Source organism: Peptoanaerobacter stomatis (assembly GCF_000238095.2).
Taxonomy (GTDB): Bacteria; Bacillota; Clostridia; order Peptostreptococcales; family Filifactoraceae; genus Peptoanaerobacter; species Peptoanaerobacter stomatis_A.
The window spans coordinates 1409252-1465059 of record NZ_JH815225.1 but is presented as its reverse complement, the minus strand read 5'-3'; the positions used below and the strand labels follow the sequence as shown (position 1 = coordinate 1465059).

General features: G+C 31.6%; 46 protein-coding genes, 1 pseudogene, 1 CRISPR repeat array, 1 riboswitch and 1 other annotated feature (1 of these 50 cut by a window edge). Of the genes and pseudogenes, 35 read left to right on the top strand and 12 right to left on the bottom strand.

What is annotated here, in order from left to right; all coding sequences use genetic code 11:
• Positions 1-65: 65 nt before the first annotated feature.
• A CRISPR array of direct repeats spans positions 66-1630; the repeat unit is 30 nt; unit sequence ATTTACATTCCAATATGGTTATTTTATAGT.
• A gap of 631 nt (positions 1631-2261) precedes the next feature.
• Genes HMPREF9630_RS06280 through glgA form a run of 3 tightly spaced genes read left to right on the top strand, consistent with a single transcriptional unit; the run spans position 2262 to position 5932 of the window.
• Positions 2262-3413, top strand: a complete 1152-nt coding sequence (locus HMPREF9630_RS06280) for a glucose-1-phosphate adenylyltransferase (RefSeq protein ID WP_009527672.1) — start codon at positions 2262-2264, stop codon at positions 3411-3413.
• On the top strand, positions 3400-4521 hold the full coding sequence (gene glgD / locus HMPREF9630_RS06275; protein ID WP_009527671.1) for a glucose-1-phosphate adenylyltransferase subunit GlgD: 1122 nt from the start codon (positions 3400-3402) through the stop codon (positions 4519-4521). Before HMPREF9630_RS06280 ends, glgD begins: the two co-directional genes overlap by 14 nt.
• A 1-nt stretch (position 4522) precedes the next feature.
• Positions 4523-5932: a glycogen synthase GlgA gene (gene glgA / locus HMPREF9630_RS06270; RefSeq protein ID WP_009527670.1), complete on the top strand. Its 1410-nt coding sequence runs from the start codon at positions 4523-4525 to the stop codon at positions 5930-5932.
• Positions 5933-6142: 210 nt separating this feature from the next.
• On the opposite strand, the gene HMPREF9630_RS06265 is transcribed toward glgA, so the two are convergent.
• The 5 genes from HMPREF9630_RS06265 to HMPREF9630_RS06245 form a co-directional block, all read right to left on the bottom strand.
• Positions 6143-6994, bottom strand: a complete 852-nt coding sequence (locus HMPREF9630_RS06265) for an AraC family transcriptional regulator (protein ID WP_009527669.1) — start codon at positions 6992-6994, stop codon at positions 6143-6145.
• Positions 6995-7400: 406 nt separating this feature from the next.
• The gene (locus tag HMPREF9630_RS06260; RefSeq protein ID WP_009526181.1) at positions 7401-7913 is read right to left on the bottom strand and encodes a ferritin; all 513 of its coding nucleotides are present in this window, start codon (positions 7911-7913) and stop codon (positions 7401-7403) included.
• A 296-nt stretch (positions 7914-8209) separates the two neighbouring features.
• The gene (locus tag HMPREF9630_RS06255) at positions 8210-8656 is read right to left on the bottom strand and encodes a prepilin-type N-terminal cleavage/methylation domain-containing protein (RefSeq protein ID WP_009527668.1); all 447 of its coding nucleotides are present in this window, start codon (positions 8654-8656) and stop codon (positions 8210-8212) included.
• Between the two features lie 151 nt (positions 8657-8807).
• Positions 8808-9353 carry a hypothetical protein gene (locus HMPREF9630_RS06250; RefSeq protein WP_009527667.1) on the bottom strand — a complete coding sequence of 182 codons (546 nt, stop codon included), beginning with the start codon at positions 9351-9353 and terminating at the stop codon, positions 8808-8810.
• 241 nt (positions 9354-9594) lie between these two features.
• Positions 9595-10101, bottom strand: a complete 507-nt coding sequence (locus HMPREF9630_RS06245) for a tryptophan transporter (RefSeq protein WP_009527666.1) — start codon at positions 10099-10101, stop codon at positions 9595-9597.
• A 254-nt stretch (positions 10102-10355) separates the two neighbouring features.
• Positions 10356-10598, bottom strand: a binding site (T-box leader).
• A 446-nt stretch (positions 10599-11044) separates the two neighbouring features.
• Between HMPREF9630_RS06245 and HMPREF9630_RS06240 the strand changes: the two genes are divergently transcribed.
• From HMPREF9630_RS06240 to HMPREF9630_RS06155, 18 genes are all read left to right on the top strand, one after another.
• Positions 11045-11647, top strand: coding sequence for a YczE/YyaS/YitT family protein (locus tag HMPREF9630_RS06240; RefSeq protein ID WP_242824685.1), 603 nt, complete (start codon positions 11045-11047; stop codon positions 11645-11647).
• Positions 11648-11676: 29 nt separating this feature from the next.
• Positions 11677-11946, top strand: coding sequence for an ACT domain-containing protein (locus HMPREF9630_RS06235; protein ID WP_009526186.1), 270 nt, complete (start codon positions 11677-11679; stop codon positions 11944-11946).
• Between the two features lie 74 nt (positions 11947-12020).
• A complete protein-coding gene (locus tag HMPREF9630_RS06230; RefSeq protein ID WP_009527664.1) occupies positions 12021-13385 on the top strand; it encodes a PFL family protein in 1365 nt (454 codons plus the stop codon).
• Positions 13386-13399: 14 nt separating this feature from the next.
• Positions 13400-13756, top strand: coding sequence for an arsenate reductase family protein (locus HMPREF9630_RS06225; protein ID WP_009527663.1), 357 nt, complete (start codon positions 13400-13402; stop codon positions 13754-13756).
• A gap of 18 nt (positions 13757-13774) precedes the next feature.
• Positions 13775-14797, top strand: a complete 1023-nt coding sequence (gene plsX, locus HMPREF9630_RS06220; RefSeq protein WP_009527662.1) for a phosphate acyltransferase PlsX — start codon at positions 13775-13777, stop codon at positions 14795-14797.
• A 50-nt stretch (positions 14798-14847) separates the two neighbouring features.
• Positions 14848-15405 (top strand): bifunctional adenosylcobinamide kinase/adenosylcobinamide-phosphate guanylyltransferase, encoded by a 558-nt coding sequence (locus HMPREF9630_RS06215; protein WP_009527661.1) that lies wholly within the window; start codon positions 14848-14850, stop codon positions 15403-15405.
• A 304-nt stretch (positions 15406-15709) separates the two neighbouring features.
• Entirely contained in the window at positions 15710-16288 is a 579-nt protein-coding gene (locus HMPREF9630_RS06210; protein WP_009527660.1) for a histidine phosphatase family protein, read from the top strand.
• A 15-nt stretch (positions 16289-16303) separates the two neighbouring features.
• Positions 16304-17080 carry an adenosylcobinamide-GDP ribazoletransferase gene (cobS, locus tag HMPREF9630_RS06205; protein WP_009527659.1) on the top strand — a complete coding sequence of 259 codons (777 nt, stop codon included), beginning with the start codon at positions 16304-16306 and terminating at the stop codon, positions 17078-17080.
• A 267-nt stretch (positions 17081-17347) separates the two neighbouring features.
• Entirely contained in the window at positions 17348-18175 is an 828-nt protein-coding gene (locus HMPREF9630_RS06200; RefSeq protein WP_242824684.1) for a Cof-type HAD-IIB family hydrolase, read from the top strand.
• 25 nt (positions 18176-18200) lie between these two features.
• Positions 18201-18569, top strand: a complete 369-nt coding sequence (locus HMPREF9630_RS06195) for an EXLDI protein (RefSeq protein WP_003042548.1) — start codon at positions 18201-18203, stop codon at positions 18567-18569.
• A 313-nt stretch (positions 18570-18882) separates the two neighbouring features.
• The gene (locus HMPREF9630_RS06190; RefSeq protein WP_009527657.1) at positions 18883-19353 is read left to right on the top strand and encodes a tRNA (cytidine(34)-2'-O)-methyltransferase; all 471 of its coding nucleotides are present in this window, start codon (positions 18883-18885) and stop codon (positions 19351-19353) included.
• A gap of 142 nt (positions 19354-19495) precedes the next feature.
• Positions 19496-20812, top strand: a complete 1317-nt coding sequence (gene rimO / locus HMPREF9630_RS06185; protein ID WP_009527656.1) for a 30S ribosomal protein S12 methylthiotransferase RimO — start codon at positions 19496-19498, stop codon at positions 20810-20812.
• A 2-nt stretch (positions 20813-20814) separates the two neighbouring features.
• On the top strand, positions 20815-21336 hold the full coding sequence (pgsA, locus tag HMPREF9630_RS06180) for a CDP-diacylglycerol--glycerol-3-phosphate 3-phosphatidyltransferase (RefSeq protein ID WP_009527655.1): 522 nt from the start codon (positions 20815-20817) through the stop codon (positions 21334-21336).
• Between the two features lie 136 nt (positions 21337-21472).
• Positions 21473-22588 (top strand): recombinase RecA, encoded by a 1116-nt coding sequence (recA, locus tag HMPREF9630_RS06175; RefSeq protein WP_009527654.1) that lies wholly within the window; start codon positions 21473-21475, stop codon positions 22586-22588.
• A gap of 228 nt (positions 22589-22816) precedes the next feature.
• On the top strand, positions 22817-23395 hold the full coding sequence (locus tag HMPREF9630_RS06170) for a TerD family protein (RefSeq protein WP_009527653.1): 579 nt from the start codon (positions 22817-22819) through the stop codon (positions 23393-23395).
• Positions 23396-23407: 12 nt separating this feature from the next.
• On the top strand, positions 23408-24085 hold the full coding sequence (locus tag HMPREF9630_RS06165) for a TIGR00266 family protein (protein WP_009527652.1): 678 nt from the start codon (positions 23408-23410) through the stop codon (positions 24083-24085).
• Positions 24086-24279: 194 nt separating this feature from the next.
• Positions 24280-24876: a TerD family protein gene (locus tag HMPREF9630_RS06160; protein WP_009527651.1), complete on the top strand. Its 597-nt coding sequence runs from the start codon at positions 24280-24282 to the stop codon at positions 24874-24876.
• Between the two features lie 248 nt (positions 24877-25124).
• On the top strand, positions 25125-27779 hold the full coding sequence (locus tag HMPREF9630_RS06155) for a calcium-translocating P-type ATPase, PMCA-type (RefSeq protein WP_009527650.1): 2655 nt from the start codon (positions 25125-25127) through the stop codon (positions 27777-27779).
• A gap of 141 nt (positions 27780-27920) precedes the next feature.
• Here the strand turns inward: HMPREF9630_RS06155 and HMPREF9630_RS06150 are convergent, their stop codons facing one another.
• On the bottom strand, positions 27921-28805 hold the full coding sequence (locus HMPREF9630_RS06150) for a DegV family protein (RefSeq protein ID WP_009527649.1): 885 nt from the start codon (positions 28803-28805) through the stop codon (positions 27921-27923).
• A gap of 449 nt (positions 28806-29254) precedes the next feature.
• On the opposite strand from HMPREF9630_RS06150, the gene HMPREF9630_RS06145 reads away from it, so the two are divergent.
• The 5 genes from HMPREF9630_RS06145 to HMPREF9630_RS06125 all read left to right on the top strand — a co-directional run bounded on the left by HMPREF9630_RS06145 (position 29255) and on the right by HMPREF9630_RS06125 (position 35080).
• Positions 29255-30925, top strand: a complete 1671-nt coding sequence (locus HMPREF9630_RS06145) for a peptide ABC transporter substrate-binding protein (protein ID WP_009527648.1) — start codon at positions 29255-29257, stop codon at positions 30923-30925.
• A 288-nt stretch (positions 30926-31213) separates the two neighbouring features.
• On the top strand, positions 31214-32146 hold the full coding sequence (locus HMPREF9630_RS06140) for an ABC transporter permease (protein ID WP_009527647.1): 933 nt from the start codon (positions 31214-31216) through the stop codon (positions 32144-32146).
• The gene (locus HMPREF9630_RS06135) at positions 32143-33114 is read left to right on the top strand and encodes an ABC transporter permease (protein WP_009527646.1); all 972 of its coding nucleotides are present in this window, start codon (positions 32143-32145) and stop codon (positions 33112-33114) included. The genes HMPREF9630_RS06140 and HMPREF9630_RS06135 overlap by 4 nt, the downstream gene beginning before the upstream one ends.
• Positions 33115-33123: 9 nt before the next feature.
• The gene (locus HMPREF9630_RS06130; RefSeq protein ID WP_009527645.1) at positions 33124-34113 is read left to right on the top strand and encodes an ABC transporter ATP-binding protein; all 990 of its coding nucleotides are present in this window, start codon (positions 33124-33126) and stop codon (positions 34111-34113) included.
• A 1-nt stretch (position 34114) separates the two neighbouring features.
• Complete coding sequence (locus HMPREF9630_RS06125; RefSeq protein WP_009527644.1) at positions 34115-35080, top strand: ABC transporter ATP-binding protein; 966 nt, start codon at positions 34115-34117, stop codon at positions 35078-35080.
• A 401-nt stretch (positions 35081-35481) separates the two neighbouring features.
• Here the strand turns inward: HMPREF9630_RS06125 and HMPREF9630_RS06120 are convergent, their stop codons facing one another.
• Entirely contained in the window at positions 35482-36093 is a 612-nt protein-coding gene (locus HMPREF9630_RS06120; protein WP_009527643.1) for an ECF transporter S component, read from the bottom strand.
• Positions 36094-36165: 72 nt separating this feature from the next.
• Positions 36166-36280: riboswitch (FMN riboswitch) on the bottom strand.
• A 496-nt stretch (positions 36281-36776) separates the two neighbouring features.
• Positions 36777-37121 carry a cupin domain-containing protein gene (locus HMPREF9630_RS06115; RefSeq protein ID WP_009527642.1) on the bottom strand — a complete coding sequence of 115 codons (345 nt, stop codon included), beginning with the start codon at positions 37119-37121 and terminating at the stop codon, positions 36777-36779.
• A gap of 471 nt (positions 37122-37592) precedes the next feature.
• Here HMPREF9630_RS06115 and HMPREF9630_RS06110 point away from each other — a divergent pair, with 471 nt between their 5' ends.
• Both HMPREF9630_RS06110 and HMPREF9630_RS06105 read left to right on the top strand, forming a co-directional pair.
• Positions 37593-37808: a hypothetical protein gene (locus HMPREF9630_RS06110; protein WP_009527641.1), complete on the top strand. Its 216-nt coding sequence runs from the start codon at positions 37593-37595 to the stop codon at positions 37806-37808.
• A 13-nt stretch (positions 37809-37821) separates the two neighbouring features.
• Entirely contained in the window at positions 37822-39915 is a 2094-nt protein-coding gene (locus tag HMPREF9630_RS06105) for a heavy metal translocating P-type ATPase (RefSeq protein WP_009527640.1), read from the top strand.
• A 250-nt stretch (positions 39916-40165) separates the two neighbouring features.
• On the opposite strand, the gene HMPREF9630_RS06100 is transcribed toward HMPREF9630_RS06105, so the two are convergent.
• Positions 40166-42187 (bottom strand): methyl-accepting chemotaxis protein, encoded by a 2022-nt coding sequence (locus HMPREF9630_RS06100; protein WP_009527639.1) that lies wholly within the window; start codon positions 42185-42187, stop codon positions 40166-40168.
• Between the two features lie 801 nt (positions 42188-42988).
• Here HMPREF9630_RS06100 and HMPREF9630_RS06095 point away from each other — a divergent pair.
• On the top strand, positions 42989-44206 hold the full coding sequence (locus HMPREF9630_RS06095; RefSeq protein ID WP_009527638.1) for a C40 family peptidase: 1218 nt from the start codon (positions 42989-42991) through the stop codon (positions 44204-44206).
• Positions 44207-44406: 200 nt separating this feature from the next.
• Here the strand turns inward: HMPREF9630_RS06095 and HMPREF9630_RS06090 are convergent, their stop codons facing one another.
• On the bottom strand, positions 44407-44892 hold the full coding sequence (locus HMPREF9630_RS06090) for a QueT transporter family protein (RefSeq protein WP_009527637.1): 486 nt from the start codon (positions 44890-44892) through the stop codon (positions 44407-44409).
• 473 nt (positions 44893-45365) lie between these two features.
• On the opposite strand from HMPREF9630_RS06090, the gene HMPREF9630_RS06085 reads away from it, so the two are divergent.
• The 6 genes and pseudogenes from HMPREF9630_RS06085 to HMPREF9630_RS06055 all read left to right on the top strand — a co-directional run bounded on the left by HMPREF9630_RS06085 (position 45366) and on the right by HMPREF9630_RS06055 (position 54212).
• Positions 45366-45995 (top strand): C40 family peptidase, encoded by a 630-nt coding sequence (locus HMPREF9630_RS06085; RefSeq protein ID WP_040465221.1) that lies wholly within the window; start codon positions 45366-45368, stop codon positions 45993-45995.
• A 334-nt stretch (positions 45996-46329) separates the two neighbouring features.
• Positions 46330-47613, top strand: coding sequence for a DnaD domain protein (locus HMPREF9630_RS06080; RefSeq protein ID WP_009527635.1), 1284 nt, complete (start codon positions 46330-46332; stop codon positions 47611-47613).
• A gap of 27 nt (positions 47614-47640) precedes the next feature.
• On the top strand, positions 47641-48648 hold the full coding sequence (locus HMPREF9630_RS06075; protein WP_009527634.1) for an ATP-binding protein: 1008 nt from the start codon (positions 47641-47643) through the stop codon (positions 48646-48648).
• Between the two features lie 775 nt (positions 48649-49423).
• A pseudogene (locus HMPREF9630_RS10720) lies at positions 49424-51095 on the top strand (recombinase family protein); the annotation flags it as partial.
• A gap of 304 nt (positions 51096-51399) precedes the next feature.
• Entirely contained in the window at positions 51400-53679 is a 2280-nt protein-coding gene (locus tag HMPREF9630_RS06060; protein ID WP_009527630.1) for a DEAD/DEAH box helicase family protein, read from the top strand.
• Positions 53679-54212, top strand: a complete 534-nt coding sequence (locus HMPREF9630_RS06055) for a hypothetical protein (RefSeq protein WP_009527629.1) — start codon at positions 53679-53681, stop codon at positions 54210-54212. Before HMPREF9630_RS06060 ends, HMPREF9630_RS06055 begins: the two co-directional genes overlap by 1 nt.
• Before the next feature lie 69 nt (positions 54213-54281).
• Here the strand turns inward: HMPREF9630_RS06055 and HMPREF9630_RS06050 are convergent, their stop codons facing one another.
• On the bottom strand, positions 54282-55457 hold the full coding sequence (locus HMPREF9630_RS06050) for a sigma-70 family RNA polymerase sigma factor (RefSeq protein ID WP_009527628.1): 1176 nt from the start codon (positions 55455-55457) through the stop codon (positions 54282-54284).
• A gap of 57 nt (positions 55458-55514) precedes the next feature.
• Positions 55515-55808, bottom strand: partial view of an HNH endonuclease gene (locus HMPREF9630_RS06045; protein ID WP_176662121.1) — the 3' portion only. It continues 624 nt past the right edge of the window; the window shows 294 of its 918 coding nt (coding positions 625-918); the start codon falls outside the window, past its right edge; it ends in the stop codon at positions 55515-55517.

Here is a 55808-nt window from a genome sequence, read left to right as displayed (position 1 = left end):
TTACATTCCAATATGGTTATTTTATAGTCAACAATAACAGCAGCAATTTCTCCGCTATCAACATCATTTACATTCCAATATGGTTATTTTATAGTCAATATAGCGTCTTATGTACATTAACTAAGGCAATCAATTTACATTCCAATATGGTTATTTTATAGTTTTTCAACTGCTACTCTTGAAAATTTGTGAAAAGATTTACATTCCAATATGGTTATTTTATAGTTTTTGTTTCTTGTCCCACAGCTGGACCTTCATAAGACATTTACATTCCAATATGGTTATTTTATAGTATTTAGAAAATAGATTTTCGCCTGTTTGTGGTTCTGTATTTACATTCCAATATGGTTATTTTATAGTCTCTTGAAGATATTAGAGTGTTTAGACGCAATTATGCATTTACATTCCAATATGGTTATTTTATAGTGATTGTTGGTACTCTTGCACTTAATGCCTTTGCAGAATTTACATTCCAATATGGTTATTTTATAGTTGCAAGCGTTATATTTCCTGTTGGTATTGGTTTTATTGATTTACATTCCAATATGGTTATTTTATAGTCTATATATCCATTAACACAGTTAAAAAGATTGTTAATTTACATTCCAATATGGTTATTTTATAGTTGATAATAGAGCTATAAAAGAGATAGTAAATACAAAAATTTACATTCCAATATGGTTATTTTATAGTATGTAGCTGTGGTTAATTTAGATAAATTCAAATCACTATTTACATTCCAATATGGTTATTTTATAGTTTCTTAAAATGGAGCAAAGTCCAAAATTAGATATACATTTACATTCCAATATGGTTATTTTATAGTCACAAATTTAGGTGTTATACTGCTGTCTATAAACTCATTTACATTCCAATATGGTTATTTTATAGTATATTATAATAAAATAAGGGGGATTGATAAGATGTTATATTTACATTCCAATATGGTTATTTTATAGTTTGAACCAATAGAAACTCTAAGTGCTAGATTACAGAAATTTACATTCCAATATGGTTATTTTATAGTGCATCTGCAATTGGCAAATCTGTTGAGTTTACAGTATTTACATTCCAATATGGTTATTTTATAGTTTGGAATGATATTAAAGATATATTATAAGAGGTGTACAAATTTACATTCCAATATGGTTATTTTATAGTGGAGTTAGCATTTTCTATCACTCCTCATCTACATCATCATTTACATTCCAATATGGTTATTTTATAGTGATGAAAAAGAGAGATTAAAGGCGGCAGAGCTACTCATTTACATTTCAATATGGTTATTTTATAGTATCAAATGAGAAGAAGAGAACTTTTTAAAGCACAAAAATTTACATTCCAATATGGTTATTTTATAGTTGATTTCACTTTCGCCAAATTCATCCTTGGTATGTCTAATTTACATTCCAATATGGTTATTTTATAGTTTACGTATTTAGCATCATATCCAAGAGGCAATGCTCATTTACATTCCAATATGGTTATTTTATAGTGTGATTATGTTCACTTAAAATACAGGATGTATGGGAATTTACATTCCAATATGGTTATTTTATAGTAACTAACGAAGTCTTGCGAAACCCGGTTTTTGCCGATAATTTACATTCCAATATGGTTATTTTATAGTAGGTGTTATTTTATACACTGCAAAAAGTAAAGTATAATATCGCAATTTGTCGACATAGATTATACAATGTTTATTTTTATAAAATTATAAGATTTAAATTTTATATGTGTTATTATATCAATATTATTTTATTCTGTCTATCTCTTATTTATTTTTATTTATTACACATCGACAAAGATAATTGATTATTATATAAACATGAATTTATTGGGACATTAGTAGCAAACTTATAAAATTTCTAATTGAAAAAGAAATTAAAATCTCATTTGAAATGAGATTTAGGAAACTTATGGTGAATGAGGAATTAAAAAATAAACTAATTATTTTTTTATCTAAGTTTTGTAAATTATATTGTTAGGCTGAAATTATAGAATTTATGCAAGATATCATAGGTTATAATAATTTTTTATTAAAATAATACTTTAATAAAAATGTTTTTTTTGGTACAATTATACATAATATAAAAATAAAATAATTTTATTTTTCAATTTCTTGATTATTTGTATTTTTATACTGAAAAACAACTATGTTCCCAGCCTTTTTATTACGTCACAATTATTATTTCACCATTAAATCAAAAGAATAAAAGGTAAATTTAAAAGACATTATAAAATTTTTTAGGGAGGTTCTTATGAATAAAAAAGAAATTATAGCAATGATTTTGGCAGGCGGTCAAGGCAGTAGGCTGAAAATGTTTACTGAAAATCTTGCAAAACCGGCCGTTCCCTTCGGTGGAAAATATAGGGTGATAGATTTTGTAATATCCAACTGTGCTAATTCAAACATTGATGCTGTCGGCATACTTACACAATACAAGCCTTTTGAGTTACATAATCATATAGGGATAGGTACATCTTGGGGACTTAACAGACGTGACGGTGGTGCATATATATTACCTCCTTATATGAGTGAAAAGGAACAGAACTTTTATAAAGGTACTGCTCATGCAATTGAGCAGAATATTGAATTTATAAATTCTTTTAATCCTGAGTATCTTCTTGTTTTATCAGGAGACCATATATATAAGATGAATTATCAAAAAATGCTCAACTTCCACAAAGAACATGATGCGGATGTTACTATTGCAGTAATAGAAGTGCCTTGGGAAGAAGCACCTCGATTCGGTATAATGAATACAAATCCTGATGGAAGTATCTATGAGTTTGAAGAAAAACCGGAAAACCCTAAGAGCAATTTGGCATCAATGGGAATTTATATATTTAATTGGAAGCTTTTAAAAGAAGAGTTTGAAAAAGCATCTATTGAAAACAGAAATAAAACCGATTTCGGACAAGACATCATCCCATCCCTGTTAGCAGAGGGAAAGAAATTGTTTTCCTATAAATTTAAAGGATACTGGAAAGATGTAGGAACATTATCATCATATTGGGAATCAAATATGGACTTATTGGATAAGGATAATGAATTGAAATTGTTTGACAGCGACTGGCAAATACGCTCTCACAACCATTCATTACCTCCGATGTTTATAGCAAAAGATGCCATAGTAAAAAATTCTATGATAGCTGACGGAGCAAAGATAAAAGGAACAGTTAAAAACTCCATAATATTTTCTGAAGTTGAAGTTGAAGAGGGAGCTGTTGTGGAGGACAGTGTTATAATGAGTTCTACAGTTATAAAAAAAGGTGCTGTTGTAAAAAAAGCGATAATAGGAGAAAATGTTATTATACACGAAAATGCGAAGGCTTTGAATGAAAATGGTGAATTATATTCTTTAGGAAACAATATAGAAGTAAGAGGTGAGAATAATGCTAAAAAATAATGTAATGGCAATAATAGACCTGAATGAAGACCATATAAGAATGAGAGAACTCACAAAAAATAGACCTATCGCATCTCTTCCAATAGCAGGAAGATACAGAATGATAGACTTCATATTGTCAAATATAACCAATTCACATATATTCAATGTCGGAATATTCGCACAAAGAAAAACAAGATCCTTAAATGACCATTTGGGGGACGGTTCTCCTTGGGATTTGGACAGAATACAAGATGGGCTATATATTTTCTCAAATCAATATGAGCTTAATGAAAAGCAAGTTGCCGGAAATATACACAGCATATATGATAATATAGATTTTTTTAAACGTTCAAGACAAGAGTATATATTGATAACAAATCCTTTTATGATATATACAATCGACTTTAATGATGTATTTGAATCTCATTTGAATTCAGGAGCGGACATAACATCTTTATATAAAGATGTGAATAACGCACATGTGAGTTTTTATGATAACTATGTTTATAGCATAAACAACTTAAAAATAAGCAGTATCGGAAAAAATATGTGCTCCAAAAAAGAGCAAAATATATCTATGGATACATTTTTGATGAAAAAAGATTATTTCATAGACATGATTTATGAGAGCATTGAAACAGGTGAACATATGTATCTGATAGATGCTATAAACAAACATATTTTGCAAGATGATACAAATCTTTATAAATTTAACGGTTATTTGAAGTGTGTAAGAGACATCAGAAGTTATAGAGAGTTTAATGCAGATATTTTAAACGAAGACATATCTAATGAAATATTTAAAAGCCCAAACGGTTCAATATATACAAAAATAAAAGATGAAGCACCGACTTATTTTTCAGAGGAGTCAAAAGTAGAAAACAGCATAATAGCATCAGGTTGTATAATAGACGGAACTGTTAAAAATTCTATAATATTCAGAAAGGTAAAAGTGGCAAAAGGAGCTATTGTAGAAAACAGTATAATTATGCAAAATTGCACAATACAAGAAGATACCTATATAAACAATGTAATAAGTGATAAAAATACAACAATCACAAATGGTAAAAAATTAATAGGCGATTTCAATATGCCGATAATTGTAAAAAAAGGAGAGATAATCTAAGATGAAAGTGCTTTTTTGTGCATCTGAATGCTATCCATTTATGAAAGTGGGCGGTCTTGGCGATGTTATATATTCATTGCCTAAATCTCTTGTTAGAGAAGGTGTGGAATGCTCCGTAATAATTCCTTTATATAAAAAAATAAGGCAAGAACATCCGGACTTGGAAGTAGTGGACGAATTTTATATATCTCTCGGTTATAGACATCAATACGTTGGACTTCTGAGAAAAAGATTGGGTGATATAGATTATTATTTTATAGATAATGAGCAATATTTTGGAAGAGATACAGCTTATGGACATTTTGATGATGGTGAAAGATTTACGTTTTTCTCAAAAGCAATAATTGAAACAATAGCAAGACATTTCAGACATTATGATATTTTACATGCTCATGATTGGCAAACAGCTATGACGGCTCCTCTGCTTAGAGAATACCAAATGCCTCTTAAATCAGTATTTACTATACACAATTTAAGATTTCAAGGGATATTCCAATTCAGTATGGTGTTTGATATGCTTGGCTTACCGCCATATTATGCCTCAGAAGATAAAATGGCATTTTACGGAAATGCCAACTATTTAAAAGCAGGAATAGTGTTTGCTGACAAAGTTACAACAGTAAGTCCGACATATTTGGAAGAAATTAAAAATGAATATTATGGTGAAGGCTTGGACGGACTTATAAGACAATATGAATGGAAAATGCAAGGAATATTAAACGGTATAGATTACGAAACATATAATCCTATGAAAGATAAATATCTGTCATTTGATTATAATGCAAAAAATGTTTCAGGAAAATACAACAATAAAATAGCATTCCAAAAAGAAATGCAACTTCCACAAAACAACAATATTCCAATAGTCGGTATGGTATCAAGACTTACAGACCAAAAAGGTCTTGATCTTATCAATAACGTGCTTGATGAAATATTGCAAATGGATTTACAATTAATAATACTCGGTACAGGCTCTGCTATGTATGAAGATAATTTTAGAGCACACGAATATTCTCATCATGACAAGATGAGAGCTATAATAAAATATGATGATTCTTTTGCATCCAAAATATACGCGGCAAGTGATATATATCTTATGCCTTCTCAATTTGAACCTTGCGGTTTATCACAGATGATAGCTATGCGTTACGGTTCATTGCCATTAGTTAGAGAAACGGGCGGACTTAATGACAGTGTAAGACCTTACAACCAATTTACAGGAGAAGGAACAGGGTTTACATTCAGCACGTATAATGCACATGATATGCTTTTTACTCTACAAAAAGCTGTGGGCTTGTATTATGATAATAAAGATGCCTTCAACAAATTGATAGAACATGCTATGGCGGAAGATTTCAGCTGGACATCATCAAGCAAACAATATATACAAATGTATGAGTCTATTTTATAATAGCTATTAAAATGTTGATAAAATTTGTTTAATATTAATATTTAACGGAATTATTGATATTTTATTCAATTTATAAATACTATTTTTCAATAGTTATATTGATTTTTAGTATAAAATTAAAATCAGCTTATTGCCGATTGCTCGAATACTTGTAATTTTCAAATATATAGAGCAATCAGTGATAAGCTGATTTGTTATTTATTTATAAATTTATATTTTTTCTATAGGTACCCACAATTCCATTTCATAATTTTTGCTACCCATATTTTCCTTAGGATATACTTCAAAATCCGGTGTACCCGCATGGCGATAGCCTTGCATAGGAAAAAAATCTTGAAGTATATATTTCCAAGCGTCATGAATAATTTCAGGCATTTTACCTTTCATAGATACTATTGCATATTCTGCAGGAGGAACATCTAAAATTTCCAATCCCAAAGACTTTGCTTTTTCTGTATCGTTTACGTCAAATCCTGCCATATACTTGAAATTTATATCCATGTTAAAACTTTCGTGCTCATAGCAAGCACCGTAGCACATTCCGTTTCCGAGTGATATTAAAGTATTTATATCTGCCTTTTTGAACAAGTCTTCCCATATTTCATTAAACATGGTAGATTTGCTTGCCGATTTTGAAACTCCTGCTACTTTAAAGCCTTCTTTTCTTTCAATTCTTGTTTTCATACTTTCTCCTCCTTTTATTGTTAACGACAATCTTATAGGAGAAAAAATTTTAAAAGGCTTACCGCATCTCACATCGCTTGGTGTGTAGCCGTGAAATTTTTTGAATGCGAATGTGAAAGAATCTGATGATTCGTATCCGTATTCAAGAGCTATATCTATGATTTTATCTGATGTATCTCTAAGCTTCACAGCAGATTTTGTCAATTTTCTGTACCGGATATACTCACTTAGCGTATAACCTGTAAGCATAGAAAATATCCTTGCAAACATAGAATACGAATAGCCTGATAAAGCAGATATTTTTTTGTCGTCAATTTCGCCGTTCAATGTGCTTTCTATATAGTCTACGGTGTCATTAAACAGATGTATGGTGTCCATATTTCTCCTCCTATTGTCATTATTATACAAAAAAAGAGAAGGTTGTACCCTATATTTTGCATACAGCTTTTATAGGATTTTATCCTTTTGTTTATATTGATGTTTTTTATGTTTATACTTAAAATCTTATAGAATAATTGAAAAACATAATAATTAATTTTTCTAATTAACTATTTATATTAATGCTATATGATCATATAAGTTGTCCATAATTTTATTTAATACTGAACCTCTATAAAGTAAATACACAAAAGAAAAAAATAAGATATAATATTTTTATTGGCTTAATAAACAGTCATATAATAATGAATGTACTTGATTATGGTTACTTCAATGTTAGCAAGTTCCCTTAACCAAGCACATTCGAATATATTTTTTATATTTTAGTGTTTAATAGGTTTTAGTATTAATTTATAACAGGTGCTACAAATACTCTTGTAGCTAATTGTTGGTCAAAAAGCATAGTTGCATGAGGATCGGAGTTTATAAATTTCAATGTGTCTATATGTTTTACAAAAGTTTCTTCTTCCTCAACCTGCTCATTTACAAAAAATCTTAGGAATGCTTGGCTTGCAAAGTCTTTTTCATCACTTGCAACAGACATTATCTCGTTTATCCAGTTAGTTACTTTTCTCTCATGTGCCAACGCTGTTTCAAAAACTTCAAGTATTGATTTAAAATCTGCCTTAGGTTTTGGTATTTCTTTTAAATTTACTTTTTCACCGAGCCTGTGAAGATAATCTATCATAAGATAAGCATGAGCTGTTTCTTCTTGCACTTGTATATGGAAAAAATTTTCTATACCTGCGAAGTTGTACTCATTGCCGATATACATCTCCATAGCTTGATATATATAGGCAGACTCAAACTCTTTGTTTATTTGCTCGTTAATCATATCTACAACTTTTTTTGAAATCATAATATACTCCTCCTGTTTTTTGTATTGTTGAATACAGATATACGCTTAAAAAATGCGATTATATACAAGATTAATATTATCTGATAATTAAATAAGATAATAAAAAATATTATAATTAAGATAGTATAACTTAGAAATATTTGTATCATCTTAAATAGTTTTTTATATAAAGTGTCTATTTGTATATAACTGTTCATTGTTTAATCGGATAATAGTATTCATAAATAAATTACAGTTTAATTATACATGTTTATGTTAAAAATGGCAAATGAGTTTATAAGAAAAAGTATCTATATCTATTTGTTTTCTTCTGTCAATTTTACTCTTCCGCTTATAGCGGCAACTGTCAGTTTGTAATATTTTTTGCCTGTATTCGTGCTACTTGACAAATCTATGGTTATACCTTTATCGCTTTCAGCTCCTTCGAAAATAATTTTTCCTTCATTGGTCGGAAATGTTTCTATTTTAATTTTATCTGAAAACTTCACAGTTTTTTTGTCTTTATCTACGTTTATAGTATAAGAATTGTCTTCTTTATTTATCTGTATAAAAATTTTATTACTGCTATTTCCTTTTTGCAGGCTGAGTTGTTTTATATATCTTATATCACTCACAAGCTTATGCAGTTGTTGCTCTTGCTGACTTTTGATAAATACATTTCCGTACACGAAAAAACCGGAAACTATGAGCAGAAGCGTCAAAGATATGATGATTTCAAAGAGTGTAAAGCCTTTATTTTTCATATTTCACCTGATATAGTAATAAATATATTTTTATATGACTATTTATCGCATTATTTTATATTATATGTCGCTTTTTAAAAGTTAGTATTAATAGCGTTGCAACAATAAAACATAAAAAGTGCGTTTTAAAATAAGTATAAAATATTGTAATTTAATTGCTTATTTTTTTGTCTATAATGCTTTGCTTATATTCGTTATATATGGCATCAATTTGTCCTGATTTTAGCTTTTCAACATCTTCTTCTTTTGAAAAATCAGGAAGTTTAAGTACATAGTTGTAATAGATTTCTGTATTATCTTCTTTTTTATATGATAATATAAACTCTATTATATTGTTGTTTAATTCTATTTTGCTTGTCGTCAAACCTTGTAATTCGTTTTTTAATTCGTAATCTATATCACGACTTAAATTTCTGATTTCTATGCCGGTAAATGTAGAGAGATTATCTCCAATTTGCTCGGTATTTCCTTTATCATAATGTTTTTTCAAATCATATAAGGCTTCTTTAAATATATCGTATATCAAAAAATCGATTATCTGTTCCTTGGAATTTGAATATATATCATTTGCCTTGTCAGTTATAGCCATATATCTTGAATGTACCACGTTTTTATTCATTATAAACACGCTAAGTACGAGTATATTGAGCATGACCATAATGATTATAACATTTATAAGTACCGTAGCTTTTCTCATAATATTCCTCATCAATTACAAAAAACACCTACCATCTTCGGATAGGTGTAATATTAATATTCAATAGAATAATAGATATTTTATTAATTCAAAAGTCCATAAACAGTTTAAAATTACTTAGGCTATTTTTCTATCATAATATTGAATTTTAGTGTGATTTAGTATTGTATTAATATCTATACTTAAAATCAATTAAATAATGAAAAAACTCTTTGATAAAAATAAGCGTGTTAAATAAATTTTAATGACTTATTGCTCTCTTAGTTGCAATAGTTATAGCCTTATATACAAACAGTCCCATAAATATGTTGGCTATACAAGTAGGTATAACCACGCTTATCATCAATAAGGAAAAGCCGGCAGGCAAACCTACCAAAAAATATGCTGTACTCAAAAATACGCTTCCGCTTACAAATGTACCTAAACCTACTAATATAGTTGATTTTATCGTATCATTTTTGAAATTCTTCATAATTTCTATAAGTGCATATACAAACAATGCAGTTATAATTTTGTCTATAAAATTAGGTATTTGACCACCTGGAAATGTAGTAGTAAGAGCAGTTATTATTCCGCCTCCCAAACCTGAAACTATCACGTTTTGTATATCAGGATTTAGGATAATTGCCATTATCATAAATATAAGCAGTAAATCAAATTTCATACCGGCTATCCCCGGAATAGTTGCGTGAAATATAAATCCCATAGCCAACATCAATGCAGTTATTATATAATTTTTAATCTTCATTTTTTATTCTCCTTTAACTTATGATACGAAACACCATTACAAAATATAAAATCTCTAATTTTTATATATTTGCCAATTTAAAAAAATATGGTTTTTTAGATATATAATTATAATACAGTTTTAGTTAGTGTTCAGCATAAAATATCTTTTAATTACACCTTGTTATAAATCCCTATCCGGAATTGAGATATATAACAAATATTTAATGTGATTGAGATATTTACGGAATAAAAAAACTCGCTACTCCACATATGTGAAAGAGCGAGTGTTAATCACGGTACCATCTTCCTTAGGATAATAAAAAATCCCATCTCAATCAGATACAGGTTCAAAAACCGATATCCTTACTCTGTAACGTGAGTATACGTCTAAAGCTACTTTTATTCGCCTCAGCATCTTATGAGTCCATTCATCTAAATTATTCTTACCCGTTCACACCAAGTAGGGCTCTCTGTAAAGAAATCATATAAACTACTACTCTCAATCAATGATTTTATAATATGATAAATTATTAAATAAAAAAAGTCAAGTATATTTTTAGAAAATAAAAATATATTTTATGATATTTTTTTCATATAAAGTCTATTTAAAAAAATATCTGTGTTTAATTTAGATAATATTATAGAGCTATTTATCCTTCATTTTATCTATAATTTATATCGATTTGAAGAATTTGGTGTTTATTATAAATCTATGATGTGGTACAATAATATGAATTTAAAAAATTTTATGAAGTATTATATTTTTATAAAAAAGATAATATTAATTTTTTTGTACTGAAGTTTGTAGAGTTTGAAAAATTATGAATATAAGTAATTTATTCTATGTAAATACACGATTTTATGGCAAATTTTGAAAAATTAAAGTTTATTTTTAACGATTTATAAAATTTGAGGAATTTATGCAGATTTTTAAGATAAAGTTTTTTTATTTAAGGTTTATTATGTTAATTACAGGTTGCTTGCTAATAGGCTATGGCATATCTGTTTTTAAATTTGTAAACTGGGGAGTGGATTCTTATGGAACTATGGTTATAGCTTTGAGCGATATATTTAAAGCTTCATACGGAAATACACTTTTGATATGCAATACAATCTTGTTTGCGCTATCTGTTTTGATGTGCAGACCATGTATTAAGATGATTGGCATAGGAACTCTGATAAATATGAGTATGATAGGTTATGTAATAGATTTTTTGGATTTTTTATATTTGCAATTTTTTCCTCTGCAATTATCTATTTATGTTAAATTTATTTGGTCTTTGAGTGCATTTTTTATATTTTCAATAGGTGTAGCCTTATATATTAAAGCAAATTTGGGGATAGCACCATATGAACTTATGAATATGTCAATAATAAAACATTTCAATGAAAAATTCAGTTTTCACCAAGTAAGAGTTTTTCAAGATTTACTAATGCTTGCAGGAGGCTTTGCCTTAGGCTCTGTAATAGGTATAAATACTGTTATACTAAGTTTTTTTACAGGTGTTGTTGTACATTTTTTTGGCAAAATATGCGAGAAACATATTATAAAAGATAGATGGTAGTTTTTTTTATTAGTTGAAAGGAGAATTTTATGAACGCGGTAGTAACTGTTGTAGGTAAAGATATGGTAGGTATAATTCATAAAGTATCAGGAAAATTATTGGAGCATAATCTTAACATATTAGATATAAATCAAAGTGTAGTTGGAGATTATTTTACGATGATAATGCTTATAGATATTACCAATATAGGAGAAAACTTTGAAAAGTTATGCAGTGAGTTTGATGAAATAGGTAAAGAAATCGGTCAAAAGATAATAATTCAACACGAAAATCTGTTTAACGCAATGCATACTATATAATTTTTTCAAATATTCATATTATTTAAGAGAATCGTTGATACAGCTATAAGTGTTTTTGTAGAAAGGAATTTAATATGCAGTTTTTAAATAGAGATAATATATTGGAAACCATAAATATGCTCAGTGATGAGAAGCTTGATATAAGAACTGTTACGATGGGTATATCACTACTTGATTGCATAGATGAGGACTCAAAAAAAGCAAGACAGAAAATCTATGATAAAATATCATTTAAAGCGGAAAAATTGGTGGAAGAGTCAGAAAAAATAGGGAAAAAATATCGTGTACCTATAATAAATAAAAGAATATCAGTTACTCCAATATCTATAATAGCAGGCGCTACAAGAGATACCGATTATACAGATTTTGCAGTTACACTTGATAAAGCTGCAAAAAATGTAGGTGTAAATTTTGTTGGAGGTTTTTCGGCTCTTGTGCAAAAAGGTATGACAAGAGCTGACGAAATACTTATAAAATCAATACCGAATGCTCTTTCATCAACTGATATAGTATGTTCGAGTGTAAATGTAGCCAGCACAAAAGCAGGCATAAATATGGATGCTATAAAAATTTTGGGAGAAGTTATAAAAGACCTTTCACTTAAGACTAAGGATAAAGGAAGTATCGGCTGTGCAAAACTTGTTGTCTTTGCAAATTCGGTTGATGACAATCCTTTTATGGCAGGTGCTTTTCATGGTATAAGCATGGGAGATACTGTAATAAATGTAGGTATAAGCGGACCTGGTGTAGTAAAATCGGCATTGGAAAAAATAAAAGGCAAGAGTATACAAGCAGTATGCGAAGAAATTAAAAAGACTTCATTTAAGATGACGAGAATGGGCGAGCTTATAGGAAGAGAAGTTGCCGAAAACTTAGGTTATCCTTTTTCAAGCGTAGATTTATCGCTTGCACCTACTGCGGACATTGGCGACAGTGTGGCAAGGATATTGGAAGAGATAGGAATAGATGAGGCAGGTGGACACGGAACGACATTTGCACTTGCACTTTTAAACGATTCGGTTAAAAAAGGTGGCATAATGGCATCATCAAACGTAGGAGGATTGAGCGGTGCATTTATACCTGTAAGTGAAGATGAGGGTATGATTAATGCGGTTGCAAATGGAAGTATGTCGTTTGATAAATTGGAAGCTATGACATCAGTATGCTCTGTAGGGCTTGATATGATAGCTATAGACGGAGATACTCCTGCAAGTACAATATCGGCTATAATGGCTGATGAATGTGCAATAGGAGTTATAAACGGAAAGACTACAGCCACAAGATTGGTGCCGGTATATGGTAAACATGTAGGGGAGACGGTAGAATTTGGAGATTTATTAGGCTATGCACCTATAATAGATATAGGTAAAACATCAAGTGAAAGATTAATAAATCGTGCAGGATTTATGCCTGCGCCTGTTCACAGCTTTAAGAATTAAACAGGAGAAAAAACATGCTATTATTTATACAATATCCGAAATGCACAACTTGTCAAAAAGTAAAAAAATTTTTAGATGATAATAAAATAAAATATATAGATAGAAACATAGTTACAGACAATCCTACAAAAGAAGATTTAGAAAAATTTATAAAAATCGGAAATTTGGATATAAAAAAATTGTTCAATACAAGCGGTATGAAATACAGAGAGTTAGGCCTGAAAGATAAGCTGAAAACTATGAGTGATGATGAAAAATTGGAAATATTGGCAACAGATGGTATGCTTGTAAAAAGACCGCTTTTAGTTGGAGATGATTTTGTTCTTACGGGATTTAAGCAGGAGCTTTGGGCTGATAAATTGAAATTATAATACAAGGATGGATAGAATATGAGAATAGCCATAGATACTATGGGAGGAGATTTTGCTCCGCAAGCTCAAATTAACGGAGCATTGGAGTCTATAAAAGAGCTTGGCGTTGATGTAGTGCTGCTTGGAGATGAAAATGTAATAAACGACTTTTTAAAAACAAAGACATATGACAAAACAAAAGTTTCAGTGGTGCATTGTAGCGAAAATATAACTAATGATGACAAACCTGTAATCTCTATAAAAAAGAAAAAGAATTCACCTATGGTGCTTGGCTGTAATATGCTTGTTGAAGGTAAGGCGGATGCGTTGGTATCATCAGGCAGTACAGGTGCATTACTTACAAGCGGTATGCTCATCACAGGAAGAATAGAGGGAATACAACGTCCTGCACTTACAACTGTTTACCCAAAAACAAATGGTGCCACTGTTTTGCTTGACGTAGGAGCAAATGCGCAATGCAAACCGGAACATATAAATCAATTTGCATTTATGGGATACGCATATGCAAAAGCTGTACTGAATTTAGAAAATCCTAAAGTTGGTTTAATAAACATAGGAACTGAAGAAAAAAAGGGTTCACAAACATATATAGACTCATATCAGATGCTGAAAGACAACAAATTTATAAATTTTATAGGAAATGTTGAGGCAAGAGATATACCGAGTACAGAGGCAGATGTACTTGTTTGTGACGGTTTTACAGGAAATATAGTGTTAAAACTTTCAGAAGGTCTTGTCATTCATATGATGAAGCTCATAAAAAACAGCTTTATGTCATCTCTGAAATCAAAAATAGGTGCTTTACTCGTAAAATCATCTCTGAAAAATATGAAAAAATCACTTGACTATGAAGAATATGGAGGAGCTATACTGCTTGGAACAAACGGAACAGTTATAAAAGCACATGGCTCATCAAATGAAAAAGCTTTTAAAAATGCAATAAAACAGGCAAAAAAAATCTATGATGCCGACTTGGTAAAGTCAATAAAACAATTCGCTGCAGAAAATAAAGCTAAAAACGAAGACAAAACGGAAGAATAAATTAGTGCATAGATTTATTTTAAAATATTATATTGTTAAATGAGGGCTATATGTCAAGAATTATAACCGTACTTGGTGGAATTTCAAGCGGTAAGTCAAATTTTGCACAAAGTTTAGCCTATGATATGGGTAAAAAAAGAGCATATATAGCAACTGCTGAAATAACAGATGACGATATGAATTTGAAAGTACAAAAGCACATAGCAAGCAGAGGCAATGATTGGCTTACATTTGAAAATTTTGCAGGCATAGACAATTTGATAATAAGTCAATTTGACAATTATGATACAGCTTTGCTTGACTGTGTTACAAATATGATTAATAATCTTATGTATCATAGCAAAATAGATTTTGAAACTTGCGATAATGATATATTTGAAAAATTTTGCACAGATGTAAAAAACTATGTGCAAAAAATACTGAATTCTATGAAAAATTCAAAATGCAAATTCGTTATAATAACTAACGAAATTGGGCTTTGTGTAATACCTGCAAACAGATACACAAGGCGATTTGTACAATTACACGGAGAAATCAATCAGATATTTACTCAAATATCTGATGAAGTGTATTTTGTAGTATCAGGTACTTGTATGAAAATAAAATAACTTATATTAAAACCTAATAGAATTATGCGTATATTTAATAATGCACAATATACTCATACTAAAAGTTAATAAAATAATGGATATTTTATTTTTAAGAATTTGTTGGCTAACTAAAATTAAGTGTATTTAAAATAAATAAAGTATATAAATATATCCGTTAATCAAAACAATATCAGTATCAATATATTGTAAAAATATAAAAGTATAATATCATAGCACTTATATAAAATTAGTGCTTTAAATAGGTTTTGGTATTATTTTAAACAATTCGAAAAATTGAATTTTTTTTTGAAAGGGCTGAAATATGAAAGAAATATATCTTATAAGACACGCTGAAACGGTTATGAATAAAGAGATGAGATTTTCCGGCATACTTGATTGCGAGCTAAGCGAGCAAGGCTACGAGCAACTCAAACAGTTAAAACAAAAGATGCAAGAGTATGATATACAGCAATGTTACTGCTCACCTCTTAAAAGAGCCTACCTTACAGCCAAGTCTTTTTTTGATAATCCGGTAAAAGTTGAAAATTTGCATGAGATGGATTTTGGAGATATAGACGGTATGAAGTTTACGGATGTGGAAAAAAATTTTCCCTCTTTGGCAAGAGATATGCTCAGTGAAAAGCGTGAATTTGAATTTCCCAATGGAGAAAGCAGAGAACAACTAAGAAAGAGAGCTACGCAGGCATTTAATGATATACTTGCAAAAGATACAAATGATTCTATAGCTATAGTATCGCATTCTTGTGTTATAAGAGCGATTATATCTCAAGAGATGGTCGGAGACTATTCTTTTTCTTGGAAAATACAGATAGGAAATTGCAGTATAACGAAACTTCAAAAATATTCAAACAACACTATATTAAATTTTTTAAACAGATAAAAAAGAGAAAACATTATGGAAAGATTAAAAGGCGCTATAAGTTTTTTGACAATATTACCCATTCGAAGCAACATTGAGGACGAAAAAGAATTTTCTAAGATTATGGCTTTTTTTCCCATAGTTGCTTTAATTTTGGGTATCATTTATTGCAGTATATCCAATTTGGTCTATAATTTTGCAGACAGTCTATTTTTTTCGTCTGTAATTTATGTGCTTAGCAGTATAATTTTTACAGGAGGACTTCATTATGACGGTCTTGCTGATTCTTGTGACGGGCTGTTTTCCGGCAGAGAAAAAGATAAGATTTTAGAAATTATGCAAGATTCTCGGATAGGAACTTTCGGAGTTTTGGGGATAATAGTAAATGTGCTTTTAAAATTAGGCATAGTGTATATTTTTATTCAATATGCTATTTTAAATTTTGCCATATTTTCTGTTATTTTTTCAAGAACTATGCAGATAATATATGCTTATTTCGGGAATTATCCGAAAAAAAACGGCATGGGGAATTTTTTTGTAGGCAAGATTGGAAGGGGCACTTTAAGGCTGGCTGTCACCTTGGATATAATAATAGTTTTAATATTGTCTTTGTTTATCAGAGGATATGGATTCAGCTTTGTGCTGATTACCTTTATTATAAGCTTTATCATATCTTTTTCGATAATGCTTGGAATAAAACATATGATATATAAAAAAATAGGTGGTATAACAGGCGATATATTGGGATTTATAGCCGAAATATCTGAAAATATATTCATGCTTGTTTTTTTTGTAGTTTACAATATTATTTAATAAACGTAGATATTTTTTAATACAGTGCTGAATATATTTTGCTTAAGGTAGTGTTTAATCAATATCTATAAAGCATATATTCATATTAAAGCCTATTTAATTAGGTGATAGTATATCATAAATTTGTTAGCGATTTTATTTGCAAAACAATTTCAGCATTATTAATTTAAAGCTTTAGTATAAGTACAGTTTAAGACAATGTAAATGAAAAATATTTGAAGATTATAATAATTTGTACAAAATTTGCAGTATTTAAACGGTAAGGGGATGTTTGAAATAAAGAAAAAAATAGTGATAAGCGATATGGATGGAACACTTCTTAGAAGTGACAAGACAATATCACAAAAAACGATTGAAACTGTAAATGAACTTAGAAAAAATAATATTGATTTTACAATAGCTACAGGCAGAATTTATCCTGTGGTTTTGGAAACTGTAAAAACAATGAATATAAAAAAGCCTCTCATATTATGTAATGGGGCACTTTTGCAAGATCCTATAACGGAAGAAGTGTATTTTTCAAAACTGTTGGAAGATGATATAGTGCATAAAATATTGAAAACCGCTGATGAGTCGGGTTGCTATTTTTATTATTATACAAAGGATTCCATATGCGCAAAGGATCTTAAATATACAGCAAAATATTACTATGAGATGAACAAAACCATAAAACAAGAAAAGAAAATAAATATATATTTGTCTCTAAACTTGGTAAATGAACGAAAATCGAATATATACAAAGTTGTAGTATTGGAAGAAAATGTAGAAAAATTGAAACAAGTAAAGCAAGAGATGAAAAAATATGACGAATATATAGATATTGTATCATCATACTGGAATAATATTGAAATAGTAGCAAAAGGTGTATCAAAAGGTGCAGGCGTAAAGTTTTTTGCGGAAAAATTCGACTATGAGATAGAAAATATAATGTGTATAGGCGATGAAGAAAATGATGAATCTATGCTAAAAGTGGCAGGGTTTCCGGTTGCTATGGGAAACGCATCGGAAAATATGAAAAAAATAGCCCAATATATCACATCAAGCAATGATAATGAGGGTATGAGTGAAGCTATATTGAAGTTTGCAGAGCTTTAAAAATTAGAATTTGTGGAGGTTTTCTATGAAGTATGAAGAAATTAAATTAAATATTTCAAATGATAAAATTAGCAATTACAAAGTATTTAAAGGGATGAAGCTGTATTCTGAAATATTTAAATCAGAAGATGAAAAGAAGTTAATAAATAAAAGAGTATTTGTAACTCCAAAAGGAAACTATGTTTATTATGAAAGGACAGATATAAATTGGAACTATTGGTCAGATAAAACAAGATATGATTCGAGTTTTGAATTAAGTGATATAAAACATAATATAGTATTTGAAGTATCAACAGAATTGACTAAGTTTACAAAATATTTAGGAGAAGAAGTAGTCAAAAAAATTATGTTTAAAGAAAAAAATGGAGAAATAGTAGAAGTACTGGATATTTAGTACATCTTGAACTTCCTATTTATTAGATTAAGTAAATTTGGAATTTTGGAGGTATCCGTTTATGAAATGGTATAATTATATGACTAAACAATAAAAAAGAAATTTTCAAAAAGTAATTGCTGTATGTGTAGTAGGTGCAATTTTAATTCTACTTATTCGTATAGTTTTTCATACTATTTTGTATGTAAAATATAAATCCCAGTTTACCGGACTAAAATAATTGAGTTAAAATTTTTATTTTTTATTTGATAGTTTTATAGAATTTTACTATGACTTATGCTTTGGTGAAATTTATAATTAAAAGGAGCTATACATGTCACTTAACATAGTGTTATTTGAACCGGAAATACCTGCAAATACGGGGAATATCATAAGAACTTGTGTTTGTACAAATACTGTTTTGCACATGATAAGACCGTTCGGCTTTTCTATGAGCGAAAAGATGATAAAACGCTCAGGAATGGACTATATACAATACGCTGACATAAGATATTATGACAGTTTTGAAGAATATTATGAAAAATATGACAAGGAGAAAATGTACTTTTTTACTACAAAAGCAAGACATAAGCACAGTGATGTAGTATATAAAGACGGTGACCATCTGATATTCGGGCCTGAGAGCAGAGGATTGCCGGAAAAAATAAGAAGCATAAATGAGCAAAACAATGTGAGGATACCTATGCTTTTCAACGAACATGTACGCTCTCTCAATTTGTCAAATTCTGTAGCGATAGGTTTATTTGAAGCATTAAGACAGATAGACTACAAAGAGTTTTTATGATAAAAAATTTACTTAAATTTTTAAAATTATGATATAATCGTATAAAAATATAAATTATAAGTATTTACTTAATATTTGAGTAAAATTTGTAAAACAAAAAAATATAACTCACACGAGTTATTTTTCAGTAAGGAGAAAAATATTGCAAGAAAAGTTCATTTTAGAATCATTAGGCTGTTCCAAAAACTTGGTGGATGCCGAGGAAATGGTCTACATTCTCAATAAAAACGGATATGAAATGACAGAGGACATAAACGAGGCTACAATAGCTATAGTAAATACCTGCGGTTTCATAGAAACAGCCAAAGAAGAATCAATAGATACGATATTTGAAATTGCAAGATATAAACAGGAAAATCTAAAATATCTCATCGTTACAGGTTGCCTTGCACAACGATATTATAAAGAGTTGAAAGAAAAAATCCCCGAAGTTGACGCATTTTTAGGTACAACATCTTATGATACGATATACAACGTGATAAAGGGTTTGGAAATAGGACAGGATAACTCTCTTATATTAAATGCCGACAGGAAACTTGATCACACCAAGAAAAAGATACTCACAGACAATTATTATGCTTATGTAAAAATAGCGGAGGGTTGTGACAACAGCTGTACTTATTGTATAATACCGAGACTCAGAGGAAGATATAAAAGCAGGGGTATTGAAGAAATAATAACGGAAGTGCAAGATTTGGCAAGTCAAGGAATAAAAGAGATAATTTTGATAGCACAAGATACTTCAAAATACGGATTGGATATATATAAAGAGAAAAAACTGCCTGAGCTTTTAAGAAAATTGTCAGAAATAGACGGTATAAAATGGATAAGATTTTTATACACATATCCGGAAGATATAACGGAAGAATTGGTACAAGAAGTTAAAAATAATGACAAAGTCTGTTCATATTTTGACATACCTATCCAACACGCAAACGACAGGATTTTAAAACTTATGAACAGAAGTACGGACAAGAGCGAAATAATATCAAAAATAAAGTTGATAAGAGACAATATAGAAGATGCTATAATAAGAACCACTTTAATTACAGGCTTTCCAAGCGAAAGTGAAGACGATATAGATGAGCTTGAAGATTTTATAAGAGATATAAAATTCAACAAGTTAGGAGTATTTGCATATTCTCAAGAGGAAGGCACAAAAGCCGGAAAAATGAAAGAGCAGATAGATGAAGATGTGAAAAAACAAAGACAAGACAGAATTATGAATGTGCAATATGAAATAGCAAACAGGTTAAATGAATCTTATATAGGTAAAATATTTACAGCAATAATAGATGAGGTGTATGAAGACTATGTTGTAGCACGCTCATATATGGACGTTATTGAAGTGGATACTGTAATATATGTGACTACAGATAAAAAACATAAAAAAGGTGATTTTATAAAAGTGCTGATAACAGATACCTTGGAATATGATTTAAAAGCTGAGGAGGTGTAGTATTGAATACCCCTAATAAACTTACAATTCTAAGAATGATTTTAGTACCATTTTTCTTAGTATCGTTTTATATAGAGATAAAAAATTTGGGCAGTTCTTTGATAATATCTACAATAATATTTGTAATAGCATCAATAACAGATTTTTTTGACGGCTATTTGGCAAGAAAATATAATCTTGTAACAGATTTCGGAAAGTTTATGGATCCCCTTGCCGATAAGATATTGGTTGCGGCAGCTATGATATGCTTGGTGGGAGCGTCAAGAATGCCTGCATGGATGGCTGTGCTCATAATATCAAGAGAGTATGCAATAAGTATATTAAGAGCAATAGCTGCGTCTTCGGGCAAAGTAATAGCTGCATCCTCAGGCGGAAAAATTAAAACAGTCACACAGATAATAGCCATAATTATGTTACTTCTCAACATTCAGTTTGCTATGTATGTTATGATTATAGCGGTAGTTGCCACATTTTACTCAGGAGTAGAATATATATATATAAACAGACATTTGCTCACATATTGATAAGTTTTTAAACTCGTTGTTTATATGGCTTTATAATTAAATTGATAAAAAATATGAAATTTGATATAATCATTTTTGATATGAATACAAAGTTTTTGAAAAATAATATAATTTTATAATAAATTCGGGAGGAATAATGGCTGATAAAAAGAAACAGATAAAAAGAGAAGAAGTGGTTGACAAGAAAAAAGCTCTTGAAGATGTGCTTGCCAGAATAGAAAAAGACTTTGGAAAAGGTGCTATAATGTTGCTTGGAGAAAATACTAAGATGAATGTGGAAACTATATCCACAGGTTCGGTAGGTCTTGATAAAGCAATAGGCGTAGGCGGGCTGCCAAAGGGAAGAATAATAGAAATATACGGACCTGAATCATCAGGTAAAACTACGGTGGCACTTCATTGTGTGGCAGAGGCACAAAAAGTAGGAGGATCTGCGGCATTTATAGATGCTGAGCATGCACTTGATCCTGTATATGCAAAAGCACTTGGCGTTGATATAGATTCATTGCTTATTTCACAACCGGATACCGGAGAACAGGCACTCGAAATAACAGATGTACTTGTTAGAAGCGGCGGTGTAGATATAGTGGTAGTTGACTCTGTAGCTGCATTAGTTCCTAAAAGTGAAATAGAAGGAGATATGGGAGACACTTTCATAGGACTTCAAGCAAGACTTATGTCTCAGGCGCTTAGAAAGTTGGCAGGACATATAAATAGATCAAAGACGGTAGTAATATTTATAAATCAACTTAGAGCAAATATAAATTCAGTAGGATTTGGAGGTCCTAATGAAACTACAACAGGAGGTAGAGCGCTCAAATTCTATTCATCTATAAGATTGGACGTAAGAAGAATAGGTTCAGTAAAACAAGGCGAAGAAATTATAGGAAGTAGAGTAAAAGTAAAAGTGGCAAAAAACAAAGTTGCACCTCCTTTTAAGTTATGTGAATTTGATATAATGTACGGCAAAGGAATATCACAGGCAGGTGAGATACTTGACATTGCAATAGCTACCAAAATAGTAAAAAAAGCAGGAGCATGGTTCAGCTATGGAGAAAGAAAATTGGGACAAGGAAGAGAAAATGTAAAAAAATTACTCGAAGAAGATATAGATTTGCTTGAAGAGTTAAAAGAAAAAATAAACGAATTTGAAGTATTACCTGATTTAAAACAAGAAGAAAAATTAGGCAAAGATATAGAAAATGATGAATTGGATATAGAGCTTGAGGAAGAAGCAATAGACGAAGAATAAAACAAAAAAACTTTAAGTCAAAAAAATAGGCTTAAAGTTTTTTTTGTTTTTTTATATGTATCAATTTGAATTATATAAAATATTTGATATAATATGTAATATAAATTTAAGGGAATTTTAAAAAATATATGATATTATAAATAAGTAAAAATGTTCAAAATGAGTTTGAAAATTTAAAACATATTTTTAAACTTTTTATATTCATAAATTAGATTGGGGGAATTTAAAATGGCTATAAGTTTATCAAAAGGTCAAAAAGTAGATTTGACAAAAGGCAATCCGGGATTGTCAACTGTTGTTGTAGGTCTCGGTTGGGACACTAACAAATATGATGGAGGAAGCGATTTTGACCTTGATGCGTCTGCATTTTTACAAGACAGTGGTGGAAAAGTAAGAAGAGAGACAGATTTTATATTTTACAACAATTTGAAAGACCCTTCCGGAGCTGTACAACACCTTGGTGATAATAGAACAGGTGAAGGTGAAGGTGATGATGAACAAATAAGAATAGAGCTTACTAAAGTTCCTGCAGATGTAATGAAAATAGCATTTACAGTTACTATCCATGAGGCTGAGCAAAGAGCGCAAAATTTCGGTCAGGTATCCAATTCTTTCATAAGAGTATTCAATGAAGAAAACAACGAAGAGCTTATAAGATACGATTTAGGTGAAGATTTTTCTATAGAAACTGCAGTAGTTGTAGGAGAATTATACAGATATCAGGGAGAATGGAAGTTCAGTGCGATAGGTAGCGGTTTTCAAGGCGGGCTAGCAGCACTTTGCAAAAATTTCGGTTTAGAAGTATAAAGGAGTATAGCTATGAAATATGAAATATTATATAAGGGTGCATTTCCTTTAATAAGAGCCATTCTTAGTCAAGGTGAGATGATAAAAGCTGAATCAGATGCTATGGTTTCCATGTCTTCAACAGTTGATGTAGAAGGAAGTATGGAAGGCGGAGTATTAAAAGGTTTTACAAGAATGTTGGCAGGAGAAAAATTTTTCTTCCAAAGACTGACTGCTAAAAGAGGAGACGGAGAAGTGTTATTGGCACCGTCTTTACTTGGAGATGTAATAGATGTAGAGCTTGATGGAACTTATTCATTAAGAGTTCAAAAAGACGGATTTTTGGCAGGAACACAAGGCATAGAAGTTGACACTAAGGTGCAAAATCTTTCAAAGGGGTTGTTCTCAGGAGAAGGCTTTTTCATTCTTAATGTTTCAGGAAAAGGTACAGTATTCTTGAGCTCTTACGGTTCAATACATAGCATAAATCTTGAGGCTGGTCAAGAAATAGTAATAGACAACAACCATCTTGTTGCATGGCCTGATCATATGGAATATAAAATAGAAAAAGCTGCTTCAGGCTGGATATCAAGTTTTACTTCAGGAGAGATGCTTGTTTGTAGGTTTAGAGGTCCAGGAAATATACTTATTCAAACTCGAAATCCTAAGGGTTTTGCAGGCTGGATAAGACAATTCATTCCTGCAAAATAACCTGATTAAATTACTATACAAATAGTTGACTTGCTCTTTAAATTTGACTGTTTGTATAGTATTATATTTTTTTATTGTATATACAATGTTATAAATAATTTTTGAACAGAAAATTGACAAAATATACTTATATTTTATTAAATAACACTCAAATTATAATTATTGTCAATAAATTTTTTAAGGAGTATGTCAATATGTCTATAAATTTGCAAAAAGGACAAAAAGTAGATTTAACCAAAGATAATCCCAATTTTTCAAATATAGTTGTAGGCTTGGGATGGGATCCTGTAAGAGAGAATAAAGGCTTATTCGGAGGTTTATTTGGAGGTTCTGCGCCACAAATAGACTGCGATGCGTCTGTAATAATGCTTGAAGATGGGGACAGATTTATAAGAAAAGAAGACCTTATATATTTCGGCAACTTGAAGGGCGAAGGTATAAATCATACAGGAGACAATCTTACAGGTGACGGAGACGGCGATGACGAGCAGATAATAGTAAAATTGAATGAAGTACCTCAAAGGATAAAAAAACTTGTGTTCGTTGTCAATATTTACGACTGTATAAAGAGAAAACAACATTTCGGTATGATACAAAATGCTTTTATCAGAATAGTCGACAAGTCAAACGGAAAAGAGTTTTTGAAATATAATTTATCCGACAATTACAACGAAAAGACAGCATTAATTGCCGGAGAAATATACAGACACAACGGAGAGTGGAAATTTGCAGCAATAGGCGAAGGAACAAGAGATGCCTCTCTATCAGATTTGGTTAGAAAATATATTTAATACCGATATTTTTGAAAAACGGATATTTGTATAATTAAATAAATTCACAGTTTATATAAAAACGGCTATTACAAGGCATATATTTGCTTAAAAATAGCTGTTTTATTTTGTTTTATGCCTATTTGATAAGATAATAGTATTATGATAAAAATTTATATCAAAAAATAAAAATTATTGCGTTTTATGTAAGTAATAGGGGTATAATTTAAAAATATTTATACCAATATTTAAAAATGTGAGGAAAAATTATGAAATATGATTTTAAAGGTTTAAATGACGAGCAGATAGAAAAATCAAGGAAAGAAAATGGTTCTAATGCTCTGACACCTGTGGAAACAGAATCCTTTATGGATAAGCTTAAGGAAAATTTGAAAGACCCTATAATAAGAATACTTATATTTGCACTTGTGCTTAATGTGGTATTTTATTTTATGGGTAAAGGACACTGGTATGAGGCACTTGGAATAGCGGTTGCTGTTGCACTTGCCACATTCATATCTACATGGTCGGAATATTCAAACGAAGAGTCATTCCAAAAATTGCAAGACGAGGCATCGAAGATAAACAGTAAAGTTTTTAGAAATGACGAAATAACCTCTATATTGATAGACGATATAGTAAAAGGCGAGTATGTGTTGTTGCAATCAGGTGATAAAGTGCCTGCTGACGGTTATCTTGTAAGCGGAGATATAAAAGCGGATCAGGCATCACTTACAGGAGAAAGTATTGAAGTTGAAAAATTGCCGACAGACGAGCAAACTGCATTGAGCAATTCAACAGACTTGTCCTCTCCATACAATATATATAGAGGGACGACTGTATTGTCAGGAGAAGGAGTTGCAGTTATAACATCTGTAGGAGATAACACTGTATACGGTTCGCTTGCTCAAGAGATGAAAGCAGATGACAGACCTTCCCCATTAAAATTAAAATTGTCAAACCTTGCCGATTTTATAAGTAAAGCGGGATATTTATTTGCAGTATTGATATTTATATCATATATGATAAACAAAATATTTATCCATAACAATTTTGATATGGCACTTATAAGTGCATATTTTACAGACCTTGGTACTTTGGCTAATGATATTGTAACAGCTATAATATTGGCAGTAATAATAATAGTCGTTGCAGTACCTGAAGGCTTGCCGATGATGATAGCCATGGTGCTTTCATTAAATATGAAAAAAATGCTTAAAGATAACATATTGGTAAGAAAACTTATAGGTATAGAAACAGCCGGAAGTTTGAACTTACTATTTTCAGATAAGACAGGTACAATAACAAAAGGTATTTTGGAGGCAGTTTTATTTATAGACGGAGATAAAAATGAATATAAATCATTTGAAGAATTGCCAAAAAAATTGTCAGAGTATTTAGACTTATCACTCAAAAAAAATACCAATGCAATAATCAAGAAAAGTGGCAATAATATAGAAGTATTGGGAGGAAATTCAACAGAAAAAGCATTATTAAGATTTGTTGCAAAATCCGACAAAAAATTTGAAAATTTTGAAACAGTAGATACTATGCCGTTCAGCAGTGACAAAAAATTTTCCGCCACACAAATAAAAGGAGATATGGACATCACACTCATAAAAGGTGCAGGAGAAAGAATAGTAGATTATTGCAATACCTGTTATGACGAAAATGGCAACATAGTAGAGTTTACTAAAAAAGAGCAGTTAATAGAGATGATGAACGAGTTATCAGCAAAATCCATAAGACTTTTGGGAGTTGCCACTACAAATTCAGCCATAGATGATATGAATTTTGACTCAAAAGATATGACACTTGTAGGAGTATTCGGAATAAGGGACGATTTAAGACAAGAGTCCGTATACGCTATAAAAGAGGCTATGGACGCAGGAATACAAGTAGTAATGATAACAGGCGACAGAAAAGAAACAGCGCAGGCAATAGCAAAAGATGCAGGACTTATCAAAAACAACAGCGACATAGCGATAACATCAGATGATTTGAATGTTATGTCAGATGATGAAATCAAGAAAATACTTCCCAATATAAGAGTAATTGCAAGAGCATTACCTACTGATAAATCAAGACTTGTAAAAATAGCACAGGAGATGGATTTGGTTGTAGGTATGACAGGTGACGGAGTAAATGACAGTCCGGCACTTAAAAAAGCAGACGTAGGTTTTGCTATGGGTAGCGGTACAGAAGTTGCAAAAGAAGCCGGAGATATAGTGATATTGGACGACAACTTCCTTTCAATCACAAAGGCAATCCTATATGGTAGAACAATATTCCACAGCATAAGAAAATTTATAGTATTCCAGCTTACAATCAACGTTGCGGCACTTCTTATAGCATTTATAGGACCGTTTATAGGAGTAGAATTACCGCTTACAATGACACAGATGTTGTGGGTAAACTTGGTTATGGATACATTGGCAGCATTGGCGTTTGGTGGAGAGCCGGCATTAGAAAGATATATGAAAGAAAAGCCGAAATCAAGACGAGAAAATATAATAAGCTCCAATATGAAAAGTGAAATAGCTGTGGGAGGATTATATGTAGCGGCAATGTCAATATTTTTTCTAAAATCTCCTGCTATAAGAGACATGTTCAGAGACGGAACAGGAGAAAATACAGACATATATTTCTTGACAGGATTTTTCACAATGTTTATATTTGTCAACGTGTTTAACGCATTTAATGCAAGAACATCAAAGATGAACCTATTTGACAACATACACTTAAATCAAAGTTTTATCAAAATAATGGCATTTATAGCCATAGTACAAGTTGTACTCACATATTTTGGAGGAAGCGTGTTAAGAACGGCAGGGCTCAACTCACAAGAGTGGATAGTAGTAATAGCTATGGCATTTACAATAATACCTATAGACTTGATAAGAAAAATGATATTCAAAAATTAAATATTAGTACAACAAAAAACCATTAACTTAATCGTTAGTGGTTTTTTGTTGTATTTCATTCCCTTACGGGGGAGATGTTGTTTCATATCAAATAAGCAAATTTGTCAATTAATTTAATGGTTGTCTGTAATTGCAGTTTTGCTAAAAATAAATATCCGGTATAGGGTTTTTCATAAAAAACATACACATTGAGCCGGGACCTATATGCGCGCCTATTATAGGACCTATTGTGCCGAGGATGAAATTGTCGTTTGTAAGCCCAAAATCTTCTTTGATTGTATCTCTAAGTGTGAGTAACATTTCTTCGTCATCCGATTTTTCGAGCCATATTTGAGAATTTTTCAAATCTGTCGTTTCTATTCTATCCTTTAGTATTTCTATATATTTTTTATACATTTTCTTAACGCCTCTTACTCTGTCGGATAGATGTAAACTGCCGTCATCTGCGTTGAGAAAAGGCTTGATATTGAGTGTGTTTGCAATCATTGCGACAACATTTGGAAGTCTGCCTCCGCGTGCCACATATTTTAAATCATCAAGCGATGCTGTGGACACCATATTGTTTTGTATAAAATTGAGCAATTCCAAAAGTGTGTCTATATTATGTCCGGCATTTGCGGATTTTGCCAGCATATATGTGGCAAAACCGTGTCCTAATGAACAACATTTGGAATCTACAGAGTATATCGGGGCATTAGGGTATAATTCTTTTACAACGTTTATTGCCATCTGAGAAGTTTTTGATGATGAGGATATTCCGGATGACATTACTATACTGAGCATAGGTATGTTATTTTCGGCATAATAAGTATATTTTTCGATATAATCTGCAAGAGGAATTTGAGAAGTTTTGTAGATTATACCTTCTTTCATATTTTTGTACATAACATCAGGTGTTATATCTATTCCGTCTTTGTAATTAGTTGTACCGTCTGTTATAGGAACCGGCATTATATCTATATTCATTTCTTCAACAAGGTTTTTTGGAAGGTCGCAAGCGCTGTCTGCTACTATCCTTATATTCATAAATAAATCTCCTTAGATAAAAAATTTTATTAATATTTCAGCTTGTGACATAAAAATGGTATTGCAAATATTTTATGTACTAAAATCATATTTTTCTTAATAATTTAAGAAAAACATGATAATTAGATTATACATTATAAATAAAAATATCACAAATAGAAAATAAAAAATATTATTAATTAAACACACTTATGTTTGCGAAATAAAGACAATTATGGTAATTATATTGAGAATTCTGTGTAAAGAGTTTTAAAAAAATCACTTTTATTTATTGCATTTTTTATAATATTAATATATAATGAGATACTATACAAAATACTTTTACATAAGATATGCATATTAGAAACCATATTAGATTCAATTTATTCTATTTGGTTTGTATTTTGCATTGTGCAGAAAATGAGTTTTACAAAGTATTGAGTATTTAATAAAATTTGGAGGTGTTTATTTTGAAAGGCAAAGGATTGAAATTTCTTAGTATGTCATTGATAGTGACTATGTTACTGACAGCATGTGGCGGTTCAGGAGAGAAGAAAGACGATACAAAGACAGGCGATAATGCTCCTGCTGCGACAGATGTAGCTACACCGCAAGTAAACAGAATTGTAACAAGTAATATGGCTGAACCGGGTTCACTTGATCCGGCAAAAGCAAGAGGAACTCATGAATCATTCCCTCTACAACATTTATTCGCAGGACTTACAAAAGTAACAGCGGAAGGTAAAGTTGAAAATGCACTTGCAGATAAAATAGAACTATCAGAAGACGGTTTGGTGTATACAATTACACTTAAAGACGGATTAAAATGGTCAGACGGTAATCCGCTTACAGCAGCTGACTTTGAATATGCTTGGAAGAGGGTTCTTGACCCGGCGATAGCATCAGACTATGCATATCAATTGTATTATGTAAAAGGCGGACAGGAGTATAACGAAGGCAAAGGTAAGATAGAAGATGTAGGAGTAAAAGCTTTAGACGATAAAACTTTAGAAGTGACTTTAAAACAACCGACAGCGTATTTTGACAGTTTAATGGCGTTTTACACATTATATCCTGTTGAAAAAGCCGTTGTTGAAGCTAATCCTGATTGGGCAAAAGATCCAAGCACATATGTATCTAACGGACCTTTCATATTGAAAGAATGGACACATAATGCTAAGATAGTTTTGGATAAAAATCCTAACTTCTATGACGCTGAAAATGTTAAAATAGACGGTATAGATCTTGATATACTTGAAGATCAAAGTACAGTATATCAAAAATATGTGGCAGGTGAATACAATATGACAGTTGAACTTCCATTGGAAGTTACAGCTCAAATGAAACAGGAAAACAATCCTGAATTGGTAGTAGGTGCAGACGTAGGTTTATACTACTACAATCTTAATCCGGCTATAAAACCTTTAAACAATGTTAAAGTTAGAAAAGCTTTATCTCTTGCATTGGATAGAAATGTAATAACTGAAAACATAACAAAAGGCGGACAGGTGCCTGCAACTGCAATAGTGCCTTTGGGGCTATATGACGAGAACGGTAAAGAATTCAGTGAAGCTAATAAAGATATGGTAAAGACAGATGTTGAAGAAGCTAAGAAACTTTTAGCTGAAGGTCTTGCTGAAGAAAATATGAAGCCTGAAGATGTTAATTTGACAATACTTTACAATACAAGTGAAAACCACAAGAAAATAGCAGAAGCTATTCAACAAATGTGGAATAAAGAACTTGGTATTAACTTAAATCTTGAAAATACTGAATTCAAAGTAAAAATAGATAGAGAAACAAACAAAGAATATGATATATCAAGATCAGGTTGGATAGGAGACTATCTTGATCCTATGACATTTATGGATTTATGGCTTACAGGTGCGCCTAACAACTATGTTAGCTACAGCAACCCTGAATATGATAAACTTATAAAAGAAGCTCAAGCAAGTACGGATCAAAAATTGAGAATGGATAACATGAAAGCGGCTGAAAGAATGATACTTGAAGATGCTGCAATAGTTCCTATTTATTTCTATACTCATCCATATGTTGTAAAACCGAATGTTAAAGGTATATATAAGACAGCTATAAACTATCCTAACTTGACTTATGCTGAAATTACTTTAAACAAGTAGAATTTTATAATATAAAATAGACTTTCTTTGTGTAAAAGTAGGAGTATTTCTCCTACTTTTACTTTAATAAAATAAAATGTTTTTTTAATTGAATTATTGACAAAAAATGATTAAAAGTATTATGAAAATATGAAAACCATCAATAATGTAAGATACTAATACATATATAACTTTTTGGCTCAAATATCCATAAAATTTATAGGATTATGTTATTAAGATTATTTGTTTTTTATAATTTGATAGTATTTTTAATGTTTTTGTTTAAAAACTTTTAGGTGGTTATTTAAAATGGGAAAATATATATTAAAACGTGTTGCTATGGCTATTGTGACGATATGGGCCATAATAACAATAACATTTTTTCTCATGCACGCAGTACCTGGAGATCCGTTTTCAAAAGAAGGTGGCAAGATGCCTAAGGTAGTGTATGAGAACCTTGTAAAACAATATGGTTTGGATAAGCCTTTATCGGAGCAGTATGTAATCTATCTTAAAAATGTTTCCAAATTTGATTTTGGTCGTTCTATGAAATCTGATGTTGAAACAGTTAATCAGATGATAAAAAGAGGATTTCCTGTGTCTGCAAGATTAGGATTACAAGCTCTATGTATTTCTTTGATATTAGGTCCGCTTCTTGGGACATTTGCGGCTATAAATCAAAATAAAGCGGCGGATTATGTAGCAACTGTGATTGCTATAATTGGGGTATCTGTGCCAAGTTTCGTGTTGGGGGCATTGTTTATTCAAATAACAGCTACTTATTTTAAGGGTTTTCCGATAGGCGGTTGGGGTTCTTTTAAACATACAATATTACCTTCTCTTGCGCTGTCTTTGATGACGCTTGCATATATGGCGAGACTTATGCGTTCTACAATGCTTGAGGTATTGAATCAGGATTATATAAAAACAGCACGTTCAAAGGGTATAGCTAATAAAGTGGTAATCTTCAAACATGCTGTCAGAAATGCTATATTGCCTATAATATCTTCGCTTGGAACAAGTGCTACAAACCTGCTTGTAGGTAGCTTCGTAATAGAAAAGATATTCGGTATTCCGGGATTGGGTATGTTTTTTGTTACGTCTATAAATAACAGGGATTATCCTTTGATAATGGGTACTACGATATTTTATTCTTCTATATTGGTATTTATGATACTTATAGTGGATGTTTTATATATGATTATAGATCCGAGAATAAAACTTGCGGATGGGGGTGAATGATTTTGGTAGAAGTATCTAAAAATATGAATGACAGTGAACAAAATTTTACAAGAGAAATGTTTCAAAAAATTGACAGAACTCAGATGAATGCCGAAAGAATTTCACGTCCTACTATAAAGTATTGGGCAGATGTGTTCAGAAGATTAAAAATGAATAAACTTGCTATGTTCGGACTATGTATGATAATAATACTTGCCATAATGGCGATAGTGGGAAGATATATATCAGGCTACACTTATTTTGATCAGGATTATGCTAATATGAATATAAAACCGAATTCTTCATTTTGGTTCGGTACGGATTCGCTTGGTAGAGATATATTCACAAGAATATGGTATGGTACGGGCTATTCTTTGCTTATTGGTGCTATGACAGCTTTCATATCATTTACAATAGGTATATTATATGGAGGATTTGCAGGTATAACAGGCGGCAAAGTGGATATGCTTATGATGAGAATTGCTGAGATAATATATTCTATACCATATCTTCTAATAGTAATACTATTGTCTGTCGTATTTTCATCTTCCGGAGGAAGCAGTTTTTTTGTAATAATATTTGCGCTCAGCTTTACAAGTTGGACACCTCTTGCGATACTTGTAAGAGGACAAGTTTTACAATTAAAACAAAGTGAATATGCACTTGCGTCCACATCTATAGGGGCATCAAAGTGGTATATACTCAGAAAGCATATAATACCCAATTCAATGGGACCTATATTGGTAGATGTTACCTTGACAGTGCCGAGAGCTATATTTTCAGAGGCTACATTGGGCTTTTTGGGTCTTGGTTTGCAAGCGCCGAAAGCATCTCTTGGAACTCTTGTAAATGATGGTCTTACAGGTATGGCGGTAGGTAATTACTATCAGATTATAATTCCGGCGATATTCATATCTTTAATAATGTTTTCATTTAACGTATTAGGTGACGGTCTTAGAGATTCGCTTGACCCACGCCTTAGAAAGTAGGAGGATTATATGTCAAATTTATTAGAAGTAAAAAATTTACAGGTGTCCTTCCAGACTTTTTTTGGAGAAGTTGAAGCTGTCAGAGGGATAAGTTTTAATGTTGAAAAGGGTAAGACCTTGGCTATAGTTGGAGAGTCAGGTTGTGGGAAATCCGTAACGGCAGGCTCTATAATGAAGTTATTGCCACAACCGCCTGTACTTTATAAAGGTGGAGAGATATTATTTGAAGGTGAAAATTTAATACCTAAATCTGAAAAAGAGATGAATGAATATCGTGGAAATAAAATAGCTATGATATTTCAAGATCCGATGACTTCGCTTAATCCTACGATGAAAATAGGTAAGCAGATAGTTGAAGGGCTAAGACGTCATAAAAAGATGAGCAGTGAAGAGGCGCATAAAAAGGCTATTGAAATGCTTGAGCTTGTTGCAGTACCACAGGCGGATAAGAGAGTAAATCAATATCCGCACGAATTTTCAGGCGGTATGAGACAAAGAGTTATGATTGCTCTTGCAATGTCTTGTAATCCATCGCTTCTTATAGCTGATGAGCCTACCACAGCGCTTGATGTTACCGTACAGGCGCAGATACTTGATCTTATGAAGGATATCCAAGATAAGATGGGTATGTCCATAATACTTATAACGCATGACCTCGGAATAGTTGCAGACAAAGCGGATGATGTTGTCGTTATGTACGCAGGACAGATAGTGGAGCAAGGCAAAACTAATGATATATTTTATAATCCTAAACATCCATATACAAAAAATCTGTTGGCATCAGTGCCAAGACCGGATATGAAAAAAGATGAACCTCTTTATTCAATACAAGGCACACCTCCGGATTTGTATAAACCACCTATGGGATGTGGATTTTTTGATAGATGTAATGAAGCAATGATTGTGTGTGAAAATAATATGCCGGTTTTTTCTAACCATGGTAATGAACATTTCAGTAGATGTTTTCTAAATCACAAACTTGCAAATAAAGAGGTGTGATATGGAAAAACTTATAAGCGTTAAAAATCTGAAAAAATATTTTAAAGTATCAGCCGGAACTTTAAAAGCTGTTGATGATGTGAGTTTTGATATATATGATGGGGAAACATTCGGACTTGTTGGAGAATCCGGTTGTGGTAAATCTACTTGTGGAAGAACATTGCTTAGATTATATGAGCCTACAGGAGGAGAAGTATTCTTTAACGGAGAAAATATTTGTGGATTATCAAGAGATAAGATGACAGTTATAAGAAAAAGCATGCAGATGATATTTCAAGATCCATATGCCTCATTAGATCCGAGAATGCCGGTAGAAGATATAGTCGCTGAACCTCTTGATGTACACGGAATTTGTAAAAATGCAACTGAAAGACATGAAAAAGTTGTGGAGTTATTAAAACTGGTTGGTCTTGGAGAAGAACACGCATCAAGATTTCCTCACGAGTTTTCAGGCGGACAAAGACAAAGAGTGGGTATAGCAAGAGCACTTGCATTAAACCCTAAGTTTATAGTTTGTGATGAGCCGATATCGGCATTGGACGTATCTATACAGGCACAAGTTGTTAACTTGCTTAAAGAGCTTCAAAATAAACTTGGGCTTACTTATCTTTTCATTGCACATGACTTGTCAATGGTAAGATATATATCAGACAGAGTAGGTGTTATGTATCTTGGAAAAATGGTAGAAATAGCGGAATCTAATGAGCTTTATGATAACCCTATTCATCCATATACAAGTGCGTTATTATCAGCAATACCTATACCAGATCCTGATGTACAAAAATCAAGAAAAAGAATAGTATTGGAAGGCGATGTGCCAAGTCCGATTAATCCTAAACCTTGTTGCAGGTTGAAAGACAGATGTGCATATGCGATAGATATATGTTCAAAAGAAGAACCTGTAATGCAGGAAATAAAAGAAAAGCATTTTGTGGCTTGCCATAGAGCAAAAGAATTTGTAAAATAAATTTTAAAGACATCTGATATTATAAAAAAATGTTAGGTGTCTTTTTTGTATAAAAAATTAAACCGCCCATATTGAGCGGTTTTTTATAATATTTTATATATACTAATACTATTTTCTAATAAAATTATGGATAAGTTGTATAATTATATAAAATTAATATACATAGTCTACCAGAAAAATTAATTGTTATGATTTTCCATTATTCTATAAGATTTTAGTATAAAAGCTAATGGAATAATGGATATTATTATTTTTAATAATTTATTTAGTTAAGTAAAATTAAGTATATTTAAAATAAATCTCTTATATAAATGTATCCGTTAATCAAAAAGATATGAGTATCAGGTATTTTTTAGATATTTAAACTACCTTTCTTTATATAGGGTAAGTGTAAATAAAAATTATCTCTTCAACAAAATTGATATTTTCTTATATATAAGCATTGTAAGGAAAGATATGCTTAAGCCTTTAAATATATTAAATGGTGCTATTCCATATAATACAAGAGTAAATGTATCTTTTATTGCAGGGTTTACTACAGAACCCATTTGAACTATTTTATCCATAGGTATGAATTTAGAATATAAAGGCAACATTACAAAATAGTTTGAAAATACGCCAAGTATTGTCATAACTAAAGTACCACATATACATGCTATTATAGCAGATTTAATACCTTTGTGGTGTTTGTAAATAAGTGCAGCTGTAGCTACAAATGAACTGCCTATTACGAAGTTTGACAACTCTCCCACACCGCCTGTTGTAGTTCCCATTATTGCAACATTCATGATGTTTTTTATAAACTGAACTATTACACCGGCTATAGGGCCTAATGCGAAGCCTGCAATAAGTGATGGAATATCACTGATATCAAACTTAAGAAATGCAGGAAAAATCGGTATTGTAAATTCAAGTGCCATAAATACAAATGATATTGCACCAAGCAGTGAAACTTTGACCATTGTTGCTGTTTTTAGATTTTTCCTTGATCTTGATAAAGATTGGTTTTCCATAATAATAATCCTCCGTTGAAATATAAATTTGGCAATAAAAAAACCCTAAAAATACTTCAAGGGTAATGAAAAATATTTCTTCTTTCATCCAGACTGTACTGTCGGTACTTGAATTTCACAAGTTCGGCCCAAAAGGGTTCGCGGACTTTACCGCCGGTAAGGAATTTCACCTTCCCTGAAGAATATGGATTATTTAGTTGTGAGTTAAATATATCACAATTAATAAATAATATCAAGTACTTTTTTGAATTTATTTAAATTATTTACAAAATACAACAAAAGTAATATTTTGGCTCTAAAATATATCCTATATTTATACTAAAAAACTATTAAAAAGCTATATTTTTATAAACAATAGTAATTTAATGAAAGCAAAAATCATCGCATATAAAAAGTTTGGTATATGGTATTTAATTTTTTATCAAAATGAAACAGCACATAATACTAAAAATCAATAGAGTAATAGACATTTCTGTTTTTAAAAACTTATTAGCTAAGTAAAATTAAGCATATTTAAAATAAATTATATATATGTATCTATTAGTTAAATTGAGATTGTTATAAAATATAAATATTGATATATTAAAAAATACCTGTCCAAATGTAAGATGTATCTACATTTTAAACAGGTATAATAATTATAAGATTGTGCATTTAAAATTTTTTATATTCTAAAAATATTACTATCTTTCGTTAGGAAATATAACGACCAACATCATTTTGAATTGTTCTACAGCATGCACTGAATGTGGTTTTCTTGAAGGCATTATCAACGAATCGCCAGCATTTAATATATGCTCTTTACCGTCAACTATACACATACCTTTGCCTTCGAGAGCTATAACCATTGCATCTCCATCAGATTCGTGCGTGCTTATTTCCTCACCTTTATCAAATGCAAATAGAGTAACGCTTACGCTGTTGTTTTGAGCAAGAGTCTTGCTTGCTATTTCTCCTTCTCTTACTTCTACTTGACCTGCTAAATTGACAACAGTATCAAAAGGGAAATTTTTAATATATTTATCCATATATAATACCTCCTATAAAATTTTTATATTATATTAATACCAATATAGTATATTTTATAACATATTTTATTAGAATTTTATAAGTATTTTTAATTAAGGAATATTATTAATTATGGAATTAATAGATAAAAATAAAAATATATTATCAATTAATAATAAAAAGAAAAGGACTCTATTTATTTAATAACACTAAAATATTAGTAAATAATATTGACATTTTTTAACAAAAATATTATAATAATATTATTAATTGATTATCAAAAACTAAATTTTGGTTTCATTAATAAATAATTATTTTTATTGAATGAATATAATTTTTTTGGAAAGTATTGTTTTTATATAATAAATTTATTTATTATATTTTTTCAAAACAGATTATATTTAAAAATTTTGGATAAAATCTGTATTAGTTCGATATTAATAATTTTGTTATATTAATTTTTTGAAAAATTACTTAGGGAGGTAATTATAATGATGTTTTTACTAAAAAATAAGAGACTTTGGGCTTTTGCGGGTGGATTGTTGGCGTCTTCTCTATTAAAAAGCGATACTTTTCACAATTTAGCGGTAAAAGGTATGGCAAATGGTATGAAAATGCAAAAAAGTTTGAAAGCGTCTTTGCAAAACATAAAAGAAGAAGCAGAAGATATGTGCTATGATGAAGCTAATATAACTGAAGAAGAATAGCAGGTAAAATAATATGAAATTTACCACAGTATATGACAAAGGCGGAAGAATGAGGGTGAGATACGGAGAATATGCGTTTGACAGGTATTCTTCTTACGGTGTATCGGATTATCTTAAAACTTTCGACTTTGTCGATGACGTTCGTATAAGCACGAGTAATGGCTCTGTGCTTATAAATTATGACTGTAAGTATAAACCGAAATTACTTGAAATTCTTTCGTCCTTGAATAAAGAAAAAATATCAAGATTAGCTTATCCTGTAGATGAAGAGTTGGAAAAACTCAATAAAAATTTTAAGAGTAAAGTTACCACACTTATTGCAAGAAAATTTTTTATGCCTATACTTATACCGGCGCCTTTTTCAAGGTTTGTCACAATACTAAGAGCATTAAAATTTGTAAGCAAAGGTGTGAAATCTTTGCTTGACGGGGATATAAATGTTGATGTGCTTGATGCTACATCAATTACTGCGTCAATAGTTACAAATGATTATGCCACGGCCAATTCTATAATGTTTTTGCTCAATGTATCTCAGTTACTTGAAGACTATACTATGCGTTCAGCAAGTCTACAACTTGCAAAATCCTTGGAGATAAATGTAGATCATGTATGGGTTGTTGAAGACGGAAATGAAGTTAAAAAACCTATGTCGCAAGTAAAATGTGGAGATGTGGTAGTTGCAAGAACAGGTCTTATGATACCTGTAGACGGTGTGATTGTTTCAGGCGAAGCAATGATAAATGAATCGAGTATGACGGGAGAGTCTCTTGCTGTAAGAAAATATGACGGACTTAGCGTATATGCCGGTAGTGTAATAGAAGAAGGAAATATAAATATAAAAGTTACGGCTATAGACAATCAGACAAGAATAAGCAAGATAATTGATTTGATAGATAGATCTCAAGATTTAAAAGCCAATGTGCAAAGCAATGCACAGAAATTGGCGGACAGCATAGTTCCGTTCAGCCTTATATCTTTTGCGGGAGTATATGCCTTGACGGGAAATATTACAAGAGCTATGGCAGTTCTTATGGTGGATTACTCCTGTGCAATAAAATTATCTACACCTATAACGGTAATATCTGCTATGAAAGAAGCATCTGTGAACAACATAGTTGTAAAAGGCGGTAAATTTTTGGAAGAGTATGCGAATGCAAATACCATAGTTTTTGATAAAACCGGTACACTTACAAATGCATCACCTCATCTTGCGAAAATAGTGCCTTTTTATGATTATAGCGAATCGGAAGTTTTGAAAATAGCTGCTTGTTTGGAAGAACACTTCCCGCATTCTGTTGCTCGTGCCATAGTAAAAGAAGCTGCTGACAGAAATATAATTCATGAAGAAACTCATGCAGAAGTCGAATATATAGTGGCACACGGTATATCGTCAAAGCTTAACGGACAAAGAGCTTTAATCGGAAGCAGGCATTTTATAGAAGATGATGAAAATATAAAATTGACGGATGATCAGTTGAAAGTATTGATGACAGAATGTAAAGAGTACTCCACATTGTTCCTTGCTCTTGGAGATAGAATAATAGGAATATTTTGTATAGATGACCCTCCAAGAGATGAGGCGGTAGACGTTATAAGAAGATTAAAAGAAAACGGCTTTGATAATGTGATTATGATAACAGGTGACAGTGATATAGTTGCAAAATCGGTATGCAAGAAACTTGGCATAGATAGTTGTTATTCACAAGTATTACCTGATGAAAAATACAAGATAATTGAAAGTATAAAAGAAAGCGGTAAAAAAGTTGTAATGGTAGGCGATGGAATAAACGACTCACCTGCACTAAGTGCCGCAAATGTATCTATAGCAATGAAAGATTCTTCAGATATAGCAAGAGAAGTTGCTGATATAACATTGTTGTCAAGCGACCTTAATGACCTTATCACTCTAAGAGTATTATCAAAAAATTTGTTTGAAAGAATACATTCAAATTATAATTTTATAGTAGGCTTTAATACATCGCTTATAGCATTGGGAATTGCAGGGGTATTAACACCTGCTACTACTGCACTTTTTCATAATGTATCAACTATGGCTGTTTGCGCGGCATCTATGAGAAAGTTATTAAATACTAAAGAAAAAGATTAAAAAATTAAATAAAAAACAGACTATTATATCGTATTTGTATAACAGTCTGTTTTTTTGTATTCTATAATATAAAATAGAGTTTAGTATTTATACGTTTATAATACTAAACTCTATTACAAATAAATTTTCTATATTTTTGTTTTGAAAAATAATTTTTTAAGAATATTGTTGTAATACACTTTGAATTAGTGTGTATTATAACAATATTTTTTATTTGTGTAAAGACTTATATAAAAGGATTATAAAGTTTTTATACATTGAATTTATCTATTATGTCTTTTAATTCTTCTGCAAGGTTCTTAAGCTGTATACTTTCGTTTGATATTTCTTCAAAAGAATTCATTTGTGTTTGAGTAGATGCTGCTACTTCTTGAGTAGATGCCGCATTTTCTTCTGATAAGGCTGATGCATTTTCCATTATTGTATATAGACTGCCTTGTGCTTTGTCTATCTCTTCGTTAGATGAGATTATCTCTTTTAAAGAAACTCTAAGTGAATTTATAGATTCAGCTATACCATCAAATTTCTTTTCAACTTCGTTTACGTTCATGGATTGTTCTTCTACTACTGTAGATGATTCATTGATTTTATCTACTGCGTAATCTGCTCTTGAAAGCAATTCTGCAACTGAATTGTTTATTTGTTCTGTAAATGAGCTTGAATTTTCAGCCAATTTTCGAATTTCCTCTGCAACAACTGCAAAGCCTTTGCCGGCTTCTCCGGCTCTTGCTGCTTCGATTGCTGCATTTAAGGCAAGCAGATTTGTTTGTTCAGCTATTGATTTTATCATTTCCCCTGCTGATTTTATATCATCGACACTATTTTTTGTCTTATCCATAGCTTCTTTGATATCTTTTGATATATCCTTATTTTTTTGAGTAGATTCAAGAAGTTCGTTCATAGTATCCACACCTTCGTTTTTAAGTGTTTCTGTTCTGTCAGATGCGGAATTTAACTGCTGTAAATTAGTTTTATTTTTGCTTAACAAATCAGTCATATTTTGAAGTTGAATTACACCTGTTTGTGTATCTTCAGCTTGAGAAGTAGCTCCTCTTGCTATATCATCAACACTGTTTGATATATCGTTGGCTACGCTATTTGCCAAATCGCATTTTTCTTGTAAAAGATTAGAACTGTTTTCAAGTAATTCCGTAGATTCTTTTATATTGTTGACTATATTTGTTAAATTTTCCTTCAACATTATACTTGATCTGTATATGTCTCCGATTTCATCTCGTCTATCTGAATAGTTTTTGCTTGGTTCTGCTATCAAATTGTAATCCGCTATTTTTTCCAAATCTTTCTTGATATTGTTAAATGCATTTGCTACACTTGATGCTATTAAGAAGTATACTATGAGAGCACATATAATTATTATTAAAATTGCTGCAAAACTTAACCATTTACTTAGAGTAACAAGAGGAGCAAATATTTCGCTCTTATTTATAGAAACGAGTACACTATATCCTCTGTTTTCAAGGTTATAAAACGCTGCGAGCTTATTTTCTCCTGTGAAGAAATATTCGCCTACACCTGATTGTTTTTGCAAAACTTCATTTTGCCAAAAGTTTGCTACTTCTTTGTATGAACTGTCTTTTGCAGCTTCTTCTACAAGGTTTAATTCTTTTTCTACTATTTCACTTCTTGTATGTCCTACGATTTTTGAGTTTTTGTCATATACTGAAAGTATACCGGAGTCTCCCCAATTAAAGTTCTTGCATAGCTCACTTATGAAATTTGCGTCTTTTATTCCTATGAAAACACCTTCTATTTTGCCGTTTTCATAATAAGGAGTTGATACAACTATCATCTTTTGATTAGTTACAAGGTCTACAAGAATTTCGCTTGTATACAATTCTCCGTTTAAACTTCTTTTAAAATATTCTCTTTGAGTTGCGTCCCATTTTGCGCCTTCTTTGTTAAGGTTAAGTCCGTTTCCTTTTGTGTCGATATATGCAAATTCGATAAATCCCATTGATTTCGCAGAGTTTTCGTAAAAATCTGCTATTTGATTTTTGTCCAAATTCTTTGTAAACGCCCAAGTTTTGGATAGAGCATCTACTTGAGATTCGGTAGATTTTATATCTTCTTCAATTATATCCGCCGCCTGTTTAATGATTACTTCAATAGAATCATTAACTTGTAGTGAGAAATATTTCTTCAACAGTTGGTTGTTAAAGACAAATAACAATATGTTTGAAATCAAAATTATTAACACAAAACTAAGTGTCATATTAGCCTTTATGCTTTTTGACTTGAATATGTTTTTCATAAAGAGACCTCCAAAATAATTTCAAAACTAATCCATATAAAATCATAATATGTGTAAAAAGATGTAGTCTAAATTTTTTATCTATAATATGCAATGATATTTGGCGAAATGGCATAAATTCAAAAATATAAGTATTAAAATGTAGGTATAAAAAAATTAAAAGTTCGCATATTTAATATATTTTTAAATTATGAAATTTCAAGAAGATAATGATGTCAAATTTTAAATTGGGATATAAATATTATATAGATAAAAAAACCGATATTGTACAAGTAAAAGATTTTTTAGATTAGATTTAATATCAACTATAGATTATATCATTAAAAATATTTTTATCAAGTATTTTTATGTATAAATTATAAGATATTTTTACTATTTGACTTGAGATATCAGTATCTTTTACTATCTGTTAATTGATGTAGTTTGCAATAGATAAGATAAATATATAATATTTATATTTTATCCGACATAAGTCATAAATTTGTCTATAATGAATTACTGCAAATAAAAAAATAAATATTTTTGTTTTGTTGTAATTAAAAAATAAATATTTTTGTTTCTTTTTTGTAAATAATGTGTTATAATCTTTCTGGATAAAATTTTATTAAATTTTAATTACAAATTTTTAATGACGTAATTTTAGGTTTAAGCTTTTTTTAAGTTACAGCTGATAACATAGCTTAAATACAAGGTGTTGTTAAGAATAAACAGTCTATATAAAAATATCGAACTGTTTTATATGTTTTATACGGTTAAGAGAGTGTATATAGTTTATGCGCTTTGGGAGGGTAAATTCAAATAATGATTAGAGATAATGATTTTTCTACTATAAGATCCAGAACATATGATAGATTTGATTATTCTACATCAAGATTGCTTTTAAAGAGATTTAAGCAAAATAGTCTATACATGATTATAATAGCATTTATGCTTTCAGTTGGAGTTTCGCTGGCTGTATTTCAACCCGGAATAGGATATGAGATATTAGTCAATGGAGAGCATATAGGATTCACTAAAAATCCTAAGGATATAATGCAGACTTTGTCATCGCTTGATAAAGATTTGAGAGTTACAAAAGGCGAAGATATCAAATATGATATGGATGTTAAGTTCGTAAAAGGTAAACTTGACGGAAATAAACTGGTAAATGCAGATGATCTTAAAATTATGGTGTCATCAATGCTCAGCATTAAAAAACCGGCATTTATACTTAAAACAGATGACGGAATAGCGTTCGCTATAGATTCCAAAGAGTCTATGGACAGTATACTTGAAGGAGTAAAAGTTCCATACTTGGAGGGAAAAAGAGATGCAGAAGCTGAGATAGTAAGCAATATATCTTTGATAGAATCAAAAAATGTGCCTGTAGATAAAATACTTAATTACAGTCAGGCTATGTCATATATAACAGCATCAAATGCGACTTCTGAAAAACCGAAATTTGATGTAAAAGTGTCTTATACGGCAACTTCTGAAAAACCTATAAAAAGAGGAGTTACTACAATAGGTGATTCTTCTATGTATGAGGGAGAATCTGTTATTCAATCAGCAGGATCTGACGGAGTAAAATCAGTAGAGAGCAGAGTAACGGAGATAAACGGAAATGTAATATCTTCTAATGTGCTTAGCGAAAAAGTATTGCAAGAACCAAAACCTAAGGTTATAAAAGTAGGAACTAAACCTAAAGTTGCTCCTGTATTAAAAATAGCTTATAACTATTTGGGAGTACCGTATGTTTGGGGTGGAACTACACCGAGAGGCTTTGACTGCTCAGGATTTGTTCAGTATGTTTATGCACAAAGAGGAATATATTTACCAAGAACTACTTATGAACAAGTAAACGTAGGAAGAAGAGTATCACGTTCACAATTACAACCGGGAGATTTATGTCACTTCCCTGGACACGTAGGAATATATATAGGAGATGGAATGATGATACACGCACCGAAACCTGGCGATGTAGTAAGTGTAGCAAGTATAGATGTAAGAAACTTCCTATTCGGTACAAGAGTAGAATAATATAAAAGTTAAAATGCTTTAAACTATGTATTATTACATGGCTTAAAGTATTTTTTTTGCATAAAAAATCATCTATATTTTAATTGATTGCAATATCTTTTTTAAAATATAGATGATTTTCTTATAGTATTAGAAAATTAAATTAGATTAAAATTCTATTATATGAGAAATGTCAGTATTAATTGGCGATTATTTATAAATTATGAAAATGGAATATATAGTATATTTCCTCTTATATAAGAGTTTTTTTCGAATGTTTTGAACAAAGGTACAGATATTACGCTCACAGCCACAAACTCGCTTAACATTATTTGAGCTGTTGTTATGAAAAAGCCTGCTGTTGTACCTGTTGCCAGCATTATTCCTATACCTACTATGAATGAAAAAAGTGACGGCATAAGAGATGCTACATAGACATTTTTAATTTTGCTCATAGCAGTGAGGGATATAAATGTGTGTAGAGTACCAAAGATTAAATCATAAACGCCGAATTGTGAGTATAGATTGGATATGAAGCAACCTGCCGTAACACCTATTATATAAACAGGATTATAAAAAGCTAAGATGTTCAATATCTCAGCAACTCTGAATTGAACAGGACCATAAGATATATCCTTTAAAAAATAAGTTACCACAAAGTAAATTGATGCAATAAGTGCCTGTCTTGTCAAAATTTTTGTTTTCATAAAATTTCCTCCTTGATTTTTTTAGTGGGTGCCAAGAAACACTTATCTGTGAATTATGATACTGTTATCTAATTAAATATAGATATTTATAAAGGTATTAGCAATCTTGCTTACAAATATAATCTAAGTATATCTTAATTTAAATAGATTTTATCGATATATCCACTGATAGACTGATGTATTTTATCATCAATTATAAATTATGTCAAATAATTGTGAAAAGTTACAAATTGTAAATAAATAAAAAATAATAAATTGTATGTAATATAAAAATTTCGTTTTATCAATATGTTTAAGAAATAATATTACAGAAAAAGTGTAACAAAAAGAAATAATTTTTTGAAAAACTATTGACAAGTCAAACAAAATAATCTATAATTTACAAAGTGATTACAGATAAAGATAAAATTGTAACTAAGAATAATATATAGAATTTAAAGAATAATCAATGTTGGAGGTATATAACTTTGATAATGAAGAAAACTTTGCTTGCGGCTATATTTACATTAGGATTTGTAGGATTAAGTATGAATTTTTCTTATGCGGATGAAGCTGAAATATTTAATAATGAAGTAGAGGTAAAAACTGCAGTTGCTAAAGAAATAGCTGAGCCTGTAAGCATAGAAGTTTCAGAATTGGAAAAATTACTTGCTTTAAATGAAGAGCAAACAAAAATAGAAGAAAAAGAGGAAAAAGAAAAACAAGCTAAAAACGTTGAAGAGGAAGTATCAGTTTCAGTAGATGCAGATAAACTTATAGTAATAGCAAAATCAAAACTTGGCTCTCCATATTCATACGGTTCATTAGGACCAAATGCCTTTGACTGTTCAGGTTATACAAGCTATGTGTTCAGACAAATGGGAATAAGCTTACCGAGAACTGCATCAAGCCAAGCGTACGCCGGAGTAAAAGTTGCAAAAGCTAATTTACAAAAAGGCGATTTAGTATTTTTCAATACTTATGGTGGAATATCACACGTTGGAATATATATAGAAAACGGTAATTTCATACACGCATCTTCATATGGTAGCGGAGTAGTTGTATCTAATATAAATGACAGCTATTATGCACCAAGATATGTTACAGCTGCAAGATATCTGTAATAAAAAAATAATTTAGAGAATATCTTATAAATTAAGGTATTCTTTTTTATTGCCTTTTTATACTATTATCCAATTACATATAGATGTTTTTTAATTAATGCTAAATTATATTTTTCGCATATTAAAGTATTAGAAATTATAAAATATTTCAAAATATGATATAATATTATAAAAAACATTTCGGATATAATAAATTAAAAGGTTACAGATTTAATATTTTGAGGAAAATCATAAAAATATTGCTGTATATAGATGATACATTTTTTTGGCATATATTAATATTATGCCGATAAATTTGAATTGGAACGGCATTATATAAATTGGGAGAATAAATATGTTTTTTTTATCAAATACAAATGAAGCAAAGTCGTATACATTGATACATAATGTGTTTTTTGAGCAGATTATGCCATATTTAGATGACAAATATTTAAAGGTGTATATGTACACATATTATTTAGCGAACAATATAGATAAAATAGGTGTAAAAAATAACGAAGATATAGCAAAAGACCTCAATATAGACTATCTTGATGTCATATCAGCCTTTGACTATTTGGAAAAATTGAATTTAATCAGAAAACACTATGTAGAAAATTCGCAAAGCGATAACTATTCGATAGAGATATTATCGCTCAACAAATATAGTAAAAAACAAGAAACTACATATGAAATGGAATATATAAGCAGTAAAAATGAAAAACTAAGGCAGATGTATGACAAGATAGAAGAAATTACAAAAGTACATTTAAACGCATATGATATAAAAAAGATAGATACGACCATTAAAAACAACGACATAGCCTATGAAGTAGTGATAGAGGCTTTTAAATTCATATATTATAACAACAAAAGCGTAAATGTGAACGAAGCTCTAAATACTCTTAAACTATGGATAAGAGAGGGAATATATACTTCTAAGGACTTGGACAACAGCTTGTCTAATATAAATGAAAGATATGCCACATATAGAAAAATATTGAAATATTTTGGAGAATACAGACTGCCTACAAAACCTGAGATGAAAAAAATGGATAAATGGATAGATGAATACTGTTTTTCGATAGAAGTCATAGAAAAGGCCATAGATGAGACACTCAAGATAAAATCTCCGAATTTCAGATATTTGGATGCAATATTGGATAAATGGTATGAGCTTTATACAAGAACGAGAAAAATATTACAAAAAGATAAGAAAGATTATACAAACTTTAAAACTGAAATAATGAAATTACAAAATGCAGACAGAAAAATAACTGAAGATGAAGAAAAAAAACTCTCATTTTTATACAAAAACTACCCATTAGATACAGTATTCTCAGCAATAAAACATATGAATCTGCAAAATAAAACAAATGATATAGATACCTTGTTTGATTTTATAACAGGAGATATAAACACAGGCGACTTGCAAAAAGAAACCACTCTTTCTTTTGGGAATATAAGCTTGGAGGATTTAGAAAATATATTTGCAAACCAACAAGAAAATATGAGAAAAACAGAACCTAAAAACATTACAAAAACTCAAAAAAGACAGACTTATGTCAACACGCCTACTTTGACAGGCAAAGACTTGGAAGACGCTATATTGTCTAATAATGATTTGGATAATTTTTAAAATTATATAAAACAATCAGGAGAAAAAATGAGAACAAATCAAGAAATAATATCTTCCATAGAATTGGAATATCAAAATAAAAGACGAAGAAATGAAATAAATTTACAAAAAAGAAAAAGAAAACTTTATGAGCAATATCCATATCTTGAAAAGATAGATGATGAGATAAATATGAAATATCTAAGCATCGTGAAAGATTCAATAGAAGAAAAAAATGTAAATGACAAAACTTACAAGGATATAGACGAGCTGAAAAAGCAAAAAAAGCAATATATAATGGAAAACAATATAGATATGTCATCAATTAAGATGAACTATGAGTGTAATATATGCAAAGATACAGGTATTTTGGAGAATAACGGTAAAATTTCAAGATGTCAATGCTATACCAATAGGTATAATTCGCTTGTATATGAAAATATGAATATGTCAAAACTGTTTGAAGACTGCAACTTTGATAAATTCGATATAGAAATATTTGACGATGTTAAAAAAATAGGGAAGTTTACTCAAAGAGAGTTTATGAGCAAAATGCGAAATAAAGCCTTATCTTTTATAGATAATTTTGATGACAAAAATGAAAAATCAATGCTATTTTATGGACAAGTAGGAGTAGGCAAGTCGTATTTATGCCTTTGCATAGCGGAAAAATTGATTAAAAAAAGAAAAAATGTAGTTTATGAAAGCAGTAGTGAATTATTTGAAAAGTTGGCAAGGTATGTATTTTCATCAGATAAGACGCAAAACAGTGATGCAGCTGTTTTTAATTCGCTTGTGTATAATTGCGACCTGCTCATCATAGATGATTTAGGCTCTGAGATGACCAATGATTTTGTCAGAAATCAAATATTCAACATAGTGAACATAAGAACAATAAATGGAAGAAAAACAATAATATCAAGTAATTTGACACAAGATGAACTGCAAGAAAGATATGAGCAACGCACATTTTCAAGAATATCAAGCTATTACAACACATATAAATTCATAGGCAGAGATTTAAGAATGCCGAAGCTTAAAATTAAGAGACTGTGAAAAATTTTGTATAAAAATAGAGACTGTTACTATGATTTTCATCATTATGCAACAGCCCATTGCAACTAAATCTCTTAAATGAAGGGGAGTTTGACCTCCTTTACTTTCTTGAATAAGAGATAGCCTGCTTATGGCAAATAGGAAAATGTAAAGAAAATAATCCCTTTCAAATATTGCTCTTTGACAACGGAATAGACCAAGGTAGGACTTTATCTACTTGTGGAGAATTATGACTTACGCCATGACCTTTCTGCTGAAAGCAATTTCGGTTCTATGAATACTGGGTTAGCCAAGGATACAAGAAAGTGAGCGATAAATAAGAATACAAAAAAAACAGAAATGGCAATCTGTTCGGTGATACAAGTAGTGATAATGATACTTCAATAGTTTAAGTCGCTTCGTCTGGAATAAGGAGCGGAGGTGAGATTCCTATGTAGCAGCCAATGCACCTACCAATGTCATAAAACTTAGTAAGAAAAATAATAGTTAATTAAGGAAAATTTAAAGCGGAGGAGGTGTGTTAGTGGATAATGACTGGAATGGATTGGCTGATTTAATTGCAAATTTGATTACAAAGTATGCTGGAGTTTTAGATTTAGATAATCTTCCAAATACAACTCCGGTAAAAAATCATAGAAGATAAAAATAAATTTGACATAGCAAAAACACAGATTGAGAAAAAGCAATAAAAGTGCTATAATATACTTGATATATAAGTCCAAACCATAATTGGTAAAAATATAAAGATATAGAAAAGGATATTGAGGTTAATGCTATGTCAAAAGAAAAAATAAAAGTATACCTCTATACAAGAGTATCTACATCAATACAGATAGACGGTTATTCTTTAGAGGCACAAAAATCAAGAATGAAGGCTTTTGCTCTCTATAACGATTATGAGATTGTTGGTGAATATGAAGATGCAGGTAAATCCGGAAAATCTATAGAAGGTAGAGTCCAGTTTACTCGTATGATGGAAGATATAAAATCTGGAAAGGATGGGGTATCTTTCGTTCTTGTATTTAAATTATCGAGATTTGCAAGAAATGCTGCTGATGTACTTTCGACTCTGCAAATAATGCAAGATTTTGGTGTAAATCTTATTTGTGTTGAAGATGGAATTGATTCATCTAAAGATGCAGGTAAATTGATGATTTCTGTTTTATCAGCAGTGGCTGAAATAGAAAGAGAAAACATTCGTATCCAAAACAATGGAAGGTCGTATTCAAAAGGCAAGAGAGGGTAAATGGAATGGTGGATTTGCTCCGTATGGCTATCAACTGATTGATGGAAAGTTGTTAATAAATGAAGAAGAAGCAATTGCAATAAGAACTATATTTGATCAGTATGTAAACACAAGTATTGTAGCTAATGGTCTTTCTAAGTATTTAGAAAACCATGGTATAAGAAAAATACCAAGACAAAATGGAAAAAATCCATTGTTTGACGCAGGTCTTATAAGAAAGATATTAAAGAATCCTGTATATAATGGAAAAATAGCATTTGGAAGAAGAACTTTAGAAAAAGTTCATGGTACAAGGAATGAATACAGACAAGTAGAGCAGGACGATTATATAGTAGCAGAAGGCATTCATGAAGCAATAATCCCAGATGAATTGTGGCAGGCTGCACAAGTTAAACTGAAAGCACAAGCTAAAAAGTATGAACATGTAAATAAGGGCAAGAACATGAGGACACACTTATTATCAGGAATAGTAAAGTGTCCGATATGTGGTGCTGGAATGTTTGGAAACAAATATATAAAATATAAAAAAGATGGGACGAAGCATAAAGACTTCTATTACTATGGTTGTAAGCATAGACTTATGAATAGAGGACATAAATGCACCTACAACAAACAAATTAGAGAAGAATCGTTAGATGATGCTGTTGCTGAGGTAATAATTAAGTTAGTTAGCAATCCTAAATTTGCGTCTATGATGCAGGAAAAAATCAACATGAAAGTTGATACATCAGCGATTGAAAATGAGATAGATAATTATCAAAAAAAGCTAAGGAAAAGTCATTCCACAAAATTTAAGCTCATTGAGGAAATAGATAATTTAGATGTTGAGGATAAACACTATAAGAGAAGAAAGAATGATTTAGATGATAGACTTTATCGTATGTATTATAAAATTGAGGAATTAGAAGGTCAGTTAATAGAAGCTAAAGCAAAGAAAGAAACAATAGAAGCTGAGAAACTGACTGGCGATAATATATATAAGGTTTTGATTTATTTTTACAAACTTTATAAAGTCATGAACGATGTCGAACGCAGGCAGCTAATAGAAGCACTCATTTCTGAAATTCAAATTTATGAAGAGAAGCAGCCTAATGGACAATGGCTAAAATCCATTACTTTTAAGCTACCTATCATTGATGAGGATCTAAATACAAGTTTGGACAATGATGAGCAAGTCGAGACAGTCGCGTTGCTTTCCAAGGGCGAGGTCGACTCGAAAAAGATTCGGGTTGAGTTCTCTTTGGAAGATATGGATATGTCGGAGTTTCAAGACGGGGCAACCTATCCGCAGATCAAGGAGTATGTGTTAGAGCATACCGGGTTGAAGGTTTTCAACCTGTATATCTCTCAGATTAAACGAAAATGCGGGATTGAGGTAGGAAAAAACTATAACCTGCCAAAATCCGAGGATTCCAGACAGCCCCAGTGTCCGCCAGAAAAAGAGAAAGCAATCCGAGAAGCATTTAAATATTTTGGGATGATATAGAAAGGTACGGGATAAACTGATGAAAATAACAGACGAACAAAACTTTATAAACCATGTAGAAGTAAAATCATTTGGTGATATTTTTCCTAAAAAGGGAACAAACACCAGAACACCTTACGAGCATCAGAAAAAGGCAATGGAAGCGCTGGATAAGATGAATCAGGAAGCATCTTACAGTACACTGGTAGTTCTTCCTACTGGTGGTGGTAAAACTTATACTGCTTCTATGTGGCTTTTAAAAAATGCTATTGATAAGAAAAAGAAAATCCTTTGGATTGCCCACCGTCAGATGTTACTGGATCAGGCTGCCGAATCATTCCAAAAGTTTGCCTATACAGAAGTTGTTCCTCACATTTCTTCTTTTTGTTTTAGAATTATATCTGGTGCATCCAGCCATGATCGAATCAGCGATATTCGTTCAAGTGATAATTTGTTGATTGTCAGCAAAGATAGTATCGGAAGAAATATTGAGCGATTGGATCAGTGGCTCAAGGATGAAAAAGAGTTGTATCTGATTGTAGACGAAGCCCATCACTCAACGGCGAAGACATATAGAAAAGTCATTGATTATGTAAGAGCCAAAGTTCCTAACTTGAAGCTGATTGGTTTGACTGCTACTCCGTTCCGTACCGCTGAGGAAGAACAGGGGCTTTTAGCAAAAATCTATACCGATGGAATCAGCGATGGACAGGTTGTTCACGGTGATGTCGGTATTACATACCAGATCGGTTTGAAAGAACTGATTAACAGACAGATTCTTGCAAAACCCATTTTTGAAAGTTTTTATACAGATGAAGAATACGGCGATTCTCTTGGCGTGGATGCTTGGGAAAGCATTCAGCATTTGGACGTGTTGCCGGACGAAGTTGCACAGCAGATGGCTGACAGTGCAGCTCGTAACAAGCTGATTGTCGAAACCTATAAGTCAAAGAAGGATGAATACGGTCAAACGATTCTATTTGCTGTTAATGTGGTTCACGCAATCCAACTGACCTCCCTTTTCAAAAAAACCGGTATCAAAGCTGACTTCGTTGTATCTTCTGTGAAAGATGCGATTACCGGTGTGACAATCAGCCGAGAGGATAACGAAAGAAAGCTTGACGATTATCGAAACGGAAAGTTACAGGTTTTAATCAACGTAAATATCTTGACAGAAGGCGTGGATTTGCCGAAAACTAAGACAGTGTTTTTGGCAAGACCCACGGTTTCCTCTATTTTGATGACCCAGATGGTTGGTCGTGCATTGCGTGGTACAGCGGCCGGTGGTACATCCAGTGCATATATTGTTTCCTTTGTAGATCACTGGAACGAGCACATTGCATGGGTAAATCCTGAAAGCTTGTTTGATGGAAACAATGACTTCCAGGACAATGATGCTGATCGTGCAAAACGTGATCTGCGTATGATTGCTATTTCAAAAATCGAGGAGTTCGCTGCTATTTTGGATGATGCAGTTGATACTACTGTATTGGAAAAAGTGCCTTTTGAGCAGAGAATCCCTGTTGGTATGTATGCGTTTACATATCTCGAAGAGAATGGCATGGATCACGCTTATCAGGTTATGGTCTATGACAGCACCCAGGATTCCTATAAAAATTTGATGGATGCGCTTCCTTCGCTGTTTAAGTCTTTTGGGACAACCGAAGAATATTTGACAGAAGCACAGCTTGATGAAATGGAAGCACAGTGCAGAGATTCCTTCTTCTGTGGAGAAATGATTCCTCCATACGAAAGAAAGGATGTTCTGAATATGCTGAAATATTATGCCCAGTATGAAGCTGTTCCTCAGTTCTACACATTTGCTGAAGTCGATAGAAGCAAGCTTGACGTAAGCAAGATTGCTCAGCATATTTGGGACGAAGATATGGGTGAACGAAAAAGAACAGAGTATATTGATTCTCTCTGGGAATCCAGTGATGATAATATGCTTCGCCTGTTCTTTGGAAGAAAACTGTATTTCCTCCGTCAGCTGAATATCGAATTGATGAAGCTGTCACATCCGGATATTTACGATGATGAAAATAACATCAAGTACGGAACCAGAACATTGGAAGAATTACCTTTGTACGAAATCGGAAAAATCAATCCTGAATTGGAAAAGAGCTTGAGGGATCAGGCTTTTGAAAAGGCTAAAGATGCTGATGGAAATTACCGCTGCGCTTGCTGTGGTATTTCGGATAAATCTCGTATCTATTTCCAAGTCGATCATATTATTTCGATGAACAACGGCGGAAAGAGCGTTGCTGACAATTTGCAGATTCTCTGTCGCCAGTGCAACGGAATCAAAGGTGATCAGTAATGCAAGGGTTATTCTACTCTGCACTTGATATTGTGGTAATTGTCAGCAGTATGCAGCTCGGTTGTCGAGATGAGAGCAGAATACTTGACCGAATATGGGAGGGCGAGAAAGTGTTTCTCGATGCTCCATATAGAACAAATCAAAGAAAATTTATTTTGGACACCTATTATTGGTCGCAATACTTCTATGATAAACCAATCATTGATAAAGAATTTCCTGCTATTCAAAAAGATTTGGCACGTTCAAACATAGCTTTGCAAGCAGAACAATTAACCAGCGATTTCTCGGACTTGGATTTGTTTTTCAAAAGCATTCGCATCCGTATTCTGTATGGATATGGAAATGATTATGTTAGAATTAAGCTGAGAACCCTGCTCAAGCAATACGGTTATAAGCGAAGATCACAGTTGTTGCTGCAACACATAAATCGTTGTATGCTGTTTTATCATCTGGAAGCTACATTGCGTGGTGGTGTGCCTTGCTCTATCGAAAATGCTGATCTGAATCAGATGCTGACGTTTCGAGTGATATGATTAAACCGCTGCAATTTCATCCTCATGTAGGGTGGAAGTTGCAGCGGTTTTTGCTTTTTTATGGGGATTTTATGCCTCAAATGCAATCATTGTTTCCTTTGGCAGTTTTTCATTCTCGCAGTTCAGAAGATAAGCTATCGCTTTATTTGCAAAGCGGTTTGTTTTCATCATATCCCAATCGGCAAGCCGAACAATCTCCGCTGTGCCGTTCTCAAAATCAAATGAAATCTCACCCCATTCGCTGTCGCAGTCTGCTTGATATTCGTAGATTGCGGCGGCGATTTTCTTTTTGCGCTTGGTTTTGGATTTTTGTTTCAGCCGGACAGCATGGAGCGCACCTTCAGCAACCAGAAGCTCCGTCAGCTTGTCCACTGCTTTCCGGTAGGCTCTCTCCGCGCCGCTGGCTGTGCTGTCCTCAAACATAACTGCCAGTTCTTCAAAGGTGGGGCGGTTCTTCCATGAACCAACACGCCCACAAGTCATACAGATTGCCAGCCGTTTTTCAAGTAAGGTCTGCTCACGGTAATTCAGCTTCTTAAATGCCCTCTGTACCTTTTCGGCCTGTATGCCGTTCCAGAGAATGTAGGCATAGTTCCATGTATCATCAAGGGCAACATCTTCACCAGTTTCTTCGCCGTCCTCGTCCGTCACATAGAACGGCTGCTGATTACGGATACCGCGAACAACTTTCAAATATTCTTCCGCAAAGGAAAGATCACAGTTGTACTTCCTTGCAAACTCACTGACGGCATCCTTGGTGTTATGGTACAGATATGCCATCGTGCGGAGCATTTTGTAATTGGTCAGCGAGGATACAGACCATTGTTCTTCGCCAATGCGGAAACGGAGCATAGCGTCCCGAATGAACGGAAAAATGTAGGTGGCATACTCCGCACCCTTGGCAGGATCGTACTCCATCAGCTTTTGGAGCATTTGCTCCCGGCAGGACAGCTTTATATCCAGAAAACGGTCAGTGTTGTATGGATCGTTGCCATCTGCACCGATGAATTTCTTGATTCTCTTATTAAGCTGCGGCTCGTAATGATGGAGAAAGAACGAGAAATGCTTCAAGTCCTTTTCCTGTAAGGCGGATAGGATATATTCATTCGGGTTGTCCACTGCAGGCGGCTCCGGTTCCAGTTGGAAGATGCGCTCTGCCACATAGGGAATGATGCCGTCACCAGACGGATTGACAGGATGCTTCGCTATGTATCCGGTCATATTCCATGTAAAATCATTCCGCATAACGCACCTCCCTTTACTTGATCTTGTTGTGACGTGTTTGAATAATTCTTAGGTTATTTATAGTATCGATTTCTGTTTCAGTCTATCGGTACAATCTTGATAAGTATCAAAATTTAACATTATGCTATGTAACATATCTTTTGGCGAATCTATTTTAGATAAATCCCATATTCCTTCTGCATTAGTATAAAAAGGGAGAGGGGGGAATGGCATTATTTCAAAATCACCATGTGCATTTTTATTTGAAAAAGATGGAATTTCTATAAATAACGAAAAACATCCATATGTCAAATTGAAAAGCATATATGGCTTATTCCAAACGGTTTTCTTGCGTCGAAACAAACAAAAATG

Excerpts from the sequence above, each read along its gene's own strand:
- HMPREF9630_RS06280 (WP_009527672.1), top strand. The coding sequence starts at position 2,262 with ATGAATAAAAAAGAAATTATAGCAATGATTTTGGCAGGCGGTCAAGGC.
- glgD (WP_009527671.1), top strand. The coding sequence starts at position 3,400 with ATGCTAAAAAATAATGTAATGGCAATAATAGACCTGAATGAAGACCAT.
- glgA (WP_009527670.1), top strand. The coding sequence starts at position 4,523 with ATGAAAGTGCTTTTTTGTGCATCTGAATGCTATCCATTTATGAAAGTG.
- HMPREF9630_RS06265 (WP_009527669.1), bottom strand. The coding sequence starts at position 6,994 with ATGGACACCATACATCTGTTTAATGACACCGTAGACTATATAGAAAGC.
- HMPREF9630_RS06260 (WP_009526181.1), bottom strand. The coding sequence starts at position 7,913 with ATGATTTCAAAAAAAGTTGTAGATATGATTAACGAGCAAATAAACAAA.
- HMPREF9630_RS06255 (WP_009527668.1), bottom strand. The coding sequence starts at position 8,656 with ATGAAAAATAAAGGCTTTACACTCTTTGAAATCATCATATCTTTGACG.
- HMPREF9630_RS06250 (WP_009527667.1), bottom strand. The coding sequence starts at position 9,353 with ATGAGAAAAGCTACGGTACTTATAAATGTTATAATCATTATGGTCATG.
- HMPREF9630_RS06245 (WP_009527666.1), bottom strand. The coding sequence starts at position 10,101 with ATGAAGATTAAAAATTATATAATAACTGCATTGATGTTGGCTATGGGA.
- HMPREF9630_RS06240 (WP_242824685.1), top strand. The coding sequence starts at position 11,045 with ATGTTAATTACAGGTTGCTTGCTAATAGGCTATGGCATATCTGTTTTT.
- HMPREF9630_RS06235 (WP_009526186.1), top strand. The coding sequence starts at position 11,677 with ATGAACGCGGTAGTAACTGTTGTAGGTAAAGATATGGTAGGTATAATT.
- HMPREF9630_RS06230 (WP_009527664.1), top strand. The coding sequence starts at position 12,021 with ATGCAGTTTTTAAATAGAGATAATATATTGGAAACCATAAATATGCTC.
- HMPREF9630_RS06225 (WP_009527663.1), top strand. The coding sequence starts at position 13,400 with ATGCTATTATTTATACAATATCCGAAATGCACAACTTGTCAAAAAGTA.
- plsX (WP_009527662.1), top strand. The coding sequence starts at position 13,775 with ATGAGAATAGCCATAGATACTATGGGAGGAGATTTTGCTCCGCAAGCT.
- HMPREF9630_RS06215 (WP_009527661.1), top strand. The coding sequence starts at position 14,848 with ATGTCAAGAATTATAACCGTACTTGGTGGAATTTCAAGCGGTAAGTCA.
- HMPREF9630_RS06210 (WP_009527660.1), top strand. The coding sequence starts at position 15,710 with ATGAAAGAAATATATCTTATAAGACACGCTGAAACGGTTATGAATAAA.
- cobS (WP_009527659.1), top strand. The coding sequence starts at position 16,304 with ATGGAAAGATTAAAAGGCGCTATAAGTTTTTTGACAATATTACCCATT.
- HMPREF9630_RS06200 (WP_242824684.1), top strand. The coding sequence starts at position 17,348 with ATGTTTGAAATAAAGAAAAAAATAGTGATAAGCGATATGGATGGAACA.
- HMPREF9630_RS06195 (WP_003042548.1), top strand. The coding sequence starts at position 18,201 with ATGAAGTATGAAGAAATTAAATTAAATATTTCAAATGATAAAATTAGC.
- HMPREF9630_RS06190 (WP_009527657.1), top strand. The coding sequence starts at position 18,883 with ATGTCACTTAACATAGTGTTATTTGAACCGGAAATACCTGCAAATACG.
- recA (WP_009527654.1), top strand. The coding sequence starts at position 21,473 with ATGGCTGATAAAAAGAAACAGATAAAAAGAGAAGAAGTGGTTGACAAG.
- HMPREF9630_RS06170 (WP_009527653.1), top strand. The coding sequence starts at position 22,817 with ATGGCTATAAGTTTATCAAAAGGTCAAAAAGTAGATTTGACAAAAGGC.
- HMPREF9630_RS06165 (WP_009527652.1), top strand. The coding sequence starts at position 23,408 with ATGAAATATGAAATATTATATAAGGGTGCATTTCCTTTAATAAGAGCC.
- HMPREF9630_RS06160 (WP_009527651.1), top strand. The coding sequence starts at position 24,280 with ATGTCTATAAATTTGCAAAAAGGACAAAAAGTAGATTTAACCAAAGAT.
- HMPREF9630_RS06155 (WP_009527650.1), top strand. The coding sequence starts at position 25,125 with ATGAAATATGATTTTAAAGGTTTAAATGACGAGCAGATAGAAAAATCA.
- HMPREF9630_RS06150 (WP_009527649.1), bottom strand. The coding sequence starts at position 28,805 with ATGAATATAAGGATAGTAGCAGACAGCGCTTGCGACCTTCCAAAAAAC.
- HMPREF9630_RS06140 (WP_009527647.1), top strand. The coding sequence starts at position 31,214 with ATGGGAAAATATATATTAAAACGTGTTGCTATGGCTATTGTGACGATA.
- HMPREF9630_RS06135 (WP_009527646.1), top strand. The coding sequence starts at position 32,143 with ATGATTTTGGTAGAAGTATCTAAAAATATGAATGACAGTGAACAAAAT.
- HMPREF9630_RS06130 (WP_009527645.1), top strand. The coding sequence starts at position 33,124 with ATGTCAAATTTATTAGAAGTAAAAAATTTACAGGTGTCCTTCCAGACT.
- HMPREF9630_RS06125 (WP_009527644.1), top strand. The coding sequence starts at position 34,115 with ATGGAAAAACTTATAAGCGTTAAAAATCTGAAAAAATATTTTAAAGTA.
- HMPREF9630_RS06120 (WP_009527643.1), bottom strand. The coding sequence starts at position 36,093 with ATGGAAAACCAATCTTTATCAAGATCAAGGAAAAATCTAAAAACAGCA.
- HMPREF9630_RS06115 (WP_009527642.1), bottom strand. The coding sequence starts at position 37,121 with ATGGATAAATATATTAAAAATTTCCCTTTTGATACTGTTGTCAATTTA.
- HMPREF9630_RS06110 (WP_009527641.1), top strand. The coding sequence starts at position 37,593 with ATGATGTTTTTACTAAAAAATAAGAGACTTTGGGCTTTTGCGGGTGGA.
- HMPREF9630_RS06105 (WP_009527640.1), top strand. The coding sequence starts at position 37,822 with ATGAAATTTACCACAGTATATGACAAAGGCGGAAGAATGAGGGTGAGA.
- HMPREF9630_RS06100 (WP_009527639.1), bottom strand. The coding sequence starts at position 42,187 with ATGAAAAACATATTCAAGTCAAAAAGCATAAAGGCTAATATGACACTT.
- HMPREF9630_RS06095 (WP_009527638.1), top strand. The coding sequence starts at position 42,989 with ATGATTAGAGATAATGATTTTTCTACTATAAGATCCAGAACATATGAT.
- HMPREF9630_RS06090 (WP_009527637.1), bottom strand. The coding sequence starts at position 44,892 with ATGAAAACAAAAATTTTGACAAGACAGGCACTTATTGCATCAATTTAC.
- HMPREF9630_RS06085 (WP_040465221.1), top strand. The coding sequence starts at position 45,366 with ATGAAGAAAACTTTGCTTGCGGCTATATTTACATTAGGATTTGTAGGA.
- HMPREF9630_RS06080 (WP_009527635.1), top strand. The coding sequence starts at position 46,330 with ATGTTTTTTTTATCAAATACAAATGAAGCAAAGTCGTATACATTGATA.
- HMPREF9630_RS06075 (WP_009527634.1), top strand. The coding sequence starts at position 47,641 with ATGAGAACAAATCAAGAAATAATATCTTCCATAGAATTGGAATATCAA.
- HMPREF9630_RS06060 (WP_009527630.1), top strand. The coding sequence starts at position 51,400 with ATGAAAATAACAGACGAACAAAACTTTATAAACCATGTAGAAGTAAAA.
- HMPREF9630_RS06055 (WP_009527629.1), top strand. The coding sequence starts at position 53,679 with ATGCAAGGGTTATTCTACTCTGCACTTGATATTGTGGTAATTGTCAGC.
- HMPREF9630_RS06050 (WP_009527628.1), bottom strand. The coding sequence starts at position 55,457 with ATGCGGAATGATTTTACATGGAATATGACCGGATACATAGCGAAGCAT.